Origin of the sequence: Streptosporangium sp. NPDC051023, from assembly GCF_040689595.1 — a bacterium.
Taxonomy (GTDB): domain Bacteria; phylum Actinomycetota; class Actinomycetes; order Streptosporangiales; family Streptosporangiaceae; genus Streptosporangium.
The window spans coordinates 1-57,671 of sequence record NZ_JBFBCE010000045.1 but is presented as its reverse complement, the minus strand read 5'-3'; the positions used below and the strand labels follow the sequence as shown (position 1 = coordinate 57,671).

The window sequence follows — 57,671 nt, the reverse complement described above, 5'->3', positions numbered from 1 at the left end:
GCGCGCCCTCGCCGAGACAGATCTCGGCCATGCGGGCCAGGTGGTCGCCGACGGGAGCGGCGGCGCCGTCGTCACCGAACAGCAGCAGCGCCCCCGCGTCCGACCTGAGCCCGAGCCCGGCGTACGCCTCGACGGCGTCGACGCACTTGGCGTCCAGGAACTCAAGCGTCGCCGGGACGACCCCCGAGCCGATGACGCGCGCCACGGCCCGTCCCGCGTCGGCCAGGGTGGCGAAGTACGCCAGCCCGGTGCCGGTGGTCTCGGGGGCGGGGGTGAGCGCGACCGTCGCCTCGGTGATCACGCCGAGGGTGCCCTCCGAGCCGGTGAGCAGGCGGGTGAGGTCGTAGCCCGCGACGTCCTTCCACAGCCTTCCGCCGGTACGGATGACCTCGCCGGTCGCGAGCACGGCTTCGAGGCCGAGGACGTAGTTGCGCGTGACGCCGTACTTCAGGCCGCGCAGGCCGCCCGCGCACGTGGCGATGGTGCCGCCGATCGTGGCCACGGTCCTGCTGCCGGGGTCGGGGGCGTACAGCAGGCCGTGTGCCGAGGCGGCCGCGGCCAGTTCGGCCGTGGTGACCCCCGGCTGGCAGACCGCGAGCAACTCGTCGGCGCTGATCTCCAGGATGCGGTCGAGCCTGGTCAGCACCAGCACGATGCCGCCGCTGAGGGGAACGGTCGCGGCGCACAGGTTGGACCCGGCCCCTCTGGGGACGACCGGCACCGAACGCGCGCCGGCCAGCGCGAGCACGGCCGAGACCTCCTCGGTCGAGGCGGGGTGGACGACGGCGCCCGGCATGGCGGAGAAGAGCGGGGTCGCGTCCCTGGCGTACGCGGCGACGTCCCCCTCCGCGTCACGCACGTGATCCGCGCCGACGATCGCGCGTAGCTCACGCAGCACGGTCGCGTCGATCGTCTCCCCGCGCGCGGCGGTTCTCATGGTCTCTCCCCTGGTGTACGGCGGTGCGGTTTCACATGATCGCCAGCTGGCCGCCGTCGATCACCAGCTCGGTGCCGTGGATGAACGCGGCGTCGTCGGAGGCCAGGAAGGCGTACCCGGCGGCGACCTCCTCCGGCAGGCCCGCCCTGCCGAGCGGGATGTGGTCGCGCTCGTAGGTCGAGACGAAGTCGTCGAAGAGGTCGGCCGAGATCGTCGCGTTCAGCGGGGTCTGGATGTAGCCGGGGCAGAGCGCGTTGACGCGGATGCCGTACTTCCCCAGCTCGACGGCCATGGTCTTGGTGAGCAGGAGCACGCCGCCCTTCGAGGCGTTGTAGTGGGCGTAGTCCGCCTCTCCGCCGAGCCCGTTGGTCGACGACATGTTGAGGATGACCCCGCCCGACCCCTGCGCGACCAGACGTTTCGCCACGGTCTGGGCGACCAGGAACATGCCGCGCAGGTTCACCGCGACGATCCGGTCCCAGTGCTCCGGGGTGATCTCGAGGAACGGCTCGCGCCACGCGGTGCCCGCGTTGTTGATCAGCACGTCGATGCCGTCGAGCGCCTCGACCGCGGCGTCGACCAGCCGTGTCACGTCCCTCTCCGAGCTGACGTCCCCCGGCAGCCCGCCCACCTCGCCGAGCTCGCCCAGCTCGGCCACGGCCCGCTCGACCTCGGCCTGGTCGAGGCCGCCGACGAAGACCCGGGCGCCCTCCTGGAGGAACCTGCGGGCGGTCGCGGCGCCGATGCCGCTGCTGCCGCCGCTGATCAGCACCCGTTTCCCGGCCAGGCCTCGCATCACGCCTCCCCTTTCACAACATGACCTTGCTTCACCGCACGGCGCTTCATCGCACGGCTCCCCGGGCGGCGACGCGCAGCTCGGTGACGACCCGGCCGCCCTCGACGACGTGGACGACGTCGAAGAGGTTGAGGACGGGGCAGGCATGGCTCGGGATGAGCCGCACTCGTGTGCCGACGGGCAGTTCGTCGTCACGAGCGTGCCCCGGTTCGAGGTGGGCCACCCCGTGCTCCTCGTTGAGGAACTCCATGTGCAGGTACGGCAGGCCGACGGCCGCGATCCAGCCGGGGGTGCCGGTCCCGTCCGAGGTGAGGCACTTGGTACCGGCGTCGAGCACCACCCGCTCGGGGGACGGGCGCCCGACCACCGTCGTCAGCACCCGGGCGCCCGTGGTCTCCTCGGTGGCCACGCCGAGTCGCATCATCGCCGTGTCGTTGAAGATGTAGGTGCCGGGACGGATCTCGGTCACCCCGGCGACTCCGGCGACGTGGCGGGCGGTCGGTGTCGAGCCGACGCTGAGCTCCCGCAGCTCGATCCCCTCGCGCGCGCACAACTCGGCGGTGGCGACCAGGTCGGCTCCCTCGCGGCGGGCGGTCTCCGCCAGTTCCTCCGGTGAGCGCGAGTGGTAGGCGTGACCCGCGAGGGTGAGCAGGCCCACGACCTCGACACCGGGGATGGCCGCGATCTCGGCGACCAGGTCGGCGGTCGGGCGGCCAGGAGGGCGGCCCAGCCGGTGCATGCCGGTGTCGACCTCGACCAGGACCTCGACGGGCGACCCCGTCTGGCGTCCCAGCCTGCCGAGGCCCGCGGCGACCTCGGGGGAGTCGAGGCTGACCCGCACCTTGGCGCGCTCGCGGAGCGCGGCGAGGCGGCGCAGCTTGGGCTCGCCCCAGATCGGATAGGCGAGCAGGATGTCGTCGATGCCCGCGTCGGCCATGATCTCGGCCTCACCGAGCTTCGCGCAGGTGATGCCGGTCGCGCCCGCTTCCAGCTGCATCCGGGCCAGCTCGGGGATCTTGTGGGTCTTGATGTGCGGACGGAGCCTGACGCCGTGCGTCGCGGCCACCTTCGCCATCTCGGTCACGTTCGCGCGGACCACGTCGAGATCGATGATCAGCGCCGGAGTGTCGATTTCTGGATACATCGCTTGGACCGCCCCTCTCGGCTGTACGGCGATTGCTGTCGAAAGTAGCACTAGTTCCGCAATGCGGTCTAGAGTTCCGTTATACGGAATCTGACAGGCATTTCTGTGGTGAGCCTTGCGGGAGAGGCGTTCCAGGGGGTGGCCAGTGCTTGAAAGCGAGGGGCGGGAGTGCCCGGACGGGGAGTCCGTGCCGGGCGTCCCGGTGGGGATGTTCCTCGGACCCTTGACAGGTCGTTCGTTGTGGTGGTGTTCTATCGCGTATTCGGAATAGCATTCTGCGATACGGAATAGGAGAGCACATGAGGCTCGGCACGGTGCGAGTCGACGAGGGGCGGCTCGCCGCGGTTGAGCGCGACGGGCTCTGGTACGCGCTGGATGTCCCCGAGGGCCCCGAGGGCACTGCGCTTGAGGCGGTGCTGGCGGCGGGAGCCGAGGAGACCCGGCGTCTGGCCGCCTCGGCGACCAGGAAACTTCAGGACGCGGTCCCGGTGGCGCCGCTGCGTCCCGGCAAGATCGTGGCGATCGGGCTGAACTACCTGGACCACATCCGCGAGGCGGGGATGGAGAAGCCGGAGCGCCCGCTGATGTTCGCCAAGTTCCCCTCCAGCGTGATCGGTCCCGGCGAGCCGATCGTCCTCGACGAGGAGCTGACGGAGCGGGTCGACTGGGAGGTCGAGCTGGCCGCCGTCATCGGCGCCCCGCTCAGGTACGCGAGTCAGGCCGAGGCGCTGGCGGGGGTCGCGGGATACACCGTGGCCAACGACGTGTCCGCCCGCGACCTGCAGTTCTCCGACGGCCAGTGGACGCGCGGCAAGAACCTGGACACCTTCTGCCCACTCGGCCCCGTCGTCGTGACGCCCGACGAGCTGGGCGACCCGCAGTCACTGGCGCTCAGAACGGTCGTCAACGGGGAGACCGTCCAGGACTCCAGCACCGCGGAGATGCTCTTCGGCGTCGCCGAGCTGCTGTCGTACTGCTCACGCGCCTTCACCCTCGAACCCGGCGATGTGGTGCTGACCGGCACTCCCTGGGGATGCGGTGAGTTCATGGACCCCCGCCGTTCGCTCAAACCGGGAGACGTCGTCGAGGTGAGCGTCGAGGGCATCGGCACCCTGCGCAACCCCGTTACGGGCCGGCGATGACCGCCTGGCCGTACCTCAGGCCCCCGAAGAAACCCCGAACCTCAGAGCTTCCCCAAACCTCGATGCTTCCCCCAACCTCTGCGATCCCCCAGACAGGAGTTCCCGTGAGACAGGCACATCCGACCGGTGGCGGGTCCCGGTGAAGGCTCTGGTGTTCACCGGGCCGGGTGTAGTGGAGGTGCACGACGTTCCCGAGCCGGAGCCCGGTCCCGGCGACGTGCTGGTGCACGTGGTCACCTCCGGCATCTGCGGCAGTGAGCTGCACGGCGTCAAGACGCCGGGCTTCCGGGTGCCGCCGCTGGTGATGGGGCACGAGTTCGCGGGCCGTACCGAAGAAGGCCGTCCGGTCATCGTGAACCCGATCCTCTCCTGCGGCGAGTGCGACGTGTGCGCGCTGGGGCTGCGCAACGTGTGCAGGAAGCGGCGGATCGTCGGGGTGCACACGCCCGGCGGGTTCGCCGAGCGGGTCGTCGTGCCCGAGAGCGCGCTGGTCCCGCTGCCCGACGGGCTCGGCTGGACGGCGGCGGGCGTCGTCGAGCCGGTCGCGAACGCCGTGCACGCGTGGGCGCTGGCCGGGGCTCCCGCGGGGGCCAGGGTCGGTGTCATCGGCGCGGGCGCCATCGGCCTTGCCTGCCTGCAGGTGGCCGTTTCCGGCGGGGCGGGCCGGGTCGAGATCGCCGACCGCTCGGAGAGCCGCAGGGCGATCGCGGGCGGCCTCGGCGCGGACGCGGCGGTGTCCGAGCTGACCGGTGAGTACGACGTGGTCTTCGACGCGGTCGGCGCGTCCGCGACCCACGAGCAGTCGCTCGCCCGCCTGCGCCCCGGCGGGGTGGCGGTGTGGCTGGGGCTGGCCGACCCGACCGCCGGATTCGACGCCGCCGACCTGGTACGCGGTGAGAAGCGGGTGCTCGGCTCCTTCGCCTACCGTGACACCGACTTCGCCGCCGCGGTCGACCTGGTCGGAGACTGGGACCTCAGCTGGGTCGACACCTTTCCGCTCGCCGAGGGCGCCGAGGTCTTCACCGCCCTGATGAACGGCCGTGCCACCCCCGTCAAGGCACTGCTCACCCCCTGAAACGAGGTACCACATGGCCAGGATCGTCCTGGTGGGCGCAGGAAGCATCACCTTCGCCAAGAATCTGCTCTCCGACATCCTGACCTTCCCCGAGCTGACCGAGTCGACGATCGTGCTGCACGACATCGACCCCGCGCGGCTCGCGACGGCCGAGGCGATGGCCACCTGGATGGTCGCCGAGCTGGGGCTCGGCGCCAAGGTCGAGGCCCACCTCGACCGCCGGGCCGCCGTCGACGGCGCCGACTACGTCATCAACGAGATAGCCGTCGGCGGGCTGGCCGCCGTACGGCGCGACTTCGACATCCCCGCCAGGTACGGCGTGCGCCAGACGATCGCCGACACCCTCGGCATCGGCGGGATCTTCCGGGCGCTGCGCACGATCCCGGTGATGGTCGGCCTCGGCGACGACCTGGCCGAGCTGGCCCCGGACTCCGTGCTGTTCACCTACACCAACCCGATGTCGATGATCCCGTGGGCGGTCTACGCGGGCACGCCCTTCCGCAACGTGGTCGGCGTCTGCCACGCCGCGCGCGACACCCAGCGGACCCTGGCCGGGATGGTCGGCGTGCCCGAGGAGGAGGTCTCCTTCCTCACCGCGGGGGTCAACCACCAGGCGTTCGTGCTGCGCTTCGAGCGCGACGGGGAGAACCTCTACCGGCGTCTGGACCGGCTCATCGAGGCCGACCCCGAGCTGCAGCGCCGAGTCCGCGTAGAGATTTACCGAAATTTCGGTTATTTCCCGACGGAGTCGAGTGAGCACGGCTCGGAGTACCTCCCCTGGTTCCTCTCCAGACCCGACCAGATCGAGCACTACCGCATCCCGGTCGGCGTCTACCTCGACTGGCTGGCCGACGGCTTCGCCGACTACGAGGAGCAGAGGCGCTCCCTTGACGCGGGCACGGGCGTGACCATCCAGCGCGGCGACGAGCTGGCCTCGCTGGCCATCCACTCCATCGAGACCGGCACCCCCCGGCTCATCCACGGCAACGTCCGCAACGCGGGCCTCATCGCGAACCTCCCCGAGGACGCCTGTGTCGAGGTGCCCTGCCACGTCGACAGGTCGGGGGTGCTGCCGATCAGGATCGGTGAGCTGCCCGCCCAGCTCGCCGCGCTCAACAGGGTCACGCTCAACGTGAGCGAGCTGACCGTGAAGGCCGCCCTCGAAGGCCGCCGCGACCACGTCTACCAGGCGGCCCTGCTCGACCCGAACACCGCGGCCAGCCTGCCGGTCCGCCGGATCCGCGAGCTGGTCGACGAGCTGATCGCCGCCCACGGGGACCTGCTGCCCGAAGGCATCAGGAGCTGACCATGAGCACGCCCGACATACCGCTTTCGAGCTACCGCCCGATCTCCCAGCTCAGGGTCCCCGTCAACCTCGTCGAGCGCGCCCGGACGCCCGTCGTCGACGCCCACATCCACCTCGGCCGCTGGCTGACCGAGGACGGCGACTGGATGGTCAAGGACGTTCCCGCGCTGCTCGGCACCATGGACGAGCTCAACCTGCGCGGCATGGTCAACCTCGACGGCCGCTGGGGCAGGGAGCTGGCCGAGAACATCGAGCGCTACGACGCCGCCCACCCCGGCAGGTTCGCCACCTTCTGCCACGTCGACTGGTCGCAGACCGCCGAGCCCGGGTTCGGCGAGCGGCTGGCCGCGCAGCTGCGCGCCTCGGTCGCCGAGGGCGCGGCCGGCCTGAAGGTCTGGAAGGACGTCGGCCTGCACGTGCGCGACCACCGCGGCGAGCTGGTCATGCTCGACGACGAACGGCTCGCCCCGCTCTGGGCGACGGCCGGTGAGCTGGGCATTCCCATCGCCCTGCACACCGCCGACCCCGTCGCCTTCTTCGAGCCGATCGACGAGCGCAACGAGCGGCTCGAACTGCTGGCCGCCCGTCCCGACTGGGCGTTCTCGGGGCCGCGGTTCCCGTCGTTCGAGCGGCTGATGGAGGCCATGGAGGCGATGGTCGACGCGCATCCGGCGACGACCGTGATCGGGGTGCACGCCGGATGCTGGCCGGAGAACCTCGGCTGGGTCGGCGGGATGCTCGACGACTACCCCAACTTCCACATCGACATCGCCGCCAGAATCGCCGAGCTGGGCAGGGCGCCGCGGGCGACCCGCGAGCTGATCCTGCGCCATCCGGACCGCGTGCTGTTCGGCACCGACGAGATCCCGCCGCATCCGGAGGTGTACCGGATCCACTTCCGCTTCATGGAGACCGCGGACGAGGCGTTCGCCCACTCCCTGGACGACCCGCCGCTGATGGGCCGCTGGACCATCTCCGGGCTCGACCTGCCCGACGACGTGCTGGCCCAGGTCTACACCGGCAACGCGCTCAGGCTCGTGCCGAGGCTGGCATGAGTGTCCCGTCTGCCTCGGCACGTCGGACGCGAAGACGGTGCTCACCCCCGCGAACACCGAAGTCAACGCCCTCTTCCAGTGACCGTCGCGACGGCCGGGAGCCGTTGCGGCGTCCCGGCGGCGCGGCGGCCGTTCCGGCGGCTCCCACAGGGGGGAGCCGGGCCGGGCCTCGCCACCCGCTCACGGTGACGGGAAGCGGGCGGCGAGGTCACCGGCGGCTCACCCGGCGGCCGGGTCACCGGTGGTGGTTCAGCGGCAGGGCGTGTACGGCTTGTCCTTCAGGGAGTAGTCGCTCGCCTTCTTGATGGAGTTGAAGTTGAACGCGGTGGAGTTGGCGTCGGCACAGAAGGTCTTCGGTGAGGTCTTGTACTCCACCTGGAACACCGGCTTGCCCGCCTTGACGAAGGCCGTGAGCTCGTCGCACTCGTCGAACTGGAAGCACTCCTCGTTGACCGCGAAGTCGAAGCTCGACACCAGGTCGGGGACCTGACTCAGGTCGTTCTTGAGCGCCACGGACAGTCCGTGCCGGTGCCCCATGTCGGCCAGTGCCCGGTTGTAGATGAGCTGGGTGGCGGGGCTGACCTTCCAGCCGGTGACGGACGCGCCCTCCTCGTGCGCGTTCACGACGTCGAACTCGACACCGTCGAACCCGGTGCTCGCGCACTTGGCGACCCTGGCCTCCATCATCCCCAGCAGGAAGTCGCGTTGTCCCTTGTCGTTGTTGATGTTCGCCCAGCGCTCGTTGGGGAACTCCGCGCTGAACGGCTTGCCCAGCAGGGACTTGCCGTGGCTGTTGTGCCAGGTGAGGAACTGCTGGTAGTCGGGGCGGAAGTCCTCGATCGACCCGGCGTCGACGTAGCAGATCGCCTTGGCGCCCCGCGCGTGGATCGCCTTGACGGCCGCCGTGTTGGGCGTGGTGTTGTTGCCCGCGACGGCGGCGTCCGCGTAGAGGTCGATGTCGAACACGCTCGGCCGTACGCAGGCGCCGCCCGTCTGCGGGGCCACGCAGATGTCGACGTTGATGCCACCGGTCGAGGCGTAGGCCGAGTTGCCCTCGAGCTGGTACTGCCAGCGGCTCTGGACCGGCGGATGCCAGGTGCCGGCGCTCGCCGTGGTCCCTGCGGTGCCCGTGGCGGTCGAGGTGCTCGCTGCGGTGGCACCTGCGGTGGCGACGGGGGACAGGAACGCGGCCGCGGTCACGGCCAGCAGGGCGACGAAGCGGCGCGGGGCCCTGCGTTGAGCGAGGAAGGTGGTCAAAACACTTACTCTCTTTCCGTATTACAGAATGGAATTCCACGATCAAGGAAATCGAGAAAGGGGGGAGGCTGTCAACCCTTGGGCCGATCTCTCAGACCCCCGAAGGGGCCGTGGACCGTGCCAGATCGTTTCTGGTTACCCCGCATCTTGACCATGCGGTGCCCCGTCTTGCAGCCTATTCCGTATAACGGAATGCTGGTCCGTATCGCGGACAGTCGCTATACTCACCGCACGCAGCGGTTAAGGCCGCCGTGCTCTGTGGAAGGAAAAGTCCCATGGCACGCATCGTGTTCGTCGGCGCGGGCAGCGTCGAGTTCACCAAGAACGTCCTCTCTGACATCCTGACATTTCCGGAACTGGGGGATTCCACCCTGGTTCTTCATGACATCAATGCCGAGCGGCTCGCGACCGCGGAGGCCATGGCCACCTGGATGGTCGCCAAGCTGGGGCTCGGCGCCAAGGTCGAGGCCCACCTCGACCGCCGGGCCGCCGTCGACGGCGCCGACTACGTCATCAACGAGATAGCGGTCGGCGGTTATGCCGCGACGCGTGTCGACTTCGAGATCCCGCGCCGCTACGGCCTGCGCCAGACGATCGCCGACACTCTCGGCATCGGCGGGATCTTCCGGGCGCTGCGCACCATCCCGGTGATGGTCGGCCTCGGCAATGACCTGGCCGAGCTGGCCCCGCACGCGCTGCTGCTCAACTACACCAACCCGATGGCGATGATCCCCAGAGCCGTCTACCAGGGCACTCCGTTCAAGCGGGTCGTCGGGCTGTGCCACTCGGTGCGCGACACGCAGGCCCGGCTCGCCTCGCTCGTCGGCGTGCCCGAGGAGGAGGTCTCGTTCGTCACGGCGGGCGCCAACCACCAGGCGTTCGTGCTGAGGTTCGAGCACCGGGGCCGCGACCTGTATCCGGCGCTCGACGAGGTCATCGCGCGGGATCCCGAGCTGCGCAGGACCGTCAGAGTGGAGATGTATCGCCGTTTCGGCCACTTCCCCACCGAGTCGAGTGAGCACGGCTCCGAGTATCTCCCCTGGTTCCTGCACCACGACGACCAGGTGGAGCATTTCCGCATCCCCGTCGAGATCTACCTGACCTGGCTTGAGGAGAACCTCGACACCTACGAGGAGACGAAGCGACGGCTGGCGGCGGGGGAGGGTGTCGAGATCGAGCCCGCGATGGAGCTGGCCTCCGAGGTCATCCACTCCATCGAGACGGGAACCCGCAGGGTGGTGCACGGCAACGTGCGCAACGGCGGCCTGATCGCCAACCTGCCGCAGGACGCCTGCGTCGAGGTGCCCTGCCTGGTCGACAGGTCCGGGATGCAGCCGACCGCGATCGGCGAGCTGCCGCCCCAGCTCGCCGCGCTGAACACGACCTTCCTGAACGTGGGCGAGCTGACCGTGCGGGCGGCTCTTGAGGGGCGCCGCGACCACGTCTACCACGCGGCCATGCTCGACCCGAACGCCTCGGCCACGCTCACGCTCCAGCAGATCCACGATCTCGTGGACGAGATGATCGCCGCCCACGGCGACCTGCTTCCCGAGGGGGTCCGATGAGACGCGCTCTCACCGCCACCACGGCCGCCGCGGCGGTCTTGACACTGGCCGCGTCCGGCTGCTCGGCCTCCGGGCAGCAGGCGCAGGGACCGGTGGAGATCACCGTCTGGCACGGCCAGGAGGACAACTCCGCCAAGGCGATCGAGAAGCTCGTCACCCGGTTCAACGAGACGCACAAGGACGTCAGGGTGCGCGTCGAGTCCGGCGGGGCGACCGCGGACGGCATGCTCCCCAAGATCACCGCCGCGCTCACCTCGGACGCCTACCCCGACATCGCCTACCTCTACGGCTCCTGGGCGCCCAACGTCGCACGCAACCCGAAGGTGGCCGACCTCTCCGAGTACGTGAAGACCCCGGAGGCGGGCTGGTCGGACTTCTGGGCCAACGAGCGCGAGGCGGTCACCGTGCAGGGGAAGGTCATCGGCTTTCCCGCGGTGGTCGACAACATGGTGGTCCTCTACAACAAGAAGCTCCTGGCCAAGGCCGGGGTCGAGCCGCCGAAGCCCGACTGGACCTGGGCCGACTTCAGGGCCAAGGCGAAACAGGCGACCAACGCCGCCGACGGCGTCTTCGGCACCACCTGGCCGATCAGCGGTGGTGAGGAGGCCGTCTGGGGGCTGTGGCCGATGCTCTGGCAGGCGGGCGGCGACATCCTCGCGCCCGACCAGAAGAAGGCCGTCTTCAACTCCCCGGCGGGACAGCAGTCGCTCGAACTGCTGCGCGCCATGGCGGTCGACGACAAGTCGGTCTACCTGGACTCCAGCCCCGCCGAGAAGGGCCAGAAGCTGTTCGAGTCGGGACGGCTCGGCTTCTTCCTGTCCGGTCCGTGGGTGCTCTCCGACCTGCAGTCGGCGAAGGTCGACTACGGCGTCGCGCAACTGCCCGGCACGAACGGCAACCACGAGACGGTCTCCGGGCCGGACAACTGGGTGGTGTTCAAGCACGACGAGCGGCGCGTCAAGGCCGCGACCACGTTCCTGAGCTGGCTGACCTCGGCCGAGCAGGAGCTGGAGTGGATGACGGCCACCGGATCGCTGCCGATCCGTGAGTCGATCACCAAGCTGCCCGGCTACCAGGACTACCTGAAGAAGTATCCGGGCATCGAGGTCATCTCGGCCAACCTCGCGAACGCCAAGCGGGTCAGGCCGGCGACGACCAAGTATCCACGGGTCTCCTCCTTCGTGGCCGACGCCATCGCGCAGACCCTGCTCGGCAAGTCCGACGCCAAGGCGGCGCTGGACGAGGCCGCCGCCAAGTCGGACGCGGCGCTCGCCGTACCGGGATCATGAGCAGCACCGCACCGGCGCTGAGCCGCGCCGAGACCGCCGCTCCCGGAAAACCGGGAAAATCGGGAAAACCGGGAAAGCAGCCCGATCGCAGGAAGCTGGCCGACAACGTCACCGGATGGTCCTTCGCGGGCCCGGCGACGCTGATCATCCTCGGCTTCTCGCTGATCCCCATGGCGTGGGCGCTCATGCTCTCCTTCACCGACTCCGACCTGATGTCCCCCGGACGCAACGTCGGGCTCGACAACTACCGGGCGCTGATCCAGGACCCGGTCTTCTTCCAGGCGCTCAGGAACACCGCGCTGCTCGTGGTGATCTACATTCCGGCCTCGCTGGTCGCGGGACTGCTCATCGCGGTGCTGCTGAACAGGAAGGTGCGCGGCATCGGGTTCTACCGGGCCTGCTTCCTGGTGCCCTACATCGCCTCGGCGACCTCGGCGGGCCTGCTCATGGGCTACATCTTCGATCGCGACTTCGGGCTGATGAACGGGCTGTTCGTCAAGCTCGGGCTGCCGGTCCAGGGCCTGCTGAGCAGCCCGTCGCAGGCGATGTTCGTGCTGACCCTGATCTTCTTCTGGACCCGCTTCGGGTTCTCCGTCGTGATCTACCTGGCCGCGATCCAGGAGATCAGCAAGGAGGTCCTTGAGGCCGCCTCCATCGACGGCGCGGGCAGATGGGCCACGTTCCGGCACGTCATCGTGCCCTCGGTGCGATCGATGACGATCTTCCTCGCGGTCTGGGGGCTGATCGACGCGCTGCAGTTCTTCGACCTGATCGTGACCACCACGAAGGGCGGCCCGGCCAACGCGACGGTGACGATCGTCTACTACGTCTGGCAGCTCGCCTTCAGCTTCTTTACCGCCGGGTACGGCGCGGCCGTGGCGTACGTCCTGTTCCTCGGCACCCTGCTGCTGATCGTCATCGGCCTGCTGATCGCACGCAAGAAGGGGGTCATGTGATGAGACGCCGTCTGCCCAGCGGCTGGCACCTGCTGCTCGCGCCGATGTCGGCGGTGACCGTGCTGCCGTTCGTCTGGATGGTCCTCAGCTCGGTCATGACCCAGGGTGAGCTGAACCGGTTCCCGCCCGCGGTCTGGCCGGAGGGCATCGACCTGGGCGGCTACCGCACGGTCCTGCAGGGTTCCGACTTCCCCCGCTGGTTCCTCAACAGCGTGATCGTCTCCGGCGCGATCGTGCTGGCCCAGCTCGTGCTGTGCAGCATGGCGGGCTACGCCTTCGCCAGGATCAGGTTCGTCGGGTCCAGGATCGTCCTGGTCCTGGTGATCGCCACCGCGCTGATCCCGTTCCAGCTCACGGTGATCCCGACTTTCCTGATCTTCAACAAGGTCGGCCTGACCGACACGCTGGGCGCGCTCATCGTGCCGCAGCTCAGCTCGGCGGTGGGCATCTACCTGATGACCGCGTTCTTCCAGTCCTTCCCCAAGGAACTGGAGGAGGCGGCGCGGATCGACGGATGCTCCAGGTTCGCGGTGTTCTTCAGGGTCGTCCTGCCGGTGGCCAAGCCGGCCCTCGCCGCCCTGGCGGTCATCACCTTCATCACGGCCTGGAACGACCTGTTCTGGCCACTGGTGGCGATCAGCTCGGAGGCGAACTACACGGTCCAGGTCGGGCTGACCACCTTCCAGGGCCAGCATCGCGCCGACTGGCCCGCCATCATGGCGGGCACGGTGCTCACGACGCTTCCCGTGCTCGCCGTTTTCCTCTTCGGCCAGCGCCGATTCGTTCAGGCGCTGACCGGCGCGGTCAAGGGCTGACAGGAGGGCGGGAGCTCAAGGAGTGCTCCCGGTAGGGGTTGGCGGGCAGCCCGGTGACAGAGGTCCGGCAGCGCAGCAGCTCGCCGCCCGTCGCCCCGTCCCAGGCGGTGGTCACGTACAGCACGTCGAGGTCGGGCCCGCCGAACGCGCAGCTCGTCACGTTGGTCGCGGGGATCTCGACGGTCAGGTCGAGGCCTCCGCCGGGACGCAGGCGCAGGACCGCTCCGCCGCCCCACAGCGCGACCCACACGTGGCCGAGCGTGTCGACCGTGATCCCGTCGGGCAGCCCCCGCAGGATCTCGGCGAACACCCGGCGGTTGCCGAGCAGCCCCTGGGCGGGGTCGTAGTCGAAGACGTCCACCCGGCCCGTCGGCGTGTCCACGTAGTACAGCAGCCGCTCGTCCGGGCTCCAGGCGATGCCGTTGGAGATCGTGACGTCCGTGAGCACCCGCTCGCAGTGGCCGTCCTGGCCGAGCCGGTAGAGCGCGCCCGCCCCCGGGGTGTCGTCCTCCGCCTTCGTGCCCGCGAAGAACCTGCCCGCGCGGTCGCAGGCGCCGTCGTTCATCCGGTTTCCCGGACGCTCGGCCGCCGTCACCGGCGCGATCAGCTCCAGGCCGAGGCCGCCCCCCGGTACGGGGCCATTCCCCGAGGGCTCCCGCGCGGCTGCGGGCTCCCGTACGGCATCGCCCCCGGCTGAACCGGTAGAGGACGCCGTCCACGCACTCTCCGGGAGTACGGCGAAGCCGTCCCTGACGGCGAGCGCCAGCCCTCCCCGCGCCCTGGGGACCGCGACCCCCACCGGCATGCCCACGTCGATCGTGTCGTGTGAGTCGTCGGCGGGGTCGAGGCGGTGCACTCTGCCCGCCGGGATGTCGACCCACAGGAGGGTTCCCGTGCGCTCGTCCCAGCGGGGGCCCTCGCCCAGCTGCGCCCGGGGCACGGGAACGATCCGGGGTTCCGAGACCGTGGTCATGACAGGTCCGCGAAAGAGGCGTGCGTCGTACCGGCGTTCATGCGCTGTCCTATTCCGTACTACAGAATGCTATTCCGAACCAAAGTCAGCAGATCATCGCCGGGATCGCGCTGTCAAGGGTCAGACCTGGTCGGCGATGGCCTGCAGCAGCACGTGGCCGAACTGCTCCATCCTGGCCTGCGGCATGCGGTCCTTGAGGGCCGTCACGCTCACCGCGGCGACGGGGGCCGACTTCCCCATGAAGACGGGCGCCGCGACGCACCGCACGCCCGGCTCGTTCTCCTCCAGGTCGAGCGCGTAGCCGCGCTCCCTGATCTGGGTCAGGTGCGTGGCCAGCTTGGCCGGGCTCGTGATCGTGTTGCGTGTCCTGGAGGTGAGCGGGCCGTACCTCTCCGCCCACGCCCTGACCGCCTCGTCGGTGGGGTAGGTCCAGGCCAGCAGCGCCTTGCCGACGCCCGTGCAGTGCGCGGCGTTGCGCCCGCCGATCACGGAGGTCATCGTGATCGAGCGCACGGCCTCCACCTTGTCCAGGTAGACCACCTCGGCCCCGTCCAGCATGGCCATGTGCACGGTCTCGGAGAACTCCTCGCCCAGCCGCGCCAGAAGGGGGTGGACGAGGGTGCGCAGGTCCATGGTCTCGTAGAACCTGAAGGCCGTCGCGAGCATCTCGGTACCGAGGAAGTACGGCCCGCTGGGTTCCGGCTGTGCGGCGAATCCGCGATGCTTCAGTGCGCCGAGCAGGCGGTGGAGCGAGCTTTTCGGCAGCCCGAGCCGGGTGGCCAACTCGTCAAGAGTCGCCCCCCTGCTGTGCCTGCCGATCTCCTGCAGGATCAGCAGGGCGCGATCGACGCTTCCCACCGGGGACTGGACCTCACCCATGATTCTCCTCGTATATTCCGAATAATGGAATGCTATAGCGTTATGCGGAACTGTCACCACTCGATGGGCGAGAAACCGGGAAGAGCCACCGACGTCTCCGGACGCGGCGTGAGTGTGAACGCGTAAGCCTATCTACAGTCCGTCTCTCCGAGGCGTCATGGCGTTACCTGGCCTGTTACCGGTCCCGCACCGGATGAGGTCGGCGCGCGGTCCGTTTCGATGTCGAGGTGAAGGCACGGATCGGGTCACGGTGCGGGGAACGGATCCGAAAAGCGAGGCCGGGGAGGGATGGAATGAGGGCGCTGGATGCCGGTATCCGGCACGCGAGAGCCCGTCCGTGAGGTCGCCGGTCCGGGGAACCGGGGCTCCGGGGCTCCGGGGCGCCGTCCGGTTCAGCGGGTGCCCGAAGGGGGGCGGGGCGCTCCTGCCCTCACCCAGGCGTACAGCGGCTCGCCGGGACAGTCCGTGCTGTAGCCGTCGCGGTGCCCCTTGATCTCCTGGCCCGCGCCGCCGTGCTCGCGCAGGTAGTCGATCGCGTCGAGGACGCCCAGCAGCATGTCGTTCGGTGGGCGGGTCAGTCCCGAGGTGCCCACCAGGCCGAGGACGGCGTAGTGGTCGGAGTTGAGCCCGGCGCCGTTCGCGGCGGGCAGATGTCCGGGGCCGCGGCCCTGGAAGACCGTGCGATGCGGGCAGACCATCATCGAGTAGCCGATGTCGATCCAGCCGTTGTTGTCCATGTGGTAGTTCTGGATCCCCTTGATCACGGCCACGCACCTGGCGTGATCGTTGACGAGTCCGGGATCCACGTGGTCGCCGGTGTAGTGGACCTTGACGCCCCGAGTGCGGGTGAGCGTGGTGTAGGCGCCACGGGGGGCGCGGGCTCCCCAGTCTCGCCGGTTGAGCATGGTCATGGGCATCTCCTGAGCTCGTGTCTGCGACGGACAGGAACATGGCAGCCGTGCCATGGGACGTCAGGGTGGAATCAGGCCGGGCGGGATCGGGGCGGAGGCGGGTGCGTGGTGCCGCCGGTGACGATCGTCGTGTCACCGCCGTGCCGCCATGGCGCCATGCCGCCGTGGGCCGGTCCGCGGGCGCACGGGTCAGGCATGCTCGTCCTCCTCGGTGATATCGGGGACCAGGCCGACGTGGGTGAGTTGCCGCGTCAGCCGGGCGACCTGCCGCTGTAGCGTGAGGATCTGCTCCGCCTGACGGGCGATCTCGCCCTGCATGCGGATCTGGGTGTCGACGTCGAACGCGCTCGCCCGCTGGTAGGCGCCCTGCTCGACCTGGCGAAGCGCCGCCCGCTCCGCCGCGGCCTCCTGGTCCTGCGCGGCCTTCCTGGCCTGCCGTGCGGTGTAGACGGTCGACAGCAGCCCCGCGGCCGCGCCCGCGGCGCCGACGATGACCCCGGGATCCATTACCGCCTCCGCTCCGACGGCTCGGGCCAGCGCGAAAGGCGCAGGATGAGCCCGGCGACGGCGATCTGCACGACGCATGCCCAGTACGCCTGCGGGACCGCCCCCCTGATACCGCCGATCAGATAGATCACGGCCCAGGCGACCAGCACCCCCGCGGTGAGGGCGAACGCCGACCAGTCGGTCACGGTGAACGCCTGGACGGCGCACATGATCGCGCAGATGGCCCAGGGGGTCGCCATGACCCAGAGCGGTCCGACACTGGCCAGGTAGACGTATGTGGGCGTGCTGAGGATCACGGGGTCGGCCCAGGCGAGCCGGACCGCCTGGGCGCTGCTCCACAGCGCCAGGAACAGCAGCACCGACCCGCGGAAGCCGACAAGCCGGTCGATTCGCTGGACGCACTGGCGCATCATGTCGGTGACGCCCCCGGGTTTCGTGAGTGCCGCTCCGGGCGGAGGTGGGGGGTGGCCCCGGCCGCCCGCGGGCCGATCGGCGCGGACGCGGAGGCGTCTGGGTAAGGGGCGGCTTTCATCAGCGCCGGTCCGGGAGCGGCCTCGCGGGTGTGCTGATCGGCATCGCTGTTCCTCTCCGTGGGCGTGCCATACACGTCTCCTGTACAGAGCGTGATTAATGTAATACGGAAAGTACAGAGAATGGGCCGATCTTTGAACTTCCGGTAAGAGTCCAGTGGCTGTTCGGCTATACACCGGTCACCGGTGGCTGACGACGTTCACCGCCTTGCCGTCCCGGTCGAGCGGGCAGAACCGGCGCCCCCAGGGCTCGTCCCGCAGGGAATGCGCGTGCCCCGCGCCCCGCTCAAAGCACCTTCCTGGCCCCCGGCAGGGAACGTACGGCATAGGCCAGGCCCCAGCACAGCGGGAGCGCGAAAACGGCGACCACCGCGAACTTCACGATGGCGGGCGCGTCGAGCGGGCGGAAGGCGTAGCCGAGCCCGACCAGCACCAGCGGGTGGACGACATAGACCGTGTAGGCGTGCTCGGACAGGAACCGGCCGCGTCTGCCCTGCCGGTCGAAGCGCCCGCGGAAGAGCGACAGCAGCCCGATGACGACGGTGACGGCGAACACCGACTCCCACGCGGCGGAGACCAGCGTCCGCAGGGCGCCGTCGGTGATCGTCGTGACCGGCAGCAGCACCGCGGTCGCGACACCGGAGATCACGAAGCTCGGACGTCGCGCCTTCGGTGAGAGCGCGTCGAGCCACTGCCCCCGATAGGCGAGCACGCCGACCGCGAACAGGCTCGCGTACTGCGGCAGGTAGGCGGGGGAGGGCAGGCCGACGAACTGCCAGTAGGCGCCGACCGGCACGGCCAGCCGCCACAGGAACGTGACCACGGTCAGCCCGAGCGCGAAGGCGGCGATCTGCCGCACGCCGGGCGGCGCGGGGGCGGGCCGCGCGACGGGGGTGGCTTGACCGGTCGCGGGGGTGGTGAAGCGGCGCAGGACGACGTAGAGCGCGGTGAACACCAGCAGCACCTCGACGAACCACATCGGGCCCGGGTCCCAGGAGAGCAGGTAGAACAGCCAGTACGGCAGATCCGTCACGCCGACCTGCTCCTCGACCGAGGAGTAGAACCCGAAGTTCACCAGCGGGCGCAGCAGCAGGAGGAAGGCGAGCAGTGGGACGCCGAGACGCACCAGGCGGTCCTTGAGAAAAGGACCCGCTCCCTTCCTGTCGTGGGCGCCGGGGGTGAAGAACCCGGAGATGAGGAAGAACAGACCCATGAAGAAGGCCTGGTCGAGGCCGACCAGGAGATCGAGCGCCAGGCCCGAGGGGTCCTTGGCCGGCTCGGTGTAGAACCACAGGGGGATGTTGCCGTAGGTGACGGCGACGTGGTGCAGCACCACGAGCGCGGTCAGCGCGACCCGCAGGTTGTCGACGTAGAGCAGTCGTGTCGTGGCGGTTCTGACAGTCATGAACGGGGCTCCTCAGCGCGGGCGGCGTGCTCGAAGAGGTCCGCCAGCTCGCGGGCGTGCGCGTCGAGGTCATGGTCGGGATGGGTGGACCAGTAGGCGAACATGTTGTCAACGGCCGCCGCGTGGCTGACGGCCATGACGCGGAGGTCGAACCGCCGGAACTCGCCGGTCTCCTGGCCGAGGCGATAGATGTGCTCCAGTGACTGGAACAGTTCCTCGCTCGCGGCGACCCCGTAGCGGGGGCTGCCGTCGGGGAGACGCAGGTTGTAGAAGATCTCTCCCAGGGCCTTGACCTGGGAGCGGTGCTCGTGCATGTGCTGGGCGACGGCGGTGATCTGGGTCCTGAGCAGCGCGGTCGCGCTCTCGTGCCCCTCCATCCTGTCCAGGACGTAGTGCAGGATGTCGGCGTAGACCTGGTCGACCACCTCCTCCATCAGTTCGTCCTTGCCGGTGAAGTGGTAGGAGATGACGCCCTTGCTGATGCCCGCGTGCTTGGCGATCCGGGCCAGCGACGCGTTGGCGAACCCTTGTTCGGCGATCACCTCGATGGCCGAGGCGATGATCTGCGCCCGGCGGGCCCTCTCGATGAACGACTTCGCTCTCTGGTCGACTGACTCATTTTCTGGCCGCATGGCCAAAAAATAGCACGATCGGCCAGAGAGGGCGAGGCGCGCTCCCCGGCGTGCACCGCGCCGAGACCGAGATCGTCGCGCAGTGGATCAAGCGGGCCGGACCGCTTGTCGCCTCCCGAGCCTGAGCGCGGCTTGCTTTCAAGCGCGCTCGAAGCTTTAGCGTCGGGGCCATGACCACGACGAACGAGACGAAGACATGGATCATCACGGGCGCGAGTTCGGGCCTCGGCCTGGCGCTCGCCGAGGCGGCACTCGCGGCCGGCGAGCATGTGATCGGGACCGCGCGACGGGCCGACCGGTTCGACGGGCTCAAGGCGCGGTACGGGGATCGGCTCCTCGCCATCGAGCACGATGTGCGCGACACGGCGGGAGCGGCCGCGGTCGTGCAGCGGGCGCTGGAGGTGTTCGGGCGCGTCGACGTGCTCGTCAACAATGCCGGTGCCGGACAGGTCGGCACCGCCGAAGAGATCACGGATGCCGCGCTGCGGGCCATGCTCGAGCAGCACCTGTTCGGCCCCGCCGCCTATGTGCGTGCCGTGCTGCCCCACCTGCGGGAGCGTCGCTCGGGTGCGATCGTGCAGATGAGCAGCCAGGGCGGGCGGATGTCGTTCCCCGCCGTCGGCAGCTACTCAGCCGGCAAGTTCGCGCTGGAGGGCTGGTCGGAGGCGCTCGCGGGCGAGGTCGCACCGTTCGGCATCCGCGTCCTCATCGTCGAGCCCAGTCGCTTCCGCACCGCGTTCAACGCCGCCGACGTGCTCAACACAGCGCGGCAGAGCTCGATCTACGACGAGGCCGTCGGTGCCGTGCGCGCGAACATGGCCGCGGCCGACGGCATCCAGGAGGGCGACCCGGCACGCGCCGCCCAGGTGATCCGCGACATGCTCGACACCCCCGACGCGCCGCTCCGGCTCCCGCTCGGTGCCGAGGCGGTTCGCAATCTCACCCGCGTCTACCGTGGTGCGCTCGACGACGTCGAGAAATGGGCGTCTGTGAGCGAGTCGGCAGACTTCCCAGGCATGCCGCCCGCGGTGCGCGCGTTCTGATCGCCGTACGCTGTGGGCCATGGCCACTGAAGCGCTGATCGAACGCATCCTCGCTGCCAGCGACGGGCCATCCTCGTCGGCGATCGATGCGCTGCACGAGCTGCTCGACGACGCCACGATCGAGGCCTCGGCGACGCCCAAGAGTGTCGCCGAGGCCGCCCGGCTTGTCGGCCTGTCGACGCACACCCTCCGGTACTACGAGCAGGAGGGACTCGTGCGGCCCGCTCGCAACGCCTCCGGGTACCGCGAGTACTCCGCGTTCGACCTGCGCCGCCTCGTCTTCCTCGCTCGGATGCGCCTGTCCGGCATGACCATGACCGACCTCAAGCGCTACATCCTGCTCGTCGAGCAGGGCCCGAGCACCATCCCGGAACGCCGCCGCATCATGCTCGACCAGCAAGACCGAATCACGCGGCAGATCCGTGAGCTCGGCCTGGCGCTGGAGACCACCGAGTACAAAATCCGCGTCTACGACGGACACCCGGAAGGCTGACGCCCGCCCGCTGTCCAACGGGCTGATGTGAGCGTGTTTCATAGGTGTTCGCCTGTGAAACAACCAGCGCCGACGGCGCCGACCTGCTGCGATCGCGTTTCATGGGTTGTTGCAACGACGGGACAGGTGAAACGCCCTCATGAAACGATCCGGGGTGACCGCCGACCCGTACACGCTCGTTGAAGCGCACACCTGTCCGATGTCGACCTGCTCCGCAAGGCGTTCGCCGGCATCGAGTGTTCGCCGTGGCGGCCGCCGTCACGGTGGCCGGCATCCTGTACGCGGCGCGACGGCTGCGCTCGGCCGCCTGGGCCTGCGTGCTGGGCGCGCTACTGGGCGGTGCCGCGACCCATCTGCTCGATCGCCTCCTACGCTCTCCCGGATTCGGCCGAGGGCATGTCATCGACTTCATCGACTACGGCGGCCTCTTCGTCGGCAATGTCGCCGATATCGCGCTCACCGCGAGCGGTGTTCTGCTCGTACTGCTCACTCTGCGTGGGATCCCCCTCAGGGCAGAACCCGTCGACGAGCGTCCCTGAGGGCCAGGCCTCCCGAAGCTACGACCATGGGCAAAGTAGGGGGCTGACCGGACAGAACGTCAATTCTGTCCGGTTTCTGAAGTGGCATAGCCGCAGGTCAGCACAGGGGTCATGTTCTCTGAGTGGATTCGTCCCGGTTTTGGCAATGCGGAGGATGAATTCCAGTAAAGATGGAGCCGGAAGGCCACTGGTCGGCACTACTAATGACGTGAAATCCGAAGGAAAGATGAAATACGTGACTCTGTGATGATCCGGTGACAGGCCTCCGCCTGCGGACCGTCGTTTTCGGACCCAAGGGGTATCCATGTCGAGCTTCAGCGACTCCCCCACCCTCCGCCCGCCGACATCCGGCATCCGGCGCTGGGCCATGCTCACCGTCGTGTCGCTCGGCTTCGTGGTGATGACCCTCAACTGGTTCGACCCCGCCCCCGCCTTCGGGCAGATGAGCGCGGAGTTCCACATCGAGATTCCGCAGATCGCGCTGCTCATCTCCGTGTTCGTCGCCGGTTACGGCATCTTCCACATCCCGGCGGGCTTCCTGGCCACCCGTATCGGCCTGCGCGCGACGCTCGTCGCAGGCCTGGTCCTCGAGGGGGTCACCGCGGCGCTGTCCGGCCTCGCGGGCGACTACACCCAGCTTGTGATCCTGCGCGTCCTCTGCGGCGTCGGCGCCTCGCTGTACGCGGGCATCGGCATCGCCGCCCTGAGCGTGTGGTTCTCCGGGCGCATGCACGCCTTCGCCCTCGGCATCGCCTCGGCCACCTTCAGCCTGGGGGCCGCCCTGGGGCTCTACACCTGGGCGGACGTCACCGCGGGGCTCGGCTGGCGGCGGGCCCTGGTCGTCGGCGGGGCGCTGTGCGTCGTCATGGGGCTCGTCATGGGACTCGTCTACCGCGTGCCGTCGGGCATGGGCCGCCTCACCGGCGTGCGCGTCACCCGCGAGGCGGTCAGGCAGACCCTGGGCAACCGGCTGCTGTGGGTGTACGGCGTCGCCTTCGTGGGCGGCTACGGCGCATACTTCGCCGCCTCCCAGCTCGTCGGAGGGTACGGCGCCGACGAGCGGCACTTCGCCTCCGCGGGAACGGCCGCGCTGATGATCGGCCTGGCCGGCATTCCCGGCAGCATCGTCATGGGCTGGCTCTCCGACCGGGTCGGCATGCGGCGCCCGCTCATTCTCGGTCTGCTCACCCTGGAGGGGGTGGGCCTGCTGCTCATCCCCGTCGCCGGTGAGAGCTGGTTCTGGCTGCCCGCGTTCCTCGTCGGGTTCGCGTTCAACGGCTGCTTCGCCGTCTGGCAGACGATCCCGGGGGAGGACAGGTCGGTCAGCCCGGAGAACATCGGCACGGCCGTCGGCCTCATGCTGACGATCGTGGCGGCCGGCGGGTTCGTCCTCCCCTGGGCGTTCGGGCTGATCGTCCCTCCCGGGGGCTACACGACAGCCTGGATCTTCCTCGGGGTCGCCTGCCTGGCCTTCGCGCTGGTCGGCCTCTGGGGCCGCGAGCCAAGCCCCCGCGCGCCCGACGCCCTGCCGGAAGCATCCCTGCGCGCCTCCGGGTGACTCTTCACGGCTCATGGCTCATGGCTTACGGCGGGCGGTGACGGCCTGCCGGGTCTCCTCGGCGATCAGGTCGGCGTTGACGGCCGCCGCGGCACGCGTTCCCGAGGCCGCGGCGGCGACGACCTGATCGATCGGATTGGCGACGTTGCCCGCCACCCACACCCCGGGGACGGCGGTCGCGCCCATCGCGTCAGCGGCGATACGGCTGCCGATCACGTGCCCGCCCATCTCGTGGTCGGACGGCTCAAGGCCCAGCGAGGCGAGGAAGCCCGCGCGGGCGGTGAGACGCGACGCGACGGCCAGGGCCTGGCAGGGAACCGTCGTGCCGTCGGCCAGGCGCACACCGGAGAGCCGGTCGTCCGTCGTGTCCAGGGCGACCACCTCACCACGCACCACGGTGATGTCACGGGCGGCGAGCCGCTCGTACTCCTCCTCGTCCGGCTCGGGCGCGGAGTTCAGGAAAAGGGTGATCCTCTCACTCCACTGCCGCCAGAGCAGGGCCTGGTGCACCGCCAACGGCCCCGTCCCCAGCACGCCGATCGCCCGGTCGCGGACCTCCCAGCCGTGGCAGTACGGGCAGTGCAGCACGTCCCTGCCCCACAGCTCGGCCACGCCGGGCACCTCGGGCAGCTCGTCGACCAGGCCGGTGGTCACCAGCAGCCGCTCGGCGCGGACCGTGCCGCCGTCGGCGAGGACGACACGGAAACCCCCGGCGTCATGGCGCTCGGCCGCGACGACGGTGCCCTCAAGGAACGCGCCGCCGTAGCCACGCACCTCCTCACGGCCGATGGCCAGCAGCTCGGCGGGCGATGTGCCCTCCCGCCCCAGGTAGGTGTGCACCCCCTCGGCCGGGGCGTTGCGCGGTCGCCCTGAGTCGACCACCAGCACCGAACGCCGCGCCCGTCCCAGCGTCAGCGCCCCGCTCAACCCGGCGGCACCGCCCCCGATCACCACGACGTCATATGCCCGCTCTGTTTGCTCGCTCATGCGCAGTCCCTCCGTTTTCTGAGATGGTGCGCCCGCCCTCCCATATACGGCAAACTTCTTTGCCGAAGTGGCAAATGAGAACATGGTCGGCGGGATCGCACCCGCGCTCACCGTTTTGGTGAGAAACCGGTCAGTGGCCGGGGAGCGTGAGGGGCCGGTAGGCCTCTCACATCCGGGGGGCGAAGGGGGGAGCCTCCTGGGGAACGCCGTCCGAGCAAGGGCCGCGCGGAGCGCGGAGAGGGGGCGAGGGCCGCAGGGGGTGTTCCACCCGGAGCGGAACGGGGAGTATCCGATCAAGGGCGCCCTTCGCGGCTCTTAGATTGGGCGGGTGACAGACGATTTCGAATTCGTGGACGCGCACGTCCACTATTGGCAGCCCAGTGTCAACGACTGGTATCCGGCGCTCCGGGCCCGGCCCATCTACCGGGACATCTTGCCCGGAGACTTCCCACCGAGCGCCGGGCATGTGCATGTCTCGGCGGTGTCCTCACCGCAGTCCGTCCTGGACGAGGCGCGATGGCTTGACCGGTTGCGCCGCGAAACGGGGTTCCCCTCCGCTGTCATCGGCACGATCGACCCGGCGGCCTCGTTCGACGTGATCGAGAAGAACCTGCTGGCCCAGGCCCGGAGCCCGGCTTTCCGGGGCGTCCGGGTTTTCGCCGGTCTCGACCCCGCGGCGGACACGGCTCTGAAGCTCTTCCGTCTCCTCGGTGAGAACGACTGGATCTTCGAGATCATCACCCGTCCGGCCGGTATCGCCTCCTATCTGCCCGCCGTCGACGCGTCGCCTGGTACGACTTTCGTCCTGGAACACGCGGGATGGCCGGAAGGCGAGGAGCCGGAGCAGTTCCGCCGGTGGCGTGAGGCAGTGGCACCTCTCGCCGCGTTCGGCAATGTCCACTGCAAGATCTCGGGGTTCGGGATGGCGCTGGGAACCACCGACCCTGACCGTCTCCGTCCCTGGGTCGAGGCCTGTCTGGAACTGTTCGGCGTCGACCGTTGCTTCTTCGGCAGCAACTTCCCGGTGGACAGCGTGGCCGGAACCTACGCCGACCTCATCGGCGCCTACCGCGAGATCACCGCGTCCCTCGGCGGGGAGGACCGGCACAAGCTCTTCGCGGCCAACGCCCGACATCGCTATCGCCTGCCCGCCTGACAGACTCCCGCGATCTCGCATCACGCCGCGTCAGCTGTCGGGGAGGCCGGTGAGGAGGGCCTCGAAGTCGGTCACGAGCCCTTCAGGTGGCGCAGGACGTGGGCGTGGGTTCTTTGGTCGAGGCCGTTCAGCAGGCGCCGGGAATGGTCGCCGGGCAGTGCCCTCAGTGATGTGGCGGCGGCCGCGGGTGGCATGTAGCCGAGGACGTCGCATGCGCGCCGTACCGCCATGGCCTCGATCAGGCGCGTGGCGGCCGGGGTTTCGGAGAGGGCGCCGACGATGCCTGCGGTGGTGCGGACGCGGGTGAGTTCGGCGGCGCCCATCCGCAGGGCGGCAGGGTTTCGGGAAGCCCTTCGTGGTCTGGCACGTTGATGACCTTTGGGCCGAAGGCGCCCTCGTCTGCCTCAGACGGTGACGGGCATGGTCTGAGAGCGGTTGATCGCCTTGGTGAGCTGGCGCACGCCAGCGACTCGCGGGTGACGTTCCACCAGGTTGACAGCGATCTGCCGGATCGATGGCCGGTCGCGTACCTCTGCCGGTGCGTGCTGGTATGCCGTCAGCAGCTCTGCCGTAGTCTGCTCGGGCTTGCCTTGCTGCCACCAGGCGCGGGCGAGATCGGTGTGGAATCGCCCGCGCCGCTCAGGCGTCGGATACATGTCGGTCCGCAGGTCCCGGGCGGTGTGCAGTGCCGTTCCGGCGTCGCCGAGGGCGTAGTGAATATCGACGCGGTACAGCGCGGCGAACGGCAGGGCGGCCGGTTTCATCGCCGGTACCCGGGCGGCGGCATGCTCGGCCTCGGCGATCCCCTCCAGGGCGCGTGGCTGGTCTCCGGCCCAGGCGTAGGTGTACGCCCTGGCGCACAGCAGCCGCAGGCACATGGCGGCTTGGGCCGTTGTGCGCAGCCCGGTTGCCGTCAGTTGGTCGATGCCCCTGGTCATTACGCCGGTGGCGAGGTCGGGGCGCCCTTGGGTGCGCAGCATCATGCCCAGTGCCCGCGCCGAGGCGGCCTTGGCCACCGCGTCTTCGGACCGCTCGGCATACAGCATCGCCCGGTCCGCTGTGATTCGGGCGGAGGGTTTGTTGCCGACCTTGTTGAGGGTGTCGGTGGCCAGGGCGTAGCCCGCCGAGACCATCGCCCATCCCTCAGAAGTGTCCGTTTGCTCGGCCGCCTTCTGCGCCGAGGCGAGCAGGCCGGGCAGGATGGCCATCAGGCCGGTCACCTCGCTGACGTCGAACTGGCGGCGCGCTGCCCGCAGCCGCTGGGCGATCTGCGCTGGTTCGGCGGAACGATCCGGTAGCGGGGGCAGCGCCAGGGCGTCGTCGAAACGCCGGAGGAGCGATAGCGGGACGCTCAACCCGGCCGCCGTGAGCAGTGTGCGACGCCGCATCGGATCGGTCCCCTCGTCGTCATGGCCTCTACTGTGCAATGTAACCATACCGTGACTCTGTGTAATGGATTTGTGAGGCTGGGGCGTTTCGGCCAATGCCGGGGTCGTTGCGGTGCCGGGGCGTAGTTGGTGCGGCCTCATGTGGTAAAGGCGGCACAGCATGTGCTCGTAGTCCGCGGACATGGCCACGACGCCGTGTTCCCACCGGCAGAGCATCGCGGTGTTGACCGCCGGCGCAGGCCGCCCATCGGCCTCATACAGGTCCAGGAGTTCAGCCACCGCTCGCGGCCGGGACCAGCCGCGCGCCAGCCGCCAGGCTTCCAGCGGAAGGATGTCCGGCAGCTGCCGGACGATGGCCTCGGCCACCTGTCGCGCATCCATGCCCTGGTGCTCGCCTGCCTGGCGGATGTCGCGGGCCTGGCGGGCCAGGGCGGCCCGTTGTGCCCGGCTGATAGCGACCACAGCGTGTCACTCCTACGGCGGGAACGATGCGGGCTCAGCGTAACGCTCGGTGATGGCCTGGCACATTGCCGCCTTGGCAATGTGCCAGGCCACCCGGCATTGATGCCCCACAGATGAGGCGGGACCGTGGGAGCACGCGGATGCTGAGCGTCTCCCGGCGGGCGTGGGCATGCCGACGGCGTAGTTCCCGCGGCTGCCCCGGTTGCCGGAGACAAGCAGGCCTCAAAAAGGGAGAGCGGTATGAATCTGCGCGGCACGGACTTTCAACCGGTGTTTCCCGACGCACGGCGCGCGGACCGGGCCGTGGATGCGCCGATGCGGTTCAGGGAGAGCGGCGACCCGGTCGAGGCCGCGCTGAAAACGCTGGAGGTGTCCGGTCCCCCTGCAGCGCTCGGGCTGCTCGGCCTATTCGTCAACCATCAGCGGGTCCAGTCCCAGTCCCAGTCCGTGGCCGTGATGCCGGATACCGAGCCGTCGGCCTGTTCCTCACCTCGCGTTGGCCGAGTCGGGAATCGGCCATGCCCTTCAACTCCTCCCCGAGATCGGGGAGGTGGCACCAAACCTGTACCGATGGAAGGAGTACTGACATGGCGGGCACCTTCACGCTCACGATGGACACACTGGACCCTGACCCGTTCGAGCTGGACGTGATGGTCATCACCGAGTCCGGCGGCGACCGCATGCCGAAGGCGTGCGGCACCTCGGACGGATGCCTCCCAACCTGCGCCTCGTCCTGCGCCAGCGCCGTCTGATCCAGAACACCACATCGGGGCCGGGGACTTCGTGTCCCCGGCCCCGGCATCCGCCTTCCGGTTCCCAACAGTGGAGAAATGGATGAACGCCGGCTCGCTCTATCAGCACTCCGGTACGGCCCTCCTGCGGGCCGCCGCCGCCCCGCTGACCAGCCTTCCCGACCGGTGGCCGGACCCGGCCGATGCGGTCTCGTGCCGTGCCTGGCTGGAGGAGGTCTGGGCCGACGCGGGGTTCGCCGATGCGATCCGGGAGGCCAGCACCGGCCTGGCCGAGCGTATCGACGCCATCGCGGCCGGCCGGACTGTGAAGCCCAAGCAACTCCGCCGGGCCGTCGTCGCCGCCGCTCGCTACCTTCTGCGAGCCACCGGACGGCCCACCCCGTTCGGTCTGTTCGCCGGGGTCGCTCCCGCCTCCATCGGCCCCGCCCCGCAAGTGCGGTGGGGCATCGGGCACCGGCCTATCGCCCGTGTCGACACCGAGTGGCTGTCCTCTGTCGCTGACGGCCTGGAAGCCGATCACGATCTGCTGGACCGCCTCGATGTGGTGTTCAACAACCTCGCCGCCCAGCGCGGCGGTCGCCTCCAGATCCCCCAGGGCGGCCCGAACCGGGTGAGCATCCGGTTCACTGGTGTGATCCGCTTCGTGCAGGACGCCACAGCCGCCCCAGTGCGCTTTGCCGACTTGGCCGACAAGCTCGCCTTGACCGCCAACGCCGACCGGGCCAAGGCCGTCGGCCTGCTGACCGAACTCGTTCGGCAGGGCTTCCTGATCGCCAGTCTCCGCGCGCCGCTGACTGTCACCGACCCGCTCGCGCACCTCCTCGACCGGCTCCACGACGCCGACGCCGACACCGTTCCGGCCATCGCGCCGGTCGTCCGAAGCCTTGACGCGCTCCGGGCCGACCTGCATCGGCACAACCATGCCGACCCGGGCACCGATCTGGCGGGTGAACGCGAGGCGATCCGGGGCCGGATGCGGCACCTTGCGACGGCCGGACGTACGTCGCTGGCTCTGGACCTGGTCCTCGACTGCGACGTCCGACTGCCTGCCTGCCTCTTCGAGGACCTGGAACGATCCGCCGATGCCTTGCTGCGGCTGACCCGTCAGCCAACTGGGGACGCCGTGTGGCGGGACTACCACGCGGCGTTCTGGGAGCGCTACAGCATCGGCGCGCTGGTTCCGTTGGTCGAACTCCTCGACCCGGCCACGGGGCTCGGCTACCCGGCCGAGTATCCCGGTAGCACGATGACCCCGCCCTCCCGAGGACCGAACCAGCGTGACGAGCGGCTGTTCGCGCTGGCCTGGCGGGCGCTCGCCGACGGCAGCCGGGAGATCGTCCTGACCGACGAGGCGATCGACGCCTTGGCCGGGGACCAGCGGTTCGACGCCCGGTACATCGCGCCGCACGTCGAGGTCTCCACCCGCGTTCACGCCGTCAACCTCGACGCGCTGCGGTCGGGTGACTACACCCTCATGGTGGCCCCGGCACGCGCGGCAGGAACCTTGACCTCGCGCTTCTCCGTCGCCGCCACGGGCGCTGACCTCGCTGAGGTCTACCGGGAGATGCCCACTCTCATCGAGGGGGCCTTGCCCACGCAGTTGTCCTTCCCCCCGCTGTTCGCACACTCCGAGAACGTCACCCGCATCCCCGCCTACCTGCCGCACGTCATCGCGCTCGGCGAGCATCGACCCGCGAGTGAGGGGGCGCAGATCATCGCGGTGGACGACCTCGCGGTCACCGCGACCCGCGACCGCCTGTACCTGGTCAGCATGTCGCGGCGCCGCGTCGTGGAGCCGCAGGTGTTCCACGCGCTGGCCTTGGACAAGCAGACCCCGCCAATCGCCCGGTTCCTCGCCCACCTCACCCGAGCCTTCTCCCCATCCTGGACCGGCTTCGACTGGGGCCCGCACGCTCGTGCCCTGCCCTACCTGCCCCGGGTCCGCTACGGCCGCACCGTCCTGGCCCCGGCTCGCTGGCTCCTCACCCTCGCTGACCTGCCGGATCTGCAGGGGTGGCGGCGCCGCTGGCATTGTCCCGACATGGTGGAACTACGCGACGACGACCGCACCTTACGGCTCGCCTTGGACGAACCGGCCCACGCGGCCATCCTCACCGCCCACCTCCAGCACGCCGGACAGGCGTTCCTCACCGAGACCGGCGCCGCCGAGGACTTCGGCTGGCTGGACGGGCACGCGCACGAGATCGCCGTCCCGCTCGCACGCTCAGGAGCGGGAGCCCCGTCGCCACTGGCAGGGCCGCTACCGAAGATCGACACCCGCTCCCACGGCACCCTGCCCGGTGTCGCGGCCGGCCGCTGGCTGAACGCGAAGATCCCCTCCCACCCGGAGCGGTTCACCGAGATCATCACCGACCACATGCCCCGGCTCCTCGCCTGTCTCGACCAGCCGCCATACTGGTTTGTCCGCTACCGCAGCCCGAACGAGACCGACCACCTTCGCCTTCGGCTGCACGCCCCAGACGGCGGGCACGGCGAGGCAGTGGCGGCACTCGGGCAGTGGGCCCAGCAGCTACGGGACGGCGGCCTGGCGGGTGGCCTGATCTTCGACATCTACACCCCGGAGAGTGGCCGCTACGGGACCGGCCGGGCGCTGGATGCCGCCGAAGCGGTCTTCGCCGCGGACTCTCGCCTGGCCGTCACCCAGCTGCGGAATCTGCCACCGACCGTGATCCACCCGGGCGCGCTGGTCGCGCTGAACATGGTGCACATCGCCGAAGCCTTCCTCGGACCGGGCGTCGCCGCGGACTGGCTGGCCTCTCAGCCGGTCACACCGGCCGTGCCGGACCGGGCCGTCGCCGATCAGGTTGTCCCGCTGGTCCGCTTCGGCTCACACACCGATCTGCCGGGCTGGACGAGCGAGATCGCCACCGCTTGGCAGGACCGGGCTGAGGCCCTGGCCACCTACCGGCGGAGTCTGCCCGGCACCGCCGACGCGGACGCCGTTCTGGAGTCGCTGCTGCACATGCACCACAATCGGGTCATCGGCCTCGACCCGGATGGTGAGAAGGTTTGCCGCCACCTGGCCCGGCAGGCCGCCCGCGCCCGCCAGTCCGCGATCGGAGGCAAGCGGTGACAGCGGCCGGGTACCCGCTGACGGTCGAGCCCGAACCGGGCTGGAGCCAGGCTCTGGCCGATGGAGCCCCGGGCCCAGCGCTGGAGCACATCGAGTACGCCCGCTCCGGCATCGGCACCTGGGCGAGCGCGCACGAGCGGGTGGTGGTGATGACTCGGCGACCGGTCGCCGCGCTGCCCGACGACGGCCTGTTCCGGGGGGCCCCGGCCGTCGCGTTCGTTCTCAATGCGGCCCAGAACTCCTCCTACGCACGGGCTCTGGCCGCGCTCGATCCGCACGTCGACCGGATCACCCGCGTCCGCCTGGAGCGTGCCCACGCCCGCATCGACGCCGGGCGGCTCTCCGAGATGCGGGAGTGGGACCTGGTCAGCGGGCTGACCGGCCTGGGCGCCTACCAGCTGGCCCGCCATGGCGAGAGCGCCCTGTTGCGGGACATCCTGGCCTACCTGGTCCGCCTCACCATCCCGATCATCGTCCACGGGCAGGCGCTGCCGGGCTGGTGGTGTGCCAACGGCCCGGCCGACCTGCCCAGCCGGAACTGGCCCGGCGGACACGCCAACCTCGGCCTGGCCCACGGCATCTCAGGCCCCCTGGCACTACTGTCGACCGCGATGAGACACGGCATCGGTGTGCCAGGCCAGGCCGGGACGATCGAGTGGATCTGTACCTGGCTGGACCAGCGGCGCCAGGGTAGCGGAACTCGGGCGTGGTGGCCGGGCATGCTCTCTCTGGACGAGTGGCAGGCGGGAACAGTACGCCAGCGCGGCCCGCAGCGGCCGTCCTGGTGCTACGGCACACCTGGACAGGCCCGCGCCCAGCAACTCGCAGGCCTCGCCCTCGACAACGCCGACCGTCGGCAACTCGCCGAGGACGCCCTCGCCGGGTGCGTCAGCGACCCGGCCCAGCTGTTCGACCTCACCGATGCCACGCTGTGCCACGGCTGGGCCGGGCTCTTGCTGACCACCTGGCGGGCCGCCGCCGACGCCCGCGACGAGCGCCTCACCCGCCGGCTGCCCCGGCTGCGGGCCCTGATGGACCGTTACCTGAACGGCGGTGGCCGGCTGTACCGCCCAGGGCTGCTCGAAGGCACGACAGGACTCCGGCTCGCCCAGCACACCACCTCTGTGACCACTCCGCCTGCTGCTCGTTGGGACACCTGCCTGCTTCTGGTCGGCTGACCGCGACCCGCCCTGCCACGGAAGGACAACCACCCTGATGAGCACCGCCACTCCCGCCTCGCCGAAGACGTTGCGGGACCGCATGGTCGACGCCATCGCCGCCACCCACCCCCTCACCGCGGTGGTCGAGGACGCCCTGCGGGCGGTTCCCCGGCACGCGTTCGTGCCCGACGTCACCCTTGAGCAGGCATACGCCGACCAGAGCGTCACCATCAAGCCCAACCCGGCCGGTGGCCTGCCGCTCAGCTGCGCCTCGGTGCCGTCCCTGGTCGCCGACATGTTGGTGTGGCTGCGGGCCGAACCCGGCGACACCGTCGTGGAGATCGGCGCCGGCACCGGCTACAACGCCGCCCTGCTGACCCACCTGGTCGGCCCTGACGGCCAGGTTGTCACGATCGACATCGACCAGGACGTGACCGCGCACGCCCGCACGATGCTCGACGCCACCGGCAACACCGCCGTCACCGTGCTGACCCGCGACGGCGCCCTCGGCGCCCCCGAGCACGGCCACCCCGACCGGATGATCGTGACCGTCGGCGCCTGGGACATCCCCGCCGCGTGGTGGGACCAGCTGCAGCCCGGCACCCGCCTGGTGGTACCGCTCAGCTGGCGCGGCCAGGCCCGCTGCCTGGGCCTGGACCGTCTCGGCGACCGAATGGTGGCCGACGTGGTCGAGCTGTGCGGGTTCGTTCCCATGCTCGGCCAGAACGGCGAACGCACCGCCGCCCTCGACACCGACGGCCTGGTCACCCTGCACTTCGACGCCGACCAGCACATCGACCCCGCCGCCCAGCGCGGCGTCCTCGAGCGGCCGAAGACCGCCGTCGCCTCCGGTGTGACGATCCGCGGCGACGAGTCCTTCGACGGCGTCTGGCTGCGGCTGACCGCCACCGACCCGGCCACCTGCCGTATCGCCGCCGACCGCGCCGCCGTCGACAGTGGCCTGTGCAGGCCCGCGATCCCCGCCCGCAGCCCCGCCTTGGCCGAGGGCGACTCCCTCGCCTATCTGACCCTGACCCGCCGCGAGGCCGAAGACCCCGCCCGCTGGGAGCTCGGCGCCACCGGCCACGGCACCGCCGGCCAGCGCCTCGCGGAGCGCCTGTGTGAGCGAATCCGCGTCTGGGACAAGGCGCGGGACGCCCGGCCCACCATCACGCTCTACCCCGCCGGGACGCCGGACGACCAGACCCGCGACGGCTACGTCATCGACAAGCCCGACGTCCGGATGGTCATCGCTTACTGACAGCGGACCGGCGGCGGTGCACCCTGTGCACGGCGCACCGCCACTGCCGTCAGTGGTCCGTCCGCGCTGGGCGGCGGGGGTGGCGGTGGCGAAGCCGGTCAGGAGTGCTTCAGGTGGCGCAGGACGTGGGCGTGGGTTCTTTGGTCGAGGCCGTTCAGCAGTCGTCTGGCGTGGTCGCCGGGGAGTGCCTTCAGCACCGTGGCTGCGGTCGCGGGGGACATGTAGCCGAGGACGTCGCATGCGCGCCGTACCGCCATGGCCTCGATCAGGCGCGCGGCGGCCGGGGTTCCGGAGAGGGCACCGACGATGCCTGCGGTGGTGCGGACGTGGGCGTGTTCGAGGATTCTCGCCGCCTCGCCGGGCGGTGTCACGCCCACGAGCGCGGACGCCTCGTCGAGGCTCATGTAGTCCACCGCGCGGCCCGCTCGGGCGGCGGACATCATCTGCAGGACCGAGGCGGCTTTCGACGGTCTGACCGCCATCCGCTCCAGCATGCCGCCGGCGCCTCTGGCCTGGAGTTCCGTAAGGACGGCTGCTGCTTTGTTCTCGGGGAGCGCGAGCAGGATCTCTCCCGCGACCTGTGGTTCCAGCAGGGTCAGCACTTGGTGGGCGGTGTCCCGGGGCAGCGCCGAGAAGAATCTCGCGGCGGGTTCCGTCGCCATGGCGCCGATGCGCCGTGCCGCCTCCTGCGGGTCGACGGTGAGGGGGATCGGTGGATCGACCGGCCGGTTCGGGGGGCGGTGGTCCCTGGGGGGAGGCGGCGGCTGACGGTCCGTGGGAGGGGGCGATGGCCGGTGGTCTCTGGGCGGAGGTGGCGGCTGGGGGAGCCGTGGCGGGGGTTGTGGCGGTGGCTGGGGGATCGGTTGCCGGGCGGGGGTGGTGGCGATCGATCTCAGGACGCGGGTGAGTTCGGCGGCGCCCATCCGCAGGGCGGGGTCCCTCTCGAGCAGCCGTACGATCGCCTCGGACAGCCGCCCCCGGTGGGAGAACGACGGGAGATCCACGTCGACGACGGCCCTCATGGTCGCGATGGCGTTGCCGCGGCGGAACGGGGAGTACCCCTCAAGCGCGTGGAAGAAGGTGACCCCGAGGGACCACAGGTCGGCGGGCGGCCCCGCCTCCTCGCCGTTGATGCGTTCCGGCGCCATGAACTCCGGTGTTCCGGTCAGGGCGTTGTTGGTGGTGAGGCTGCTCTGGCCGTCGATCTGGGCGATGCCGAAGTCCACCAGGAACACCCGGCCGCCCTCGCCGATCACGATGTTGGCGGGCTTGACGTCACGGTGCACGACCCCGGCGCGGTGCGCGGCGCTCAGTGCCTCCAGCACACGCATGCCGATCCTGGCCAGCTCGCGTTCGCCGAGGCCGTCGGTGCCGATCAGCTCCAGGAGCGAGCGGCCCCTGATGTAGGCCATGACGATCCAGGGCTTTCCGTCCTCGAGGAAGACGTCGTAGATGTCGACGATGCCGGGGTGCTCGATGCTCGCCGCGGCGCGCGCCTCGCGCAGGGCCCTTTCCGTGCGTACGGCCAGGTCCTCCCCGTACGGCGCCAGCACGACCTCCTTGAGTGCGACGCGGCGCCCGAGCATCACATCGTCGGCCAGCCAGACGGTGCCCATCCCTCCTTCGCCGAGCCTGGAGAGCAGGTGGTAGCGGCTTCTGATCAGCGGATCTCCTGTTTCGGGAGCCGAGGGTGGCTCATTCGTCGTCGGGGAACAGCTCGAACCCGCCGGACCGCTCCGCGGCCGCGCCCAGGACCGTGGTGCGGGGCGTCGTGTCCCGCATCTGCCGCAGCGCCTCGTCCTCCAGGGAACTGTGCTCCTCGTCGAAGCCGGTTGGCTCGGACAGGGTCGGATCGTCCTGGGGGATGAACGAGGGCGGCGGCATCGGGACGGTGCCAGGGTTGTGCGGCGGCATCGGGACAGTGCCCGGATTATCCGGCCTCGTTGCCGAGGGGGGCTCCCGGTGCCAGATGTCTCTTATGGAAGAGGACGCGTCGGCTCTCGCGGATCCCGCTCCCGAGGCCGGGGATCCCGCCCCCGAGGCGAAACCCTCCCTGGCGGCGCGGAACTCGTGCCGCGCCGCCAGGGCGAGGACCTTCTCGTAGTTGCCGGGCTTCTGCATCAGCTTGACCGTCACCGGCAGGCACTCGATCAGCAGGAACAGCAGGAACAGCAGCAGGCGGGCCGTGTTGAGCGTGAGGTCCCTGCCGGACACCTCGTCGAGCGCCCGCAGCCTGATCAGCAGCCCGTTGGCCACCCTGTTCTCCGCGTCGAAGGACTCCTGGAGGTCGTTCTGCCGCTTCACGGCCGCGTCAAGCTGTTCCTGGAGCTTCGGCAGTTCGGCCTTCGCCGCCTCGAGCCGGATCTTCTTGGTGCTCTCGTCGGTGGCGGTGAGGTCCCTCTTGCGCTTTTCGATCTGGTCGTCGAGGTCGTCGAGCCGGGCGCTCGCCTTGTCGTAGGCCTTCTTGCTCGCCTGCGCCACCACCCCGTTGCCCTTGCGGGGACAGGTCGGCCCGCCGTACAACTGGCACTGCCACTTGTTGTAGTAGTCGTCGGCCAGCTTCTTCTGGGCTTCACGCTCGGCGATCAATGACTTGATTTTCGGATCCTTGGCCGGATCCTGTGGGCTGCCTCCCCCGGAGGCGATCACTTTTCGCCGATCGGCGACCGACTGGCGGAGTCCGGCGACGTCCTGGCCGATGTCGCCCTTCTTCTGTTCCTTGGCGAACGCATTGGCGCGATCTTGTTTGATCTGGACGATCTGGGCGTCGATCTCCGACTTGAAGATCTGGAGAACCAGCGGGGTCGAGATGACCGCGCCGAGCAGCACGGCCATGAGCATTCTCGGCACGGCCAGTCGCCAGCGGCGCGGCCCGTCTGTCTGGATGGAGCTGACCAGCCACCGGTCGAGGCTCATGATGGCCAGGCCCCACACGATGCTGGCGGGCACGGCGAGGAAGAGGCTGACGCCGAGCGCGCTGTACAGGGCGAACGTCATCGAGACGATGGCCAGCACCCCGGTGGTGAGGACCGCTCCGCCGATGCCCTCGAACTTGCCGTGCTCGGTCGGGCAGCTCTCGACGATGTCGGCCCGAGCCCCGGACAGGGCAATCAGAAACCTTCTCACGTTTCCCCTCTCCGAAATGGCTCCCCGCTCGGATCGCGCACATCGTCATTTCCTGGTATCAGATTTATCAGTTACGCGGCAGGATAGGCTATGCGTGCGACCGAATACGGTTGTTAGGAATGACATCGAAATATAGGCCGAATTATCAGGCAATGTCTGCTTTTTCCGTTTGGTGACATGGATCGCTCTTCGGGGGGTGAGAGCAAATTTTGGTGAGACGTAGCAATGGGAGCCGCAGTTGACCGAATCGATCCTGCTCCGCAAGACCCTCACCGAAGCGGTCGCGGAGCTTGGCGGCGCCAGACGCCTGTCCGTGGTCGAGGTCGCCCCGGATGGCGTCACCGTGTTCGACCTGCACCGTGACGAGACGGGGACACCGCGTGGCCATGGGAGGCCGGTGGTCCGCTGGGCCGATCCCGTGGACGGGCCGTCCTGGGACGACCCCGGAGCGTCCGGGGACAGGGAGACCGTCCTGGAGGCCGTGAACGTGTCCGCGGACACCACGGTCGTGCTGGTCGGCTCGTCTCCGGGAAGCCCGCGGGCCGACGAGGCGATGGAGTTGCTGAGAGCCGCTCACCCGAAGGCGTTCGCCTTCACCCGGGCCGGCATGCCGGTCGGCAGGCTGCTCCGCGAGATCGTCGCCGACGAGCCGCTGCGCCGGTCGTACGAACTCGTCGTGCTGAGACGCCATCCGGTGACCAACAGGCTCGAACTCACCTGCACGCCGCTGTTCGAGATCGAGGCGCGGCGCGGCACCTCCTTCACCTTCACCGTCCGCTGCGAACCGAGCGACGAGTGGGGTACGGCGTTCGCGGTCGTGGCGTGGCAGGATCGGCGGCCGGCACTGCTGTCCGTCCACACGGCGAAGGTTCAGCCGGGACGCTACGAGATCACCGCCGAGCTTGAGCGGCCGGGCCTGGTCCGGTTCTCCGGCCTGCCGGGTCTCGCCAGAGGCGACCGGAGCTGGGCCGAGTGGGTCGCCGCCGTGCCGTACCGGCTCGATCCGTCCGCCGGGCCCGCCCACCTGATCTGCGCCGTCGAGACCAGCGGGACGGCCGCACGGGTGCTCGAGCGGTTCAGGCGGATCGGCCAGATGATCACAGCGATGTCCGGCGGGCTCGACGACCGGCTCCAGGTGTCGCTGATCGCCTACGGCACACACTCCTACCAGCGCAACGTCCCCGAGGAGCCCGTGGACGTCGCGGGCTGGCAGGTCTCCACCGAGCACGCCCGGCACTCCCTTGAACGTCTTGAGGAGCGGGTCAGGCAGCGCGAGGCCGAGGACCGGGGGTATGCCGACGCGGCGATGGTCGAGGACATGCTGGCCGAGGTGGCGCGTCGCCTCCCCTCCTCCTCCCAGGGGCGGACGGCGCTGCTCACGGTCGGCGACCGACCCCCGCACCCTCCCCGGGTGCACCGTTCGCACATCCTGCCCTGCCCGCGACGGTTCGACTGGGAGCAGGAGGTGCGCAGGCTCGAACAACACCCCGACCTGGTGTTCGGGGCGATCTGCGACCGGCCTCCCGGGCGGGCCGACCCCGTCTGGTCTCGCCTGGGCCGAGCCGGGCTGGTCCATCTGGACGGCGCCGTTGACGTCCATGGGCTGGGCGCAGACCTCGGCCTGACGGCGTCACAGGTCCAGCCGATCCCCTTCCCCCTGCTCGAGGTGCCATGAGCGAGACGTCAGCGAACAGATGGAACACCACCGCGAACCCCGATCCCGGGCAATCAGCGCGCACCAATCACAACATCGCCATCTGGGGCGCCCCCGGCAGCGGAAAGACCACTTTTCTCGCCGCCCTCAACATCGCCCTCATCCTCAAGGACGGACCGTGGAGGCTCATCGGAGCCGATGGTCCCTCGACCGACTTCCTCATCGAGATGACCGCCGCGCTCTCCCAGGACCAGTGCTTCCCGCAGGCGACCAGCACCCTGGGCCGCTACCGCTGGTTCCTGAGCGAGAAGCCCGAGCTGCAGCCCAGGCGCTGGGGCCGCAAACGGAAGGAGGCCCGCGCCTGGAAGATCGGGATCGACGTGCTGGACGCGCCGGGCCGCTCCTACCACTCCAAGCGCACGGGACGCGGTACCGAGCGGGAGGACCTGCTCGACAGCCTGGCCGCGAGCAGGGGCATCGTCTTCCTCTTCGACCCGGTCCGCGAGTTCAAGGACGGGGACGCCTTCGTCCACCTGCACGGCGTGCTGGCCGACCTCGCCCGGCGGATGCTCGCGACGGGTGAGTACGCCGACGACACGCTCCCGCACCACCTCGCCGTCTGCGTCACCAAGTTCGACGAGCTGCAGGTGCTGCAGACCGCGCAGAAGCTGAGCCTGCTGAGCCCGGACCCCGAGGACCCCCACCGCTTCCCCCGCGTCGCGGACGAGGACGCGGAGGAGCTGTTCCAGATGCTGTCCACCGTGTCGGCCAGCGGCAACGCGGGGATGGTGCTGCCCACGCTCAAGCAGTACTTCCGGTCGGACCGGATCAAGTTCTTCGTGACCTCGTCGATCGGTTTCTACCTGGACCCGATGAAGGGGCACTTCGATCCGGACGACCACCAGAACCTGATCAGCGCCTACCAGATCCGCGGGCAGGCCCGTCCCATCAACGTGATGGAGCCGATGCTCTGGCTCGGGCGGCAGCTGTCCGCGGAGGGGGACGACAGAGGAGCCCGCCGATGAGCAGGAAGGTGAGGCTCGCGGCGGAGTGGGCTCTGTGGGGCAAGCGGCCCGACGCGCGCGACGATTACAAGGTGCTCGCCTGCAGCGACGGAATGCTGGGCGGCGACGACTTCGGCGAGATCATGACCCGCTACGCCCCGGGAACCCCGGCGGACCTGCCTCAGGTGACGGTCAGCTGGGTCGGCGGCGACACCAGGGCGCATCTGGGCCTGGCCGTCCAGGAGTGGTCGGACCGGCGCGACGGGATGGGCAGGCCCATCGCGGGCACCCGCTACTTCTGCGTCCCCTACGGCCAGGCCGCGGCCGGTCCGGTGTCCTACGAGGCGCTCTACAACGCCTTCAAGGACCACTCGCTGCCGGTGAACGGCCCGCTCAGCGTGGAGGTTCCCACGCTCGACCTCGAGGCGATCCTGGCCAGGGCCGACGGGGCGGCGGTGAGCGCGGCGGCGCTGCTGCTGACCGACCGGCACGTCTGCGTCGTCAGGGGCGAGTCCGTCTCGATGCTCGAACGGCTGCGCTTCCTGGACGTGGTCGCCGCGCTCCTGCCGTACGGCCTGAGGGCGAAGCTGGCGGCCTCGACGTGGACCGACAGCTCCGCGAAGCACCGGATCAGGCTCTCCTTCGCCAAACACCCCCAGGAGGGGGCGTACTCCGTCGCCTGGGGAGGCGGGGACGGCGCCACCGACGGACACGACATCGCCGCCCGCTATATGGATCTGCTGGCCCGTCACCCCCTGGAGAAGGTCATGGCCAGGTTCGCCGGGAAAACCGAGCCGCTGTTGTTCAAGGACGCCCAGCACCAGGTTCTGGCGCTCCTCGACGAGCCCAGCAGCACGATGCCGATGCCGGTCCAGTTGCGCCCTCTCATGCAGGCCAGGGCCGGTGACCTGCTGAACACCTGCGCGGACCTTCTCGAGCAGAGGCGGTACGACGAGCTCGAAGGGCTGCTGACGAGACTCCACAACCTCGCCCGCAGGCTCGCCGACGACGAGCGGCGCCGCTGCCAGGAGATCATCAAGGTGGAGCGGCTGCTGTGCGAGCATCGAGGCCTGCCGAAGAGGCTGGAAGACTTCTACGACGTCATCCTGGCCGTCGGCTACGGCCCGCAGCTCACGGCCGAGGGGGTCCGGCGGATCAGCGAGGACGCGGACACGCTGAGCGGGACACTGGTCGGCGCCATGCTGCGCATGCCCCCCGCCGAGCCCGGCGTCGTGCTGAAGCTGGTGCAGCTGTGCCCCGACGAAGGGCAGCGAGCCCGCGCGCTCCAGGCGATGGACACCAAGGACCTGGTCAAGGTGGTTGCCGGAGAACCGTTCGACCCGCCGACCGTGCACCTCGTCTGCAACGAGCTCATCGCCAGGGGAGGCGGCGGGGCGGAGGACACCGCGATGGCCACCGCGCTGCACGAGCACGGCTACCTCGCCGCCGCGATCGAGGCCGTCCATCAGGACGACGGGGACACCAAACTGGCCTGGTTCACGAAGCTGCTGGTCGCGGCCTACGGGCAGCCGTTCGAACGCGCGGCGTTCAAGGAGGTTCTCGGCCACCCCGTCCTGCCGCAGTCGGCGGCGCTCGCCGCGGCCGCGGTGAGACTGTACGGCCCGGGGGCGAGAGACGTCGTGGTGGACGGCTTCTGCGAGTTCCTCGGCCGCGCCCGGCTCACCACCAAGACCCTCAACCAGGTGGTCGAGCAGCTCCTGCCGCCCGCGCAGCCGAACCTTCCGCCCGAAAGGCCTCCGGCGGTCCTGGGCGCGGCCCCGTCGCCGCGCGGGCGAAAAGGCCCTCGTTTCGGCAGGCCCCAAGGCCCTCGTTTCGGCAGGCCCCAGCCACTCGCCCCCGGGCACCGGCGCCCCGAGGGGCTGCTTTACTTCTGGGTGATCCTGGCCGGGAGCGCGACCGTCGTCTTCGTGGTCGTCGTTCTCGTCATCCTCGGGTTCCGGTGAGATCCGTTGACCGTGCGACTGGCCGCCGAATGGGCGCTGTGGGGCAGGCAACCGGGCACCAGGGACGGGGAGAGGGTCCTGGCCTGCAGCGACGGAATGCTGGGCGGCAACGACTTCAGCGAGATCATAACCCGTTACGCGCCGGGGACCCCCACCGAGCTGCCCCAGGTGACGACCAGCTGGTTCGGCGGCGACATCAGGGCGCATCTGGGCCTGGCCGTCCAGGAGTGGTCCGACGAGCGGGACGGGATGGGCAGGCCCATCGCGATCACACGCTACTTCTGCGTGCCCTACGCGCAGGCCGCAGAAGGGCCGGTGTCCTGCCAGGGGCTCTACCGGGCCTTCAGCGACCGCCCGCTGCCCGTCGAAGGCCCGCTCCTCGTGGACGTGCCGGTGCTGGCTCCCGGGGCGATCGCCGAGGCCGTCGACGAGACCGTCATGGACGCGGCGGCGCTGCTGCTGACCGGGCAGCCCGTCTGCGTCGTGAACGGGGAGGAGACCTCGCTGCTCGATCGCCTGCTGTTCTTCGACGCGGTCGCGGCGCTGCTGCCGTACGGCTTCAGATCCAAGCTGACCGCCTCGACCTGGACGAACAGCGCCGCACGACACCGGATCAGGTTGTCGTTCGCCAGGCACGCGCCGGTGGGCGCACATTCGATCTCCTGGGGTCGTGGGACGGAGATCCCCGAAGGGCAGGACGTCGCCCGTGCCTACCACGACGCGCTCATGGGCTGTGATCGGCTCACCGAGCTGATAGCGCGGTTCGCCCGGGACATCCGGCCGCGATCCATGACGGTGGAGAACCTCTCCACGGTCCTTCCCCTGCTCGGCGAGTTCGGCCTCGCCCCCGAGACGCTCGAGTCGTCCGGACCCGAGAGGCAGCCGGTGTCCGCCGGCGACGTGCTGACCGCGTGCGCCGACGGCCTCGAACGCGGGCGGCTCGACATGCTCCCGAACCACCTGGTCCAGCTCAACGTCCTGGCGGCGCGGGCGCGTGAGGGGGACGAGCAGGAGCGCCACCGGCAGATCATCGGCAGCCGCAGACTGCTGGTGCCGGACCACGCGCTGGACCAGACGATTCAGGAACGTCTCTACGACGCGCTGCTGAGCCTGGCCTACGGGCCCAAGCTCACCGTCGACGGCCTCGACCGGATCGTCCGCGACGCGGGGCGCAGGGTCCCGCCGCCGCTGGTGGCCGCCCTGTGCCGGATGACGGCCGCCGAATCCGCCGTCACGATACGGCTCACCCGGTATCTCGGCATGGCGGAGCGGGCGTCTCTCCTCGGGGCGCTGCGGCCCCGGGATCTGGTCGACGCCGCGGCCAGGGAGCCCGTCGATCCACTGACCGTTCAGATCGTCTGCGCCGAGCTGGCGGGGCGAGGCGGCGACGAGGCAGGGCGCGGGGCCGTCCGCGCCGCGCTGCGACGGCGCGGGCAGCTCGTCGGCGCGATCCAGCAGCTCCATCCCGGAGATCCGGAGAGCCAGGTCCGGCGGCATCACGCCCTGCTGGTCGCGGCCTACGGCCCGGTGCTCGACGACCAGGCGCTGCAGGAGATGCTGTCTCCGGGACTCCCCCCGCCGCCGCTGCTCGCGGCGCTGGTCCTGGCGTGCGCGCCGACCGCCCGATCCCTCCTCATGGAGGGGGTGCTCCTGGCGGTTCTCGACCAGGCCGGGATCACCCGTGAGGCCCTCGACAGCGTCATGAGGGAGATCGGCGAGTCCGCGCAGGACACGTCCGGCGACGTCCGGCCGGAACAGCCGAGGACCGCCGCCGCCCGCCGCTCCGGACTGCTGAACCGCGGTCGCAGGAAGGGTCCGGACGGCCGGTGAGCGCCGGCCGCCCGGGGGAGGCGGCTCACGAACCAAGGCGGGCTTCTCACGCGTCGACTCGGGCGGTGCGCCGTCGCGGTGACTCGGGCGGTTCGCCGTTGCCGTACGGCGGTGCGAAACCGAGCACGAGGGGCATGGATCGCGGCACCAAAGGATCCGGCGCACCCGGTGACGTACGTCTTCGTCGGTGACATGGGGGACGGGCGTGCGCGCTACTTCCACAGCAGCAGGGCCGTTCCCCGAGTGGAGGCGAGCTCGTGAGGGGCGGGCGCGCGAGGGCAGGACGGGCGGCGGGCCGTACCGGGCTTCCTCCGTGGGGAGCGTTCCTGCTCCGTCGTCTGGCCCAGCTCGCCGTCTCGCTGGGAGTCCTGGTCACCGCCGCGTTCGCCATGATCCATCTGGTGCCGGGAGACCCCGTGCGGGCGAGCCTGGGGGTTCGCGCCTCGGCGAGGCTGATCGCCGACCGCAGACACAGCCTCGGCCTCGACCAGCCGCTGCCGGTCCAGTTCGGCCGGTTCCTGCGTGGAATCGTGCAGGGCGACCTGGGGCAGTCCATCACCCTGCAGATGCCCGTCTCCACCATCCTGGGCGACAGGCTCCAGCCGACCCTCCTGCTGGCGGTCCTGGCGTTCACGGTGATCGCCGTGGTCGCGCTGCCGCTGGGCCTGGGCATCGCCGTACTCACGGAGAACGGCAGACGGCGCCCGGCCGAGGTCACGTTCAACGCGATCACCGGCGGGCTCGCCGCGTTGCCGGACTTCCTGCTGGCGGTTGGCCTGGTGTGGGTGTTCGCGGTGACCTTGCAGGCGCTGCCGATCGCGGGCCGCTCCGGTCCCGAGTCCTACATCCTGCCGGTGGCCTCGCTGTCCGTCGGGGCGGTCGCGGGACTGGCCAGGGTGGTGCGGGTCGAGGCGTCGAAGGTGCTCGGCGAGGATTACATGCGCACCGTTCGCCTCAAACGGCTGCCCGCCCGGCTGCTGTACCTGCGCCATGCCCTGCCGAACCTGCTGACGTCCTCGCTGACCCTCAGCGGTCTGCTGCTCAGCTCCCTCATCGCGGGCACCGTGCTGGTGGAGAACATCTTCGCCTGGCCAGGCCTGGGCACCACGATCGTCGACTCCATCACCGCCAGGGATTACCCGCTGGTCACCGAAGGGCGATGTCACCCCCGTCAGGGATCTCAGTCTCACCGTCGCGCCCGGCGAGACCATCGGCGTGGTGGGAGAGTCGGGTAGCGGTAAGAGCCTCACGGCGCTCGCACTGGCGGGGCTGGTCTCCGCACCGGGCGAGATGCGGGCACGGGTGCTGGAGTTCGACGGCCACGACCTGCGCAAACCACCGGACCGCGCGCTGGCGCGGGTGCTGGGCATCTCGCTGGCGATGGTCTTCCAGAACCCCATGACCTCGCTCAACCCTGCGCTCAGGGTCGGCCGTCAGCTCGCCGAGGTGGCCGAGACACATCTGGGCGCCTCCCGCGCGCAGGCCAGGGCCCGCGCCGTCGACCGGTTGCGCGCGGTCAGGATCCCCGACCCCGAACACCGGGCGGACCAGCACCCGCACGAGTTCTCCGGCGGAATGCGGCAGCGCGCGATGATCGGACTCGGCCTGATGGGCAATCCCAAGCTGCTGATCGCCGACGAGCCGACCACCGCCCTCGACGTCACGGTGCAGAGCCAGGTCCTCGACCTGTTGCGCGAGGCGACCGAGAAGTCGGGGCCGGCCGTCCCGCGTACGGCGTCGGCGGCCTGGCCAGGTCCAGAGCCGACGCCGACCGGGCGTTGCGGGTGCTGTGCACGGCACGGTCGGATCGCCGGGTGGCCGCGGTCGAGGACGTCCGGGTCGAGGCGTTGCTGCTCGAACTCGGTGATCTGCTGGAGGCCGCGGAGGACGAGTGGATCGGTGCGGTCGGGCTGCTCCTGGAGTACGACGCCGAGCACCAGACTCAGCTCGCCGAGACCCTGCGGGTGTGGCTGGACAACTTCGGCGACACCGTACGGGCCGCCACGACCGTGCACGTGCACCCCAACACGTTCCGCTACCGGCTGCGGCGGCTCGCCGAGATCGCGGGCCTCGACCTCGAGGACGCGGACGAGCGGTTCGCGGCGATGCTCCAGCTCAGGCTGATGAGCCTGCGCGGCGCCATGGCCCGGTAGCCGCGGCGGACAGGGGGACGGGACGGTCCTCAACGTGAGGCTTACCTTCTTTCCGAGCGGGTCACGGCATGGCGTCGGGCCCGCCGGTGAGCAGGGAGATCCACCGGGTGTGCAGCCGCTCGATCAGGTCGCGGTCGAAGGGGGAACGGTAGGTCACCTCGACCAGACCCTCCTCCCCGATCGGGATGACGTCGAAGAACAGCCCGTACTTCGCGTGCCCCGCCTGCGGGGCGGCGATCTCGACCTCCAGGTCCGGCCAGGAGAGCTCCGTCAGCGCCGGGTTGAGGTCGAACACCACCTCGACCGCGGAGTCCGGCTGTTCGGGGGCGCCCAGCAGCCTGATCAGCTGTCCCTGGATCCGGTCCCGGTACTGGTCGAACGACTCGCCCGCGGAGCTGGCGACGGTCGCGACGTCGAGGAAGTGACCGACGAACGCGTGCTCCTCCGGGGTCGCCCTGCGGTCGACATGGACGCCGACGGCCAGCTCAGCCCGCCCGGTGACCTGGTGCAGCGCGTGGCCGAACGCGCTGAAGGCCAGCATGAACGGGGTGCACCCCATGTGTTTCGCGCGGTCGGCGACCGCGCTCCACAGGCCGGCCGGCAGGTGGGAGGTGTGACGTGAGGCGGGTTCGAAGTCGACGGCGGCGACCGGTGCCGGGCGCGGAGCCGTACCGTCGTGGACGAGGTCGCGCAGCCTGCCAGGCACGGGGGTGACGACGGAAGGGAGCGGGGCGCCCTTCACCGCCCGCGCGTAGGCGTCGGTGAGATCCGCCAGGATGAGCGCGGCGGACACACCGTCCATCACGAGATGGTGCGCGCACAGGACGAGCGTGTGCAGGCCGGGCCCGCGTTCGAGCAGGGCGGCACGGAACAGGGGGCCGTGGTCGAGCGGGAACGGGGCGTCCATCCACAGGCGGAAGTCGTCACCTTCGACGACGGGGATGTCCAGCGGGGCGTCCTGGTCGCACCGCAGCAGCGTCCCCTCCCCGGCCACCGTGGCCCGCAGCGCCGGGTGGCGGCGCCAGACCGACCTGACCGCCGAGGCGAGGGCCGTCCTGTCGAGCGGGCCGCGCAGGTGGAGCAGCACGCTCTCGTGGTAGGCGGTCCACTCGGGGCCGTGGTCGCGCTGTAGTTGCCACAGGTGCCGTTGCTGCGGGGTCGTGGACCATTCGAGCGGTTCCCTCCTGGGCAGGAACCCGGCGGACCTCAGCCTGCCGACGCCCTGCCCGACCGCGTCCACGAGCTCCTCCACGTCGCGGTCCGTGTGGGCGGTCGACAGGAAGAACGTCCGGCCCTCCCACACGTAGATCCCGTCGGACAGCAGGCTCTGGTACAGCATCTCCAGCTGCAGCGGCTGGTAGAAGTTGGACGCGCCGCGGTACTCGACGCGCCACAGCGAGCCGAACGAGGCGATCGTGTACGGCAGCTCCTCGGCGCGGATGATCTCGGCGAGCGCGTCCGTGACCCGCTTGGCCCGGCCGTTCAGCTCCTCGTACAGGGCGGGTCCCTGGCTTTCGAGGTGGTCGAGCACCGCGCGCGCCGCGCTGACCGAGAGCGGATGCTTCTGGAAGGTCCCGCCGAACAGGGTGGTCGCCGCGGTCGGCGCGCTGTCGTCGCCGTAGCCCCAGGTGCCGCCGTCCATGCCGTCCATGAGGTCGGCGCGGCCCGCGATCGCCGCGATCGGCAGGCCGCCACCGATGATCTTGCCGTAGGTGGCGAGGTCGGGGGTGACGCCGAAGTAGCCCATCGCGCCCCGCAGGCCGATGCGGAAACCGGTGATCATCTCGTCGAAGATCAGCACGATGCCGCGCTCGGCCGTGAGCCGTCGCAGCGCGGACAGGAACGCCGCGGGCTGCACGGACGGGTTGCGGTTCTGCACGGGTTCGACGATGACCGCGGCGACGTCATCCGCCACATGCCTCAGATAGTCCAGCGCCTCGTCCTCGCCGTACGGCAGCACGATCGCCTCGTCAACCGCGCCGGGGGACAGGCCGGGCGCGATGGGCGAGGAACGGCCGGGTTCCATGCCCCCGCGGGCCAGGACCGCGTCGACCAGCCCGTGGTAGGACTTCTCGAAGTAGGCGATTCTCCGGCGTCCCGTGGCCAGCCGCGCCAGCCGGACCGCGCCCATCACGGCCTCGGAGCCGGTGTTGCAGAACGTGACCCGGTCGTGGCCGGTGACGCGGCAGAACTGGTCGGCCAGCTCGTAGCTCTGCCTGAGCTGGTAGCCGAGGGAGTAGGTTCGGTCGAGCTGGCGCCGCACCGCCTCGGTCACGAAGGCGGGGTTGTGGCCGAACAGCTGGACACCGAAGCCCATGCAGTAGTCCGTGTACGCGTTGCCCGCCTCGTCCCAGATCCGGGCGCCCTGTGCTCGTTCGGCAACGATGGGGACGAGCAGTTCCTTCAGCTCCGGCCTGAAGTTCGCCCACGGACGGCTCTCGGCCAGGCGCGGCCTGTACAGGCCCGCCAGTTTTTTCGCGGAGTCGTCGCGCGCGTTCATCCGCGCCACGAGCTCGTTCACGTAGCGCTGCTGGTCCTCGGTGAGCCGGTTGGCGCGCTGCCGGTTGACGGGCTTGGGAGCCGGCTTCTGACGCTGTGCTCGTGCGCCGCCGTCGCCATTGGCGCCGCTGCCCTCGGTGGTGCTCCCATTGCGGCTTTCGCGGTCCTCATGGGCCTGAAACCCGCTCGGGCGCAGGCCGTTCACCCGAGGGGGTACGGCGTCGGCGCCGCGGTTTCCGGTGGGGGCGGCGACACCGGAGGCGCTGTCCGCCGGGCCGAAGGCGACGCCGCCCGGACTGAGCACGCGCAGTTGCTCCCGCATGAGGGCGAGCTGCTCCGCGATGACCCGGGCCACCGCCGTGTCCACCGCCGTGTCCACCGCCGTGTCCACCGCCTCCGCGCCGGTGGCCGTCGGCGGTCCGGCCACACCTGAGCCGGTCGTCGCCCGCGACCAGGCCGTTCCCGGCGTGGTCGCCGCCGGTGGGCCGGCCGTCGCCGACGCCTCGACCACCCCCGGCCCCTGGGAGCCGGTCGTCACCGCCGCGACCGCCACCGCCGTCGTCGCGGGCGCCTCCGCCTCGATGGCGGCCGCGAGCGCCCGCACGGTCGGATACTCGTCGAAGAGCGTCGTCGGCTGGAACGAGGTCCCGTAGTGCTCGTTGAGCTGGGAGACCAGTTTCAGCAGCACCAGACTGTCGGCGCCGAGGTCGAGGAACCTCGCGTGATCGGAGATCTCGGCGGCGCTCAGCTTGAGGTGGCCGGCGAGGAGCGTCCTGATCGTTGTGACGATGTCGTTCCTCATGCCGTTTTCCTTAGTGATCGCCCAGTGCCGGGTCCGCTGCCAGGGATAGGTGGGGAGGTCGGGGACGAACGCGCCGCCGGGATAGACGGCGGCCCAGTCCAGCTCCGCTCCCGCGCGGTAGAGCTCGACGAGCGTGGACACGGTGCCGCTGTCACGGTGCCCCTGTACGACGCGGACCGCGCCGCCGCGCCGCTGTGCGGTCTTGACGATCCCCGAGACGTGGATCGGTTTCGGGCCGATCTCCAGGAAGGTGCCGAACCCCATCTCCAGGAGTCCCTCGATCGCCTCCTGGAAGCGGACCGGCCCGGTGATGCCCTCCGCCCAGTAGTCCGCGTCGAGCCGGATGCCGCCGGTGATCGCGCCGAGGACGGTCGAGCAGAACAGCGCCGCCCCGCCCTGGGCCGTCGGTTCGATCGGCGCCGCCCGCATCGCCTCGGCGGCGGGGCGCATGTGCGGGCTGTGGAAGGCGTACTCGCCGGGGAGCGGCGAGCAGGCGAACCCGGCCCGCCCGAGTGCTTCCGTCACGGTGCTGAGGGCCGGGTCGGCACCGGAGACGACGAAGGTGTCCGGGCCGTTGTGCGCGGCGACGACGACACCCCCCTCCAGGTACGGCGCCGCCTCGGCCACGGGGCCGATGACGGCGACCATCCGGCCACACCTGTGGACCAGGCGCATCGAGGAACCCCTGGCGGCGGTCAGCTTCGCCGCCGACTCCAGGTCGAGCAGCCCGGCCGCGTAGGCGGCGGCCGTCTCCCCGGCGCTGTGCCCGACGACGGCGGCGGGGACGACCCCGAGGGAGCGCCACAGGTCGCACACCCCGGCCTGGAAGGTGAACAGCATCGCCTGTGCCACGTCGGTGTGCGGCGGGACCGGCCCGTCACCACTCAGCAGGGCACGCACGGACACGCCGAGCGCCTGCCGGAAGACGGGCTCGCACCGCGCGACGACCTCGGAGAAGGGCGCCTCGTCCAGCAGGTGGCGGGCCATGCCGGGGTACTGGGCGCCCTGCCCGGAGAACACCAGGACGGGGTCGTGCCACGGCGTGCCGTCGTCCGAGGCGCCGGGAAGGTCTCTGAGGTCTCTGAGATCGCGGAGGAGCTGTCGCCTGTCCCGCACGACGACGGCGGTCCGGTGCCGGTGGTGCGCCCGCCGTACCGCCGCGCTGTGGCACAGGTCGGCGAGGGACACCTCGTCGTGGGCCTCGACGAAGTCGGCGTAGCGCCCCGCCAGGGCGCGCAGGGCGGCCACGCTCCGCGCGGACAGCGGCAGGACGGGCGACTCACGGAGGGAGGCGAGGGCGGAGACGGGGGCAGCGGCGAAGGCGGAGGCGGGGGCGGAGACGGGGCCGGTCAGGTCGGTGGGGACAGGGTCGGTGGGGACAGGGGCGGCAGGGACAGGAGCGGCGGGCCGGGTACGGGCGGGCCGGGCCGCGGAGACGATGACGTGCGCGTTGGTTCCGCCGAAGCCGAAGGAGCTCACCGCACCGGTCAGCGGCTCCGCCGCCGTCCAGGGAAGCGCCCGCGTGACCACCCGCATCTTCGTGCCCTCAAGGCGGAGCCGGGGGTTCGGCGGGGTCGCGTACAGCGAGGCGGGCAGGTGACCGTGCCGCAGGCACAGGATCAGCTTGGCCAGCCCCGCTATCCCGGCCGCCGCCTCGGCGTGCCCGATGTTGGACTTCACCGAGCCGACGTGACAGACGCCTTCGTCCCGCCTGCCGTATGTGCGGACCAGCGCGCCCATCTCGATCGGGTCGCCGAGCGCCGTGCCCGAGCCGTGGGCCTCGACATAGGAGACCGCGTCCGCGCGCAGCCCCGCGTCCGCCAGCGCGCTGCGGATGACGGCCTCCTGCGCGGGCCCGTTGGGCGCGGTGAGCCCGTTGCTCCGGCCGTCCTGGTTGACCGCGGAGCCCCTGATGACGGCCAGGATCTCGTCGCCGTCGCGCTCGGCCGCCTCCAGTGGTTTGAGCAGCAGCAGGGCACAGCCGTCCGAGCGGACGAAGCCGTCGCCGTCCGCCCCGAAGGAGCGGCAGCGGCCGTCCTTCGCCATCATCCCGAACCGGGACAGTGAGACCCAGTTCTCCGGTCCCAGCACGACGTTGGCCGCTCCGGCGAGCGCGACCGCGCAGGAACCGCGCCGCAGGCTCTGCACGGCCATGTCGACGGCCACCAGCCCCGACGAGCAGGCGGTGTCGACCGCGACACTGGGCCCGTGCATGTCCCAGGCGTACGAGATGCGGTTGGCGGCGATCGACAGGGCCTGCCCCGTGCTGAAGTACGGGCCGATGGCCGACAGGTCGCCGCCCATGGCGCGGCCGTAGTCGCTGCCGCTGATGCCGACGAAGACCCCGCAGTCGCGGACCAGGTCGTGCGAGGGCGGCAGCCCGGCACGTTCCATCGCCTCGTAGGCGACCTCGAGCAGCATGCGCTGCTGGGGGTCCATGTGCTCGGCCTCCGCGGGGGACAGCCCGAAGAAGGCGGCGTCGAACTCCTCGATCCCGTCGACGCAGCCCGCCCACCGGCTGCTGATCTTTCCCGGCTCCGCAGGGTCAGCCGAGTACAGCCGATCGACGGGCCAGCGGCTCCGCGGTACCTCCCCGATGGCGTCGACCTCGTCGACGAGGAGTCTCCACAGCTCCTCGGGCGAGGTGACGCCACCGGGGAAGCGGCAGGCCATCGCGACGACGGCGATCTCCGTCATCGCGATTCCAGGGCCTTCGCCAGGTCCGAGATCGTCGGGTAGTCGAAGACCATCGACGACGGCACCGGCGTGCCGAGCAGGCGCTCGAGCTCACCGGCCAGCTCATGGGCGCCTTTGGAGTCGAGGCCGTAGTCGGCGAAGGGCACATGGTCGTCGAGCTGCGAGACCGGCACGCCGATGATCCTGCCGAGCATGAAACGGAGCATCGGCTTCGCCGCGGCGGCGCTGACCTGCACCGGAACCCTCACCTTCTCCGTTCGGTAGCGCACGCGCAGCTCGCCGGAGGCCAGCCTGCGGCCGCACTCGTTCCTGCGCACCTTGCCGCTGGAGGTCTTCGGCACGCTTCCCGGCTGGACCAGGGCGATCACGTCGAGCTTGAGCTGGAACGTCTCGGAGATCGCCCGCTGGATCGTGGTGGCCGTCTCCGCCAGCGCCTCCTCGGTCTGCTGGCCCCGGACCTCGCACACCAGGCCGACCGACTCGCCGTCCTGGAACGCAGCCAGGCAGCCAGGGCGGATCTGCGGGTCCGCCCTCTCCGCCACCTGCTCCAGGTCGACGGGGTGGTAGTTCTGGCCGCGGACGATGATCACGTCCTTGAGCCTGCCGGTGATGTACAGCTCGCCCTCGTGGAAGAAGCCGAGGTCACCGGTGTACAGCTCGGTCATCCTGTCCGGGTCGCCGTGGAAACCCCTGGCGACGCCCCAGCCGGTCACCCTGATCTCGCCGACGGCGTCCTCGGGCAGCTGCTCGCGGGTGTCCCGCGTGACGACGGCCACGTTTATCCCGGGTATCGGGCGGCCGCACGACACGAGTGTCCGCCCGGTCGCCGACGGCTTGACGATCCCCTCGCCGAGCGCGTCCCGGTCCGCGACGAGCCTGCCGGGCGTCTCGTGGAGCGGGGGAGTCGTCACCGCGAGCGTGCACTCGGCCAGCCCGTACGACGGGCGCATCGCCGCGGGGCGGAAGCCGTACGGGGCGAAGGCCTCGGTGAACCGGTCGATGGTCTCGGCGCGCACGGGCTCCGCGCCGTTGATCGCCACCCGCCAGGTGTCGAGGCGCAGCCCGGCCCTTCTGGCCTCGGGGATCCGCCGCAGGCACAGGTCGTAGGCGAAGTCGGGGGCGGCGGAGTGGGTGCCGCCGTAATCGGAGATCGCCCGCAGCCAGCGCTCCGGATCGCGCACGAAGGCGTGCGGCGACATCGTCACGATGCGGCTGCCGCGCAGCAGCGGGACCAGGACGCCCAGCACCAGGCCGAGGTCGTGGAAGACGGGCGCCCAGTTCACCAGCACCGAGTCCGAGTCCAGCCCGAGCGCCGCGCCGAAGTAGTCGACCTCGTCCAGCACGTTGCCGTGCGTGATCTCGATGCCGCGCGGCGACCCGGTCGAGCCCGAGGTGTACTGGAGGTAGGCGACGTCCTCCCGTCGCGCCACACCTCTGCGGATGAGGCCCTCCCGGCCCTGGCCCGGGTGGTCGAGCCACCTCACGCCCGCCAGGCGCGGGCTCAGCGCGACCACGTCCGCGACGGCGACCTGCCGCCCGGCGGTCGCCGCAGTGATCCCGGCGTCCTCGACGATCCGGGCGAGGCGCTCGGCGGCCCGGTGGTACGGGATCTGGGGCTCGGGCGCGGGGACGGGTACGGCACCGGCCAGCAGACAGCCGAAGAACTCGACGATGAAGTCGATGCCCGTGTTGTGGAGCAACATAACGTGCTGCCCGGGGTGTACGGCCGTGCTCAGCGTGGCCGCGAACGCGACGGCCAGGCGATGGAGCTCGCCGAAGGTCGCCTCGGAACGCAGCGGCCGGTTCCCGCCGTCGAAGTTGAGATGGGTGATCGCCAAGCTGTCCGGCCTGAGCCGCGCCTGGTGCGCGATGGCCTCCTCGATGAGCTGCACGGGCTCAGATCCGTTCGCGCAGGCTGCGGGGGCGCATGTCGGTCCACACCTTCTCTATGTGGGCCAGGCACTCCTCCTCCGAGCCTCGACGCTGGGCATCGGTCCAGCCGGCCGGGATCTCGGGGTCGGCGGGCCAGATCGAATACTGTTCTTCGTCGTTCACCACGACGATGTAGGTCATCGAAGCTCCTTGCGATAGTTGGAGTACGGCTGGCCGACCATGGCGTGCACGGCCCGGAGGTAGGAGTCCGCGTAGTCCGCGGCGACCGTGTGCGGCAGCTTTGACGCCGGGTAGTCGGCGATCAGCAGCGCCCGGTCGGACGCCGGGTCCTGCACGAACCCGACGCTGAGCGTGAAGTGGTTGGGCTCGTAGCGCATCGTGGGGGCGCACCCGATGCGTTCGTCGTCGATCCGGACGCCGGCGAGTGCGTGGAACCGGTTGAAGCCGAAGTTGGCGTCCAGGTTCCAGTTGCTCATGTGACGGGCGAGCGCGGCGAACGGCACCCGTCTGTGGGGCATGATCGACGTCTCCTGCCGGTGCACCTGCCGTACCAGGTCGATCCAGGTCCCGCCGTCGAGACGGACGGCGAAGGGGACCGTGTTGAGGAACAGGCCGAGCGCCTCCGCGCCCGCCTCCTCCTCGACCCTGCCGTTGACGCCGAGGCCGGTGACGACCTCGGTCCGTCCGGTCACCCGGCTCAACGCGACCAGATGGGCGGCCAGCGCGACGCTCTTCATACCCGCCCCCGCAGCCGCGCCGAGCCGTGCCATCGCCCGGGACAGCTCGTTCGTCACCTCACGGTCGATGCTGTGCGCCGTGGTCGCCGTCGTGCCGAGACCCGTGAACAGGGTGCCGTCCAGGGAGGTCAGCCGTTCCTTCCAGAAGGCGCGCGACTCCGCGGAGGCGGAGGCGGCGCGTTCGAGCGCGACGAACTGGCTGAACCGCGACTCGGGCGGTGGCGCCTGCGGAGTCTCCGGGTGTTCCCGCAGCAGGGCGTGCCGGTTGAGGATCTCGGCGACCAGGGAGGTGAAGCTCCAGCCGTCGAGGATCGCGTGGTGCTCGGTGAGCGTGAGCTGGAAGGCGTTCGGGGAGAGCCGCTGGGCCGTCACCCGGAACAGCGGAGCCGTACCCAGGGCGAACGGCGTCGACCACTCCCGCTCGACCAGCTCGGTGATCGCCGCCTGCTGGTCGGCCCCGTCCAGGTCCTCGATCGTCAGCGGCGAGGGCGCCGAGCGATGGACGAGCTGCACGGGCTCGCCGAAGGAGACCAGGTCGAAGGAGGTCCGCAGCACCGGGTGACGCTCGACGGCCTCGGCGACGACCCGCCTGAGCGCCTCCTCGTCCAGCGCCGCCGCGACCCGGTAGCTGTTGACGTTGTGGTACGGCCGCCGCTCCGGCTCCAGCTCCATGTGGTAGACCATCGCGAGCTGCATGGAGGTCATCGGGTAGGCGTCCACGACGTCACCGAGAGCCGACGCCCGCTCCCGGTCGCCCGCGCCGAGCAGCGCGAACGGCTCAAGCCGCGGCCCCTCCTCGGCCCGCGTCACCCGGGTTGCGGCCGAGGAGACCGTGGGGTGGGCGAACAGCACGTCGAGGGGCAGCGCGTATCCCGCCCGCCTCAGCCGTCCCGCGACCTGGATGCTGCGCACCGAGTCGCCGCCCAGCTCGAAGAAGTTGTCGTCCCTGCCGACCCACTCCAGTTTCAGCACCTCGGAGAGGGCGTCCGCGAGCGCCTGCTCGACGGGGCCCCGCGGGGGGTCGTAGGCCCTCTCCTCGCGTCCCGCCTCCGGCAGGGCCCGGCGGTCGACCTTCCCGTTCGCGGTCAGTGGGATCCGATCGAGGAAGACGATCGCCGACGGCACCATGTACTCGGGCAGCCTGTCCGCGAGGTGGGCGCGCAGTTCGGCGGTTCGCGGTCGCTCGGCGCCGGGGACGACGTAGGCGACCAGCCGCCCCTCGTCGACCACGACCACGCAGGACCGGACCCCGGGATGGTCGGCGAGGACCTGGTGGATCTCGCCGGGCTCGATGCGGAAACCGCGGATTTTGACCTGGTCGTCGATCCTGCCGAGATACTCCAGATTGCCGTCCGGCAGCCAGCGGACCAGGTCGCCGCTGCGGTACCGTCTCGCGCCCGGGACGGCGGGGTCGGGCAGGAAGCGCTGGGCGGTGAGCCCGGGACGGCCGACGTAGCCGCGGGTCACCCCGAATCCGCCGACGAACAGCTCGCCGGGCACCCCGACGGGTACGGCACGGCCGTGCCGGTCGAGCACCTCGACGGACAGGTGGGGCAGGGGTCGTCCGATCACGCTGCGGCCGAAGGGCGTCTCCGGGGTGATGTCGTAGGCGGTGACGTGGACCGTGGTCTCCGTGATGCCGTACATGTTGCACAGCCGGGCCTGCGGCGCGGCCCCCGTGGCGAACCATCGCCTGACGTGGTGTGGCTGTAGCGCCTCACCCCCGAAGACGACGAGCCGGAGGTCGCGGAAGGCACGCGGCGTCTCCTCGACCAGGCCGACGAGCTGGCCGAAGGCGGAGGGCGTCTGGCTGAGGCAGGTGACCCGCTCCTGCTGGAGCAGGAGGGCGAAGTCCTCGGGCGACCTGGCGATCTCCTTCGGCACCACCACGAGCCGCCCGCCGTACAGCAGCGCTCCCCACATCTCCCACACGGAGAAGTCGAAGGTGTAGGAGTGGAAGAGCGTCCACACGTCGTCCGGGCCAGGGCCGAAACGTTCCTCGGTCGCGGCGAACAGCTCCGCCACGTTCGCGTGCGTGACCAGCACGCCCTTCGGACGTCCGGTCGACCCCGAGGTGTAGATGACGTACGCGGTCGAGCCGGGGGCGACGGCCAGCCCGAGGTTGCCGGAGGGGTGCGCGGCGATCGCCATCTCCTCGTCCAGCAGGCCGACCGTGACGCCCTCCCCAACCCGGTCGGCCACGACCACCTGGACACCCGCGTCCGCGAGGACGAACGCGACGCGGTCCCGCGGGGTCTCGGGCGCGATCGGCACGTAGGCGGCGCCCGCCTTCAGGACCGCCAGCACGGCCTCGACCTGGCGGGGTGTGCGTTCGAGCAGCAGCCCGACCCGGTCTCCCGGCCGTACCCCGCGGGCCCGCAGATGGCGGGCGAGGCGGTTGGCCCGCGTGTTGAGCTCCTCGTAGGTGACCTCGACCGCGGTCCGCTCGCGGTGCAGGGCGGCGACGGCCTCGAAGCGTTCGTGCAGGCAGGTGTTCTCCTCCTGGCTGACGGGGGCGGCCATCCGGGTGAGGTCCCGCTCCTCGTCGCTCAGCAGGGGCAACTCGGAGACGGCCGTGCGCGGCGCCTCGGCCGCCGCCGCCAGCAGGGTCCGCCAGTGCCCCGCCATCCGCTCGATCGTCGTGGCGTCGAACAGGCCCGTGTTGTACTCGATCTCTGCCCGCAGGTGGCGCCCGTCGTCGAAGACCGACAACAGCAGGTCGAACTTCGCGGTGTCCGTCGTGAGGACGCGCGGCACCCCGGTCGCGTCGCCCAGCCGTAGGGGGCCCGTGTCGTGCGCGCTGTGCGCGCCGAAGGCGACGTTCATCAGCGGCCGGTCGGCGATCATGTCGAGCGGCGCCCTGTGATGGTCGAGGTCCTCCATGACGTCACGGCCGACCGCAGCCAGCAGCTCGTGGAAGCTCTCGCCGCCGTCGACCCGCGTGCGCAGTGGCAGCATGGTGACGAAGTACCCGATCAGCTCCTCAAGCTCGATCCGGTCCCTGCCCGCGACCGGAGAGGCGATCACGAGGTCGTCCTGGCCGGTGTACCGGTGCAGCAGCACCGCGAACGCGGCGAACAGGACGACGAACGGGGTGACCTCCTCGGTCATGGCCAGCGCGCGCACCCGCTCGCTCACCTCCCGCGGGAGGTCGAACGCGTGTGTCGCCCCCGCCGTCGACCGCACCGGAGGCCGGGGCCTGTCGGTGTGCAGCGCCACCCGCTCCGGTGCACCCGCGAGCCGCCGCTGCCAGTAGTCGAGGTCCTCCCGCGGATCCTGCTCCCGCTGCCACGCCGCGTAGTCCGTGTACTGGACCGCGGGCGCGGGCAGCTTGGGCGTGCGGCCCTCGGACCGTGCCGTGTACAGCACGGCCAGCTCGTGTTCGAAGACCGGCAGCGACAGCCCGTCGCAGGCGATGTGGTGGAAGACGACGAGCAGGACGCACGCGTCGGGTGCCCACCGCAGCAGCCGCGCCCGCACCGGCAGGTCGCGTTCCAGGTCGAACGGGCGGCGCGCCTCCACACGGACCAGGTCCTCGACCGCCTCCGACGGGCACTCGACCAGCGCCATGTCGATCGCGATGCTGGCCCTGACCACCTGGTACGGCTCCGCGACCGAGGTCGTGAACACCGTGCGCAGGATGTCGTGCCGCCCCACGATCGTCTCCAGGCACTCCCTGAGCAGCCCGGCGTCCACCTGCCCTTCGAGCCGTAGCACCCAGGGGATGTTGTGGAGGGCGGTGCCCGGGGTCAGCCGGTCGAGGAACCACAGGGCGCGCTGGCCGTACGAGAGCGGCGCGGTCTCCAGGTTCCCCCGCTTGAGCGGCTGCCAGCGATGCTCGACGGTCGTCATGTCAGCCCTCCTCGACTGTCAGATCCGCCACGGCCGCCGCCCACTCCTGGTCGTCGAGCTCGGGCAGCGCGGCGACCGCCGCGGCGCGGCGCAGCACGGCGTCCGGCGAGGGTGCCTTCTCCAGGAGCACCTCTGCCTGTTCGGCGACGGTGCGGGCGGTGAAGAACACACGCGGCGGCAGGTCTATCCGGAGGGCGACGGCGATGCGCGCCTTCACCTTGGCTATCGCGAACGAGTGCGCCCCGAGCTCGAACACGTCCGCGTCGGTGCCGACGGAGGGAAGACCGAGCACCCGTCCCCATATGTGGGTGAGGGTGTGGTGGAGGGGGGTGGCGGGGTGGCCGGTCGTGGGTGTGGCGGCCGTGGTGGGCAGGGGGGTGCAGGTGTGGGGTG

At 70.4% G+C, this 57,671-nt stretch carries 44 protein-coding genes and 1 pseudogene (1 of these 45 running past the window's edge); 24 read left to right on the top strand and 21 right to left on the bottom strand.

Going from position 1 to position 57,671, the window contains the following annotated elements; genetic code table 11:
• The 3 genes in view from AB0395_RS27360 to AB0395_RS27350 are tightly spaced (at most 46 nt apart) and all read right to left on the bottom strand, a layout consistent with a single transcriptional unit that may run on beyond the window.
• Positions 1-937 carry the 5' portion of an FAD-linked oxidase C-terminal domain-containing protein gene (locus AB0395_RS27360; protein ID WP_366285524.1) on the bottom strand. Its footprint begins 467 nt before the window's first position, so 937 of the gene's 1,404 nt are visible here — the first part of the coding sequence; it begins with the start codon at positions 935-937; its stop codon lies beyond the left edge, outside the window.
• 31 nt (positions 938-968) lie between these two features.
• Positions 969-1,733, bottom strand: a complete 765-nt coding sequence (locus tag AB0395_RS27355; RefSeq protein ID WP_366285521.1) for an SDR family oxidoreductase — start codon at positions 1,731-1,733, stop codon at positions 969-971.
• A gap of 46 nt (positions 1,734-1,779) precedes the next feature.
• Entirely contained in the window at positions 1,780-2,877 is a 1,098-nt protein-coding gene (locus AB0395_RS27350) for an alanine racemase (RefSeq protein WP_366285519.1), read from the bottom strand.
• Between the two features lie 299 nt (positions 2,878-3,176).
• Between AB0395_RS27350 and AB0395_RS27345 the strand changes: the two genes are divergently transcribed.
• From AB0395_RS27345 to AB0395_RS27330, 4 genes are all read left to right on the top strand, one after another.
• Entirely contained in the window at positions 3,177-4,019 is an 843-nt protein-coding gene (locus tag AB0395_RS27345) for a fumarylacetoacetate hydrolase family protein (protein ID WP_366285516.1), read from the top strand.
• 139 nt (positions 4,020-4,158) lie between these two features.
• On the top strand, positions 4,159-5,094 hold the full coding sequence (locus tag AB0395_RS27340) for an alcohol dehydrogenase catalytic domain-containing protein (protein ID WP_366285514.1): 936 nt from the start codon (positions 4,159-4,161) through the stop codon (positions 5,092-5,094).
• A 13-nt stretch (positions 5,095-5,107) separates the two neighbouring features.
• Positions 5,108-6,400 (top strand): alpha-galactosidase, encoded by a 1,293-nt coding sequence (melA, locus tag AB0395_RS27335; RefSeq protein ID WP_366285511.1) that lies wholly within the window; start codon positions 5,108-5,110, stop codon positions 6,398-6,400.
• Between the two features lie 2 nt (positions 6,401-6,402).
• A complete protein-coding gene (locus AB0395_RS27330) occupies positions 6,403-7,455 on the top strand; it encodes an amidohydrolase family protein (RefSeq protein WP_366285508.1) in 1,053 nt (350 codons plus the stop codon).
• A 249-nt stretch (positions 7,456-7,704) separates the two neighbouring features.
• On the opposite strand, the gene AB0395_RS27325 is transcribed toward AB0395_RS27330, so the two are convergent.
• Entirely contained in the window at positions 7,705-8,712 is a 1,008-nt protein-coding gene (locus AB0395_RS27325) for an endo alpha-1,4 polygalactosaminidase (protein WP_366285506.1), read from the bottom strand.
• A gap of 275 nt (positions 8,713-8,987) precedes the next feature.
• On the opposite strand from AB0395_RS27325, the gene AB0395_RS27320 reads away from it, so the two are divergent.
• From AB0395_RS27320 to AB0395_RS27305, 4 genes are read left to right on the top strand one after another with little or no spacing between them, the layout of a single operon-like run.
• Entirely contained in the window at positions 8,988-10,277 is a 1,290-nt protein-coding gene (locus AB0395_RS27320) for an alpha-glucosidase/alpha-galactosidase (protein ID WP_366285504.1), read from the top strand.
• The gene (locus tag AB0395_RS27315) at positions 10,274-11,566 is read left to right on the top strand and encodes an ABC transporter substrate-binding protein (RefSeq protein ID WP_366285501.1); all 1,293 of its coding nucleotides are present in this window, start codon (positions 10,274-10,276) and stop codon (positions 11,564-11,566) included. Before AB0395_RS27320 ends, AB0395_RS27315 begins: the two co-directional genes overlap by 4 nt.
• Complete coding sequence (locus AB0395_RS27310) at positions 11,563-12,522, top strand: sugar ABC transporter permease (RefSeq protein ID WP_366285498.1); 960 nt, start codon at positions 11,563-11,565, stop codon at positions 12,520-12,522. The genes AB0395_RS27315 and AB0395_RS27310 overlap by 4 nt, the downstream gene beginning before the upstream one ends.
• Positions 12,522-13,337 carry a carbohydrate ABC transporter permease gene (locus AB0395_RS27305; protein ID WP_366285495.1) on the top strand — a complete coding sequence of 272 codons (816 nt, stop codon included), beginning with the start codon at positions 12,522-12,524 and terminating at the stop codon, positions 13,335-13,337. The genes AB0395_RS27310 and AB0395_RS27305 overlap by 1 nt, the downstream gene beginning before the upstream one ends.
• Here AB0395_RS27305 and AB0395_RS27300 read toward each other — a convergent pair.
• From AB0395_RS27300 to AB0395_RS27270, 7 genes are all read right to left on the bottom strand, one after another.
• Positions 13,327-14,310 carry an SMP-30/gluconolactonase/LRE family protein gene (locus AB0395_RS27300; protein ID WP_366285492.1) on the bottom strand — a complete coding sequence of 328 codons (984 nt, stop codon included), beginning with the start codon at positions 14,308-14,310 and terminating at the stop codon, positions 13,327-13,329. The two genes, AB0395_RS27305 and AB0395_RS27300, sit on opposite strands and share 11 nt — an antisense overlap.
• Before the next feature lie 120 nt (positions 14,311-14,430).
• The gene (locus tag AB0395_RS27295; protein WP_366285489.1) at positions 14,431-15,189 is read right to left on the bottom strand and encodes an IclR family transcriptional regulator; all 759 of its coding nucleotides are present in this window, start codon (positions 15,187-15,189) and stop codon (positions 14,431-14,433) included.
• 392 nt (positions 15,190-15,581) lie between these two features.
• Positions 15,582-16,100, bottom strand: coding sequence for a peptidoglycan recognition family protein (locus AB0395_RS27290; protein ID WP_366285486.1), 519 nt, complete (start codon positions 16,098-16,100; stop codon positions 15,582-15,584).
• Between the two features lie 189 nt (positions 16,101-16,289).
• Positions 16,290-16,607, bottom strand: coding sequence for a hypothetical protein (locus AB0395_RS27285; RefSeq protein WP_366285483.1), 318 nt, complete (start codon positions 16,605-16,607; stop codon positions 16,290-16,292).
• Positions 16,607-17,020: a hypothetical protein gene (locus tag AB0395_RS27280; RefSeq protein WP_366285478.1), complete on the bottom strand. Its 414-nt coding sequence runs from the start codon at positions 17,018-17,020 to the stop codon at positions 16,607-16,609. Before AB0395_RS27280 ends, AB0395_RS27285 begins: the two co-directional genes overlap by 1 nt.
• A gap of 403 nt (positions 17,021-17,423) precedes the next feature.
• The gene (locus AB0395_RS27275; protein WP_366285475.1) at positions 17,424-18,542 is read right to left on the bottom strand and encodes an acyltransferase family protein; all 1,119 of its coding nucleotides are present in this window, start codon (positions 18,540-18,542) and stop codon (positions 17,424-17,426) included.
• A complete protein-coding gene (locus tag AB0395_RS27270) occupies positions 18,539-19,174 on the bottom strand; it encodes a TetR/AcrR family transcriptional regulator (RefSeq protein ID WP_366285472.1) in 636 nt (211 codons plus the stop codon). The genes AB0395_RS27275 and AB0395_RS27270 overlap by 4 nt, the downstream gene beginning before the upstream one ends.
• Before the next feature lie 170 nt (positions 19,175-19,344).
• On the opposite strand from AB0395_RS27270, the gene AB0395_RS27265 reads away from it, so the two are divergent.
• From AB0395_RS27265 to AB0395_RS27250, 4 genes are all read left to right on the top strand, one after another.
• On the top strand, positions 19,345-20,217 hold the full coding sequence (locus AB0395_RS27265) for an SDR family NAD(P)-dependent oxidoreductase (RefSeq protein WP_366285469.1): 873 nt from the start codon (positions 19,345-19,347) through the stop codon (positions 20,215-20,217).
• Positions 20,218-20,236: 19 nt separating this feature from the next.
• Entirely contained in the window at positions 20,237-20,710 is a 474-nt protein-coding gene (locus tag AB0395_RS27260; RefSeq protein WP_366285466.1) for a MerR family transcriptional regulator, read from the top strand.
• Positions 20,711-20,955: 245 nt separating this feature from the next.
• Complete coding sequence (locus tag AB0395_RS27255; RefSeq protein WP_366285464.1) at positions 20,956-21,249, top strand: signal peptidase II; 294 nt, start codon at positions 20,956-20,958, stop codon at positions 21,247-21,249.
• A 304-nt stretch (positions 21,250-21,553) separates the two neighbouring features.
• Entirely contained in the window at positions 21,554-22,807 is a 1,254-nt protein-coding gene (locus tag AB0395_RS27250; RefSeq protein ID WP_366285461.1) for an MFS transporter, read from the top strand.
• 18 nt (positions 22,808-22,825) lie between these two features.
• Here the strand turns inward: AB0395_RS27250 and AB0395_RS27245 are convergent, their stop codons facing one another.
• Complete coding sequence (locus AB0395_RS27245) at positions 22,826-23,794, bottom strand: NAD(P)/FAD-dependent oxidoreductase (protein ID WP_366285458.1); 969 nt, start codon at positions 23,792-23,794, stop codon at positions 22,826-22,828.
• Between the two features lie 328 nt (positions 23,795-24,122).
• On the opposite strand from AB0395_RS27245, the gene AB0395_RS27240 reads away from it, so the two are divergent.
• Positions 24,123-24,950, top strand: coding sequence for an amidohydrolase family protein (locus tag AB0395_RS27240; protein ID WP_366285455.1), 828 nt, complete (start codon positions 24,123-24,125; stop codon positions 24,948-24,950).
• A 71-nt stretch (positions 24,951-25,021) separates the two neighbouring features.
• On the opposite strand, the gene AB0395_RS27235 is transcribed toward AB0395_RS27240, so the two are convergent.
• On the bottom strand, positions 25,022-25,273 hold the full coding sequence (locus AB0395_RS27235; RefSeq protein ID WP_366285453.1) for a hypothetical protein: 252 nt from the start codon (positions 25,271-25,273) through the stop codon (positions 25,022-25,024).
• Positions 25,274-25,354: 81 nt separating this feature from the next.
• A complete protein-coding gene (locus tag AB0395_RS27230; protein WP_366285450.1) occupies positions 25,355-26,800 on the bottom strand; it encodes a hypothetical protein in 1,446 nt (481 codons plus the stop codon).
• Between the two features lie 587 nt (positions 26,801-27,387).
• Here AB0395_RS27230 and AB0395_RS27225 point away from each other — a divergent pair.
• From AB0395_RS27225 to fxlM, 4 genes are all read left to right on the top strand, one after another.
• On the top strand, positions 27,388-27,552 hold the full coding sequence (locus AB0395_RS27225) for an FxLD family lanthipeptide (RefSeq protein WP_366285447.1): 165 nt from the start codon (positions 27,388-27,390) through the stop codon (positions 27,550-27,552).
• An 82-nt stretch (positions 27,553-27,634) separates the two neighbouring features.
• Positions 27,635-30,646 (top strand): lantibiotic dehydratase, encoded by a 3,012-nt coding sequence (locus tag AB0395_RS27220; RefSeq protein ID WP_366285444.1) that lies wholly within the window; start codon positions 27,635-27,637, stop codon positions 30,644-30,646.
• Positions 30,643-31,824, top strand: coding sequence for a lanthionine synthetase C family protein (locus AB0395_RS27215; RefSeq protein WP_366285442.1), 1,182 nt, complete (start codon positions 30,643-30,645; stop codon positions 31,822-31,824). The genes AB0395_RS27220 and AB0395_RS27215 overlap by 4 nt, the downstream gene beginning before the upstream one ends.
• A gap of 37 nt (positions 31,825-31,861) precedes the next feature.
• On the top strand, positions 31,862-33,067 hold the full coding sequence (gene fxlM / locus AB0395_RS27210) for a methyltransferase, FxLD system (RefSeq protein WP_366285439.1): 1,206 nt from the start codon (positions 31,862-31,864) through the stop codon (positions 33,065-33,067).
• Positions 33,068-33,165: 98 nt separating this feature from the next.
• Here the strand turns inward: fxlM and AB0395_RS27205 are convergent, their stop codons facing one another.
• Both AB0395_RS27205 and AB0395_RS27200 read right to left on the bottom strand, forming a co-directional pair.
• A complete protein-coding gene (locus AB0395_RS27205) occupies positions 33,166-34,710 on the bottom strand; it encodes a protein kinase (protein ID WP_366285595.1) in 1,545 nt (514 codons plus the stop codon).
• 52 nt (positions 34,711-34,762) lie between these two features.
• Positions 34,763-36,193 (bottom strand): DUF4407 domain-containing protein, encoded by a 1,431-nt coding sequence (locus AB0395_RS27200; RefSeq protein ID WP_366285436.1) that lies wholly within the window; start codon positions 36,191-36,193, stop codon positions 34,763-34,765.
• Positions 36,194-36,431: 238 nt separating this feature from the next.
• On the opposite strand from AB0395_RS27200, the gene AB0395_RS27195 reads away from it, so the two are divergent.
• From AB0395_RS27195 to AB0395_RS27165, 7 genes and pseudogenes are all read left to right on the top strand, one after another.
• Positions 36,432-37,868 (top strand): hypothetical protein, encoded by a 1,437-nt coding sequence (locus AB0395_RS27195; protein WP_366285433.1) that lies wholly within the window; start codon positions 36,432-36,434, stop codon positions 37,866-37,868.
• The gene (locus tag AB0395_RS27190) at positions 37,865-38,872 is read left to right on the top strand and encodes a hypothetical protein (RefSeq protein ID WP_366285430.1); all 1,008 of its coding nucleotides are present in this window, start codon (positions 37,865-37,867) and stop codon (positions 38,870-38,872) included. The genes AB0395_RS27195 and AB0395_RS27190 overlap by 4 nt, the downstream gene beginning before the upstream one ends.
• A complete protein-coding gene (locus AB0395_RS27185; protein WP_366285428.1) occupies positions 38,869-40,815 on the top strand; it encodes a hypothetical protein in 1,947 nt (648 codons plus the stop codon). The genes AB0395_RS27190 and AB0395_RS27185 overlap by 4 nt, the downstream gene beginning before the upstream one ends.
• A gap of 6 nt (positions 40,816-40,821) precedes the next feature.
• Positions 40,822-42,645 carry a hypothetical protein gene (locus tag AB0395_RS27180; protein ID WP_366285425.1) on the top strand — a complete coding sequence of 608 codons (1,824 nt, stop codon included), beginning with the start codon at positions 40,822-40,824 and terminating at the stop codon, positions 42,643-42,645.
• A 257-nt stretch (positions 42,646-42,902) separates the two neighbouring features.
• Positions 42,903-43,880, top strand: coding sequence for an ABC transporter permease (locus AB0395_RS27175; RefSeq protein WP_366285423.1), 978 nt, complete (start codon positions 42,903-42,905; stop codon positions 43,878-43,880).
• Positions 43,861-44,235: pseudogene (locus AB0395_RS27170) on the top strand (ATP-binding cassette domain-containing protein); the annotation flags it as partial. The gene AB0395_RS27175 and the pseudogene AB0395_RS27170, both read left to right, overlap by 20 nt.
• Before the next feature lie 224 nt (positions 44,236-44,459).
• A complete protein-coding gene (locus tag AB0395_RS27165; protein ID WP_366285421.1) occupies positions 44,460-44,798 on the top strand; it encodes a helix-turn-helix domain-containing protein in 339 nt (112 codons plus the stop codon).
• 61 nt (positions 44,799-44,859) lie between these two features.
• Here the strand turns inward: AB0395_RS27165 and AB0395_RS27160 are convergent, their stop codons facing one another.
• The 5 genes from AB0395_RS27160 to AB0395_RS27140 all read right to left on the bottom strand — a co-directional run.
• Positions 44,860-50,796 carry an aminotransferase class III-fold pyridoxal phosphate-dependent enzyme gene (locus AB0395_RS27160; protein ID WP_366285419.1) on the bottom strand — a complete coding sequence of 1,979 codons (5,937 nt, stop codon included), beginning with the start codon at positions 50,794-50,796 and terminating at the stop codon, positions 44,860-44,862.
• Positions 50,793-52,688, bottom strand: coding sequence for an AMP-binding protein (locus AB0395_RS27155; protein ID WP_366285417.1), 1,896 nt, complete (start codon positions 52,686-52,688; stop codon positions 50,793-50,795). Before AB0395_RS27155 ends, AB0395_RS27160 begins: the two co-directional genes overlap by 4 nt.
• Before the next feature lie 4 nt (positions 52,689-52,692).
• Positions 52,693-52,869 carry an MbtH family NRPS accessory protein gene (locus AB0395_RS27150; RefSeq protein WP_366285414.1) on the bottom strand — a complete coding sequence of 59 codons (177 nt, stop codon included), beginning with the start codon at positions 52,867-52,869 and terminating at the stop codon, positions 52,693-52,695.
• The gene (locus tag AB0395_RS27145; RefSeq protein ID WP_366285411.1) at positions 52,866-57,278 is read right to left on the bottom strand and encodes an amino acid adenylation domain-containing protein; all 4,413 of its coding nucleotides are present in this window, start codon (positions 57,276-57,278) and stop codon (positions 52,866-52,868) included. Before AB0395_RS27145 ends, AB0395_RS27150 begins: the two co-directional genes overlap by 4 nt.
• A gap of 1 nt (position 57,279) precedes the next feature.
• The coding region (locus AB0395_RS27140; RefSeq protein ID WP_366285408.1) for a phosphopantetheine-binding protein at positions 57,280-57,671 on the bottom strand (392 nt) is incomplete at its 5' end.

Bases quoted from the DNA above. Each gene is read 5' to 3' on its own strand.
- AB0395_RS27355 (WP_366285521.1), bottom strand. From the start codon at position 1,733: ATGCGAGGCCTGGCCGGGAAACGGGTGCTGATCAGCGGCGGCAGCAGC.
- AB0395_RS27350 (WP_366285519.1), bottom strand. From the start codon at position 2,877: ATGTATCCAGAAATCGACACTCCGGCGCTGATCATCGATCTCGACGTG.
- AB0395_RS27345 (WP_366285516.1), top strand. From the start codon at position 3,177: ATGAGGCTCGGCACGGTGCGAGTCGACGAGGGGCGGCTCGCCGCGGTT.
- melA (WP_366285511.1), top strand. From the start codon at position 5,108: ATGGCCAGGATCGTCCTGGTGGGCGCAGGAAGCATCACCTTCGCCAAG.
- AB0395_RS27330 (WP_366285508.1), top strand. From the start codon at position 6,403: ATGAGCACGCCCGACATACCGCTTTCGAGCTACCGCCCGATCTCCCAG.
- AB0395_RS27320 (WP_366285504.1), top strand. From the start codon at position 8,988: ATGGCACGCATCGTGTTCGTCGGCGCGGGCAGCGTCGAGTTCACCAAG.
- AB0395_RS27315 (WP_366285501.1), top strand. From the start codon at position 10,274: ATGAGACGCGCTCTCACCGCCACCACGGCCGCCGCGGCGGTCTTGACA.
- AB0395_RS27310 (WP_366285498.1), top strand. From the start codon at position 11,563: ATGAGCAGCACCGCACCGGCGCTGAGCCGCGCCGAGACCGCCGCTCCC.
- AB0395_RS27305 (WP_366285495.1), top strand. From the start codon at position 12,522: ATGAGACGCCGTCTGCCCAGCGGCTGGCACCTGCTGCTCGCGCCGATG.
- AB0395_RS27300 (WP_366285492.1), bottom strand. From the start codon at position 14,310: ATGACCACGGTCTCGGAACCCCGGATCGTTCCCGTGCCCCGGGCGCAG.
- AB0395_RS27295 (WP_366285489.1), bottom strand. From the start codon at position 15,189: ATGGGTGAGGTCCAGTCCCCGGTGGGAAGCGTCGATCGCGCCCTGCTG.
- AB0395_RS27290 (WP_366285486.1), bottom strand. From the start codon at position 16,100: ATGACCATGCTCAACCGGCGAGACTGGGGAGCCCGCGCCCCCCGTGGC.
- AB0395_RS27285 (WP_366285483.1), bottom strand. From the start codon at position 16,607: ATGGATCCCGGGGTCATCGTCGGCGCCGCGGGCGCGGCCGCGGGGCTG.
- AB0395_RS27280 (WP_366285478.1), bottom strand. From the start codon at position 17,020: ATGATGCGCCAGTGCGTCCAGCGAATCGACCGGCTTGTCGGCTTCCGC.
- AB0395_RS27275 (WP_366285475.1), bottom strand. From the start codon at position 18,542: ATGACTGTCAGAACCGCCACGACACGACTGCTCTACGTCGACAACCTG.
- AB0395_RS27270 (WP_366285472.1), bottom strand. From the start codon at position 19,174: ATGCGGCCAGAAAATGAGTCAGTCGACCAGAGAGCGAAGTCGTTCATC.
- AB0395_RS27265 (WP_366285469.1), top strand. From the start codon at position 19,345: ATGACCACGACGAACGAGACGAAGACATGGATCATCACGGGCGCGAGT.
- AB0395_RS27260 (WP_366285466.1), top strand. From the start codon at position 20,237: ATGGCCACTGAAGCGCTGATCGAACGCATCCTCGCTGCCAGCGACGGG.
- AB0395_RS27250 (WP_366285461.1), top strand. From the start codon at position 21,554: ATGTCGAGCTTCAGCGACTCCCCCACCCTCCGCCCGCCGACATCCGGC.
- AB0395_RS27245 (WP_366285458.1), bottom strand. From the start codon at position 23,794: ATGAGCGAGCAAACAGAGCGGGCATATGACGTCGTGGTGATCGGGGGC.
- AB0395_RS27235 (WP_366285453.1), bottom strand. From the start codon at position 25,273: ATGGGCGCCGCCGAACTCACCCGCGTCCGCACCACCGCAGGCATCGTC.
- AB0395_RS27225 (WP_366285447.1), top strand. From the start codon at position 27,388: ATGGCGGGCACCTTCACGCTCACGATGGACACACTGGACCCTGACCCG.
- AB0395_RS27220 (WP_366285444.1), top strand. From the start codon at position 27,635: ATGAACGCCGGCTCGCTCTATCAGCACTCCGGTACGGCCCTCCTGCGG.
- fxlM (WP_366285439.1), top strand. From the start codon at position 31,862: ATGAGCACCGCCACTCCCGCCTCGCCGAAGACGTTGCGGGACCGCATG.
- AB0395_RS27190 (WP_366285430.1), top strand. From the start codon at position 37,865: ATGAGCGAGACGTCAGCGAACAGATGGAACACCACCGCGAACCCCGAT.
- AB0395_RS27185 (WP_366285428.1), top strand. From the start codon at position 38,869: ATGAGCAGGAAGGTGAGGCTCGCGGCGGAGTGGGCTCTGTGGGGCAAG.
- AB0395_RS27160 (WP_366285419.1), bottom strand. From the start codon at position 50,796: ATGACGGAGATCGCCGTCGTCGCGATGGCCTGCCGCTTCCCCGGTGGC.
- AB0395_RS27150 (WP_366285414.1), bottom strand. From the start codon at position 52,869: ATGACCTACATCGTCGTGGTGAACGACGAAGAACAGTATTCGATCTGG.
- AB0395_RS27145 (WP_366285411.1), bottom strand. From the start codon at position 57,278: ATGACGACCGTCGAGCATCGCTGGCAGCCGCTCAAGCGGGGGAACCTG.